The following is a 57,671-nucleotide window of genomic DNA, read 5'->3' as shown; positions in this document are numbered from 1 at the left end:
AATGTCAGCGCCAGCGGCAGCGTCATGGACGCTGGCGGCAATTCCAATCACCACTCGCACTAGTGTTTCCCTAAACCGCTTTACAATTTTTTCCTCTCACCGGGGGCGACAATAGCCCCCTATGAAAACTCAATCTGTTTTTTGGCAACCGGCGCTGCAACGTTCTGGCGAGATCGTCGAAGGAACGGCAGATATCATGCAGGCGATTCACATCATCCTGCGGACACCCTGCGGCAGCGACCCACATCGGCCTGACTTTGGTAGCAATCTACATCTGTATCTCGATTATCCGATCGATCGTGCGATTCCGCATGTCGTTAGGGAATCGGTAGAAGCGATCAAACGATGGGAACCTCGCTGCCAGCTACTGGCGGTTAAACCTTCTGTGAATGGGGCTCACCTGACGCTGCACGTTAGCTGGAAAACCGCTAACGGCGCGACACAGACCACGGAGTTGTTATGGCGCTGACAGAACCCAATTTTATTGAACGCGATGCGGCGAAGATTACCGCCGAAATGATCGCGAAATATGAAGCTGACTCAGGGAAAACACTCTATCCGGCACAGGCCGAACGCCTGCTGATCAACCTCTTTGCTTACCGGGAAACTTTATTGCGTAGTGCGGTCCAGGAAGCCGCCAAGCAGAACCTGGTCGCGTTTGCTCGTGCACCGATGCTGGATTATCTGGCAGAACTGGTCGGCGTCTACCGTTTGGCGGCGCAGCCGGCGCGTGCAGAGCTGCGTTTTACCCCCGAAACGCCGTTAGTCAGCGATCTGCTGATTCCGGCAGGCACGCGCGTTAGCGCATCTGACAGCGTGATTTTCACTACCGACAGCGACGCGCTACTGAGAGCGAACGGCAACGGGGTCACCGTGCTGGCGACCTGTACCGAAAGTGGCGATGTGGGCAATGACTGGCTGCCTGCACAAATCAGTACGTTACTGGATGATATTGGCGACAGTGATTTACGCGTCGTCAATATCAGCAAAAGCAGCGGCGGTTCCGCTGAAGAAGATGACGATCGCCTGCGGGAGCGTATTCAACTGGCACCGGAATCGTTTAGTACGGCGGGATCGAAACTGGCGTATCGCTTCCATGCGATGCGGGCGCACCAAAATATTGTTGATGTCGCGGTGATGTCGCCCGAACCGGGTGAAGTGGTGCTGTATCCGTTGCTCAGCACGGGGTTGCCGGACAACAGCCTGCTTTCGCTGGTGGAAAGCTTTTGCTCCGACGAACAGGTGCGTCCGTTGACGGATTTGGTCTCCGCCAAATCGCCTAAACAGGTGGATTACACCATTAACGCTAAATTGACGCTGTTTAATGGCGAACAGGCTGGCGTTGTTCAGGCTGCGGCGGAGAAAGCGGTACAGGCCTGGGTTGAAACCCGAACCGCTACGCTGGGGCGCGACATTGTTCCAAGCCAGATTATTGCCACGCTTTCTATTCCCGGCGTGTATCAGGTGGAACTGACTTCGCCGTCATTGATGGTGCTTGATGACAGTGAATGGGCGAACTGTACGGGCATCAATGTCAGCGTCGTCGGGGTGTCGAATGGCTGATTCACTACAACTGCTGCCACCGCCTCTGGCTGCCGACGCCCGCTTTCGCTCGCTGGCGGAGCTGGCCGACCGCTTCGATGACATCGATCTGAATACCTTACTGGTTTATCTGATCGATATTGCAGACAGCAGCGCCTTGCCCTGGCTGGCAGAACAGTTTTCGTTGTTTGGTGACGGTTGGGAGCTGGCGGAATCGGATGATTCCAAACGTGCGCTGATCAAAGCCGCTATCGATCTGCATCGCAGCAAAGGGACGCCCTGGAGCATTAAAGAGATCATCCGCCGCTTTGGCTTCGGTGACAGCACGCTGATCGAGAACATTGGCCGCCTGAGTTATGACGGTGAAACCACCTACAACAACCTGTATGTGCACGGCGACAAAGCGGCGTGGGCAGTTTATCGCGTGCTGCTAAAACAACCGATTACCAACGATCAGGCCAGAATGTTGCGCAATGCCATTGGGATGTTTGCCCCGGCACGGTGTCACCTGGCCAGTATCGAATATTGGGAAGTGCCTATCCGTTACAACCGGACGGCGACATACGACAGTAACTACAATCATGGGAGCGCTTGAACATGGCGAATTTGTCAGAGAACCCGCAATGGGTTGACGGCATTTACCAAATCGAAACGTCGGATCCGGTCGTAGGTGGACCGGATGGCGTATCAAACCGACAGGCTAAAGAATTGGCCAGTCGTACCCGCTATTTGAAAAAAGAGCAGGAAAAAACGGGCAGCGATCTGGCGACGCACGCTGCCGCCGCCGATCCGCATACGCAATACGCGCTAAAAGCAGATCCCACTTTCACAGGGACACCGAAAGCGCCAACGCCGGCAACTGACAGCAATAGCCAGCAGATTGCGACGACGGCGTTTGTGAAGTCTGTTGCGGCCATGAAGCTGGCGAAGGATCAGAACGGGGCGGATATTCTTGATAAAACCACGTTCTACAGCAATGTATTACAGCGAGGGGTTCTGGAAAACGGAATGACGTTCGCCAGTTGTGATAAAGCGGGCGATTATTTTGTTGTGATATCCGATCCTAATACTATTTCTGATATGCCTGAGTATAAAGGACAAAAATTGTATGGGTACGGTGTGCTTCATGTTTCTCAGCGAGATCACTTCGTCGGACAGGAATATACCAGCCACAATGGGGATTATGCCTGGAGACAGAAATGGAACGACGGTGTTTATGCACCTTGGACTGTTGCACTTAGTTCATCACGTGTGCCGACAGCGGCTGATGTTGGGGCATTACCTGAAAAGGCTGTCGCTCAGGCTGCCGCCAAACTGGCTACGCCTCGTACGATCAACGGTGTGCCGTTTGATGGTACGGCCAATATTGCACTGACTCCCGCAAACCTCGGTTTGGGCGAAGTCATGAACAAAGGGGAATTTGGATGGGGAGGAAAAGCAGTTCCGTTGCCATCTAATTCAAAGATTATTGATTATTTTAAGGCAGATAAGCCATCGGGACTCTATTGGTGTAATACGACGATCGCCGACCGCCCGTCTGGGTTTAGCGACTGTTTGTTACTCTGGTCGGTTATTCAGCATAGTGATTTTTATGGGACATTAGTCGCGATATCTTTTACCCCGTCAGGGGATGATAGCCGTGTGCGTACAGCAACAATTAATACGATTAATGGCCTATGGGGAGAGTGGCAATATAACTGGGCTGGTTCTAAAAAAGGTGGGGTGGCGAATGCGTTAGGCGTTACCCTTTCAAAACCATCAAATATGAATGAGTATCTACATCAATTATCTCAACAACAAGAAATGGGCAGTCGTACTCTTATTGATGGCAGTTGGAAAACCCATATATCAGTGCGACACTTAGGAGGGCTTCCTGAAAATGGTGATAAAAACAATAGCTTATATGGAATGGCTGTTGTTGAAGAAAATATGTTGTCGAATTCATATGATATATCGATATACAAACAAAATAATGGTACATGGCTGAAACCCGTAAAAGTTTATCACTCCGATAATAAACCTACAGCATCGGATGTTGGGGCTATAACAAAATCAGATGCTGATAGTAATTATGTTCGTCAGGGTTCATTGGGCGTTATTTATAAAAACGATGACCTTGCATGGAATAGTCCTACGGGCGCCTACTTAAAAGATAATGGAGGAGATACCTCTCTTATCTGGCATATGGGACTAAATACTGGTTCTGCATCAGCAGCCCAATTTCATTTTGGCTATTCAAATAGTGGTTTGATGTATCGAAGTTCCCGTGATAATAGCGGATTTGAAAAACCATGGGCACGTATTTATAGCGATCAGGATAAACCTACGGCGGCTGAGATTGGGGCATTATCTCTCAATGAATTTGTTGGTATCCCTATGCCCTGGCCACAGATAACAGCACCGTCTGGTTGGTTAAAGTGTAACGGGCAGACATTTGATAAAAATATCTATCCATTTTTAGCACAGGCTTATCCATCAGGAAGATTGCCCGATCTTCGTGGTGAGTTTATTCGTGGCTGGGATGATGGCCGCGGCGTGGATGCTGATCGCGCATTGATGAGTTCACAAGCCGCATTTATACCGCCTATCCCTGCGGTGGGATGGGGAAGAAATGGTGTCACCCCTGGAGCGATAGAGGCTGGACGTTTAATGGTTGGCTCAGGGAGTTGGGAGATAGAGGAAAGATTGGAGTCATTGAATGGTGCGGGAAATGATATGAATCTCACAGGAGATAACCACCCACGCAATATTGCCTTTAACTACATCGTGAGAGCAGCATAATGAAAAATTATTCTATTGAAGTTAACTCAGCCAAAATAAATGAATCAGGATTTAGCATTCAGGCGGGGTGGATTACTATTTATCAAGTTCACCCAGTAACCCGAGAATATATCGGTGCTAATTATGAGTATTTGCCTATCGGTGTAGGTGTTCCTGCGGGGAGTTACATTGACGTTCCAGAACTTCCTCTGGTAGGTTTGGCGCTAAGGCGTAGTGTGGATGGGAAACAGTGGGAGCATGTATCTGACTACCGAGATCAGACTGTTTATAATACAGAGACTCGTCAACCCCAGAAGATCACGGATATTGGAGCATTGCAAGACAATCAAACTTTATTGGTACCAACCTCTGAGTTTGATAAATGGGAAGATGGCAAATGGGTAACCGATCTGGAAGCACAGCGGCAGGCGTTAATTGAAAATAAAAAAGTGGAGCTTAATACCAAGCTATCCCAAGCAAGCGAACGTATTCAGGTACTCAGTGACGCCGTTGAGCTAAATCTGGCAACTGAAGAAGAAAAGAATGAGCTGAAAGTGTGGAAAACGTATCGCTTACAGCTCAGTCGAGTTGATGTTAATTCATTTGAGGAAGCTTTACCTATCCTTCCTTATTCCAGTTAATAAAATAGCACCCACTATGTAAAAATTATAGTGGGTGACAATATCCCCCATTTATATTTATTTTTCTCCCGTATAAAAGAGAACGTTAACTCACATTAACTAATTGCAAGCTGAATTATGCAAATTAAAATAGTAGAGCTGTTTTTGTGAGCGTTGATTTCGTCTCCTGTCACGGAACGCCCTCTATTTCATTACAGATATAAACTTAGCTATATTTATGTGTCCAAAATTGAATATCTATCTACGACACCTCTAGTAAAAAATTCGGAAAATACAGCGCCAGTTCGCCATATTTAGTTGCTGATTGCCTATTGTGCTGGTTTTGAATGATGCAGCGAGATAATGCATCATATTCAACTGAACAGTACTGGTGCTCAAGGCAGGTAATAACGAGTAAGGATGTGCGACACCATTTTGCATAAAAAGCGTCATAGGGTTAATCGCAAAATCTCCCACTCGGTATTCACCTTCAGCAGTGATGCATTTAATTAAAACATCGCAGCGACAATGTAAAGGATTGATATTAGCCAGCCCATGAGCCACCACGATAGGTGTGCTAGTTGCCGGGGTATATTCACCTGAAACCCATACCTTCATACCTGATGAATTTGCTGGCATAGCGCCTACATCATCAGCTGTTAATGTGATATCCATTGTCAATGCTTTACCATTTACCTTGCGTACAGATGGTACGCGTTCGTTGGCGTTAGCGTTGGCTCTCGCAGCTTCTGTTGCAGCATTATTCGCGGTTGTGATTACAGCCGCTACATGGGTATCCGTCTCTGCTTTGGTATATGCCCCCACATCAGCGGCTGTTGGTTCGCGTGATGAACTGAGTGCAATAACCCAGGGCGCGTAGACACGGTCATCCCACTTCTGCCGCCAGGCATAATCACCACTATGATTAATATATTCCTGTCCGACGAAATTACCGTGCTGAAAAACATGAAGCACACCATATCCGTATAATTTCTGCCCTTTATAAACAGGCATATCAGAAACGGTATTGGGATCGGTTATCGCCACAACATAATCACCTGCTTTATCGCAGTTGGCGAAGGTCATACCATCGCTTAACGTGCCACGTAATGTCACATTGCTATAAAACGCGGTTTTATCAGGAATATCTGCACCATTCCTGGCTTTTGCCAACGCCCCTGCGGCGAGGTCTACCGTTTCGCCCAAACCGAGGTTTACGAGAACCTCACAATAAAAATACAATCAACAATTTCATGGGGTTATGGAATGCTGATTGGCTATGCGCGCGTGTCTACCACCGATCAAAATACGGAATTACAAACAAAAGCGCTGATTCGCGCAGAATGTGAGCTGATTTTTGAGGATACCGCCAGTGGGAAGAATGCACAGCGGCCGGGGTTGAAAAGGGCGATCAGGCGCCTGCGGCGCGGTGATACGCTGATGGTGTGGAAGCTGGATCGGCTAGGTCGCAGCGTGCGGGATTTGATTGAACTGGTATCCGCATTGCAGGCGAAAGGTATTCACTTTCGTAGCCTGACGGACAGTATTGATACGTCAACGCCAGCAGGCCGTTTTTTCTTTCATGTGATGAGCGCACTGGCGGAGATGGAGCGTGAGCTGATCGTCGAGCGCACGCGGGCTGGCCTTGATGCTGCTCGGTTGCAGGGGCGCATTGGGGGTCGAAAGCGACTGATGACGCCAGATGTGCTTTGTCGTGCTAAAGCGATGTTGGCGACAGGGGCGACCCGCCTTCAGGTAGCGAATATCGTCGGTGTATCAGAGAAAACCATCTATAAATACTTTCCCGCCCGGAGTCAGGGCGACGTTCCTGCTGCTGGCTAAAACGCGGCGTGATAGTAATTTCCTTTGCGCCAGAATCACCAGAATCTCGCTAAACATGTTATTTTCATTGATAAGTTCTTTACTGTGTCGCCGCAAATGAGAGGCCAGCATGGATTACACCAAAATTATCAAAGAAGTGGGGCGCGGGAAAAATCATGCGCGTGATGTCGATCAGGCCACGGCTTATGAACTGTATAGCGCGATGCTGCGTGGCGACGTGCCAGAGCTGGAACTCGGTGGGCTGTTGATTGCGTTTCGCATCAAAGGCGAATCCGAAGCCGAAATGCTGGGTTTTTATCAGGCGATGGACGAGCATGTGTTGCGCCTGAACCCGCCAGCGGGCTTTCCTATGCCCATCGTGCTTCCTAGTTATAACGGCGCGCGGAAACAGGCGAATCTGACGCCGCTGTTGGCGCTGCTGCTGGCAAAGTTGGGTTTTCCGGTCGTGGTTCACGGCGTCAGCGACGACCCAACCCGTGTCACCAGCGCGGAGATTTTGCGTAATCTCGGCGTGACGATTGCAGAGAATGCTGAACAGGCTCAGCGCGAGCTTGATAACGGTAGCCCGGTATTTATCCCCGTCTCGACACTGTGTCCGGCCATCGATCGCCAGTTACAGGTGCGTTGGCGTATGGGCGTGCGTAACAGCAGCCACACGCTGGCCAAGGTCGCGACGCCGTTTGGTGAAAGCGACGCGCTGCGTGTCGCCAGCGTTTCCCACCCTGAATACGTTTCCCGCGTGGGGACGTTTTTTCACGATATCAATGGACGCGCGCTTCTGATGCACGGCACGGAAGGGGAGGTTTATGCTAACCCGCAGCGCTGCCCAGAGATTCATTTTATTCATCAGCAAAACACTAAAGTGCTGCAACTGCGGCAGGATATCAGCGTCGCACCCGATGCGTTGCCTATTGCGAAGGATGCCGCCACCACTGCGCGTTGGACGGTACAATGCCTGACAGGCGAAATTGCTATCCCGCAGGCGATTCGCCTGCAACTGGCGTGTTGTCTGGTTGCTGCCGGCGAAGCGGCGACAATGGAACAGGCTGTCGCTACGATTAAGAAACGCCTTGGCTGATCGACCTGCCGGAGCGGGTTCGGACGCGGTTTATCGCGCCACTTCATACAGCCAGGCGGCTGTCATTGGAAGAGAGAAGGAATACTATGCAACAGGTAGCGGACTATTTTAACGCCTTGAATCGCGACTATCTTGCGGTTCATCAGGCGAAAGAAGAACTATTTTGGCAACTGTATATGGGAACGGGCGACGATGAGGTGTCCGAGCGTTTCTCTGCCGCAGAAAGTGCGTATAAACGCTTTATTTCACAGCCGCGACGTTTGGCTGAGCTAAGAACCCAGCTTGCAACACTGGAAAGCAGCCCACGTGATGAACAACAGCAGGCGCTGTTACACGGCTTGCAAGGCTGGTATCGGTTTTTCGACTGCAATGTGATTGAAGATCCACAGGCTCAGGCGCTGATGGATGAGATTATTGCTGCTGAAAGTGCGCTATACGCCAAGCGTAAATCCTATGAAATGACGCATCTGGATGCTAAGGGGGAGCGTGTTTCTGCCTCGCTCGGAGAGCTGCTGACCAATCAGACGACCAATGATACTGAGGCCTATCGTCAGAGTTCTCAGCAGGCGCTGCGCGATCTGGAGCAGTGGCTGTTGCAGAACGGTTTCCCCGAACTGATTTCACTGCGTAACCGCTTTGCCCGTCAGATGGGTTACCGGAATTATTTTGACTATAAGGTCAATAAAACGGAGCGGATGACGCCGGAGCAGCTTTTTGCCATTCTCGATCCTTTTGAAGAGCAGACCCGTGAAGCGAATGCCCGCAGCCTGAAAAATCTGGCGAACGAAAAGGGCGAAGATGCGCTGCAGCCGTGGAATATTCGCTATGCCAGCGCGGGCGATGTGACGCGTCAGCTTGATCCTTATTTCCCTTTCTCGGCGTCGCTGGAGCGTTGGATCAACAGCTTTAAGCGTTTGCGCATTGGGTTTAACGGCGCAGAAATGCAGCTCGATTTGCTGGTACGCAAAGGTAAATACGAGAACGGCTTTATGCACGGCCCTGTGCCGCCGTTTGTGCAGGAAGGAAAATGGCTCCCTGCGCAGATTAATTTCACCAGCCTGGCAAAGCCGGATCAAATTGGTAGCGGTGCCAGCGGCATTAATACGTTGTTCCATGAAGGTGGACATGCTGCGCACTTTGCCAATATTAAGCAGAATGCACCCTGTTTCTCGCAGGAGTTTCCGCCAACGTCGATGGCCTATGCCGAAACGCAGTCCATGTTCTGTGACAGCCTGTTGGGGGATGCTGACTGGTTAAAACGTTATGCAAAGAATACGCAGGGAGAAACGATTCCTGACGAATTAATCCGTGCAGACATCGGCACGCAGCAGCCAATGCGCGCTTTCAATGAGCGACACATTCTGCTGGTGCCGTATTTTGAGTGGCAGCTTTATTCGTGGGACGATGAAGCACGTACGCCGGAAGCGATGACCAAACTGGCGCGCGACACCGAACAGCGAATTTTGGGCATTAGCGGTAGCCCGCGCCCGACACTGGCGATTCCCCATCTGCTGTCTATGGAATCAGCGTGCTCTTATCAGGGCTATCTGCTGGCGCTGATGGCGGTAGAGCAGACGCGGAGCTATTTCCTGCAACGCGATGGCTATCTGACGGATAACCCGGCTATCGGCCCCGATTTAGCGCAGCACTATTGGTTGCCGGGAAATAGCGTGAGTCATGACGATACGTTGCGTAGTCTGACCGGTGAGGGTTTTAATCCCGCTTATCTGGCGCAGGCCTGCAATCTGACGGTCGATGAAGCCTGGCAACAGGCGCAGGGCACGATGACACAGGCTGCTGCGCGTCCTCAGCCTGCTGCGGATTTCGATTTGTCAGCCCACATTCGCGTGGTCGATGGTAGCCGCGTGCTGGCGGATAATGCGCAGGGTGATGAGAAGATGTGTCAGGATTTTGCGGCGTTTATTGAACGGGAATATCCACGTTCGCAGGCATAACATTCGCTAATATCGAAGAAGAGAAAGGGGGGCGAAGCCCCCTTGTTGATCAGGATACGTGTTGCAGGAATTCACGCAGGCGGTCGCTGGGTGGATTCGTAATTAGCGTTTCCGGGTTGCCATCTTCAGCGATGCGGCCTTTATCAATAAAGATCAGACGAGAAGCCACTTTATGGGCAAAGCCAACCTCGTGGGTGACGATGACCATTGTCATACCTTCTTCGGCCAGATCTTTCATGACGGTCAGCACTTCGTGGCGCAGTTCCGGGTCGAGAGCAGACGTCGGCTCATCAAACAGCATCAGCTTCGGTTTAACCGCTAAAGCGCGGGCGATGGCCACACGCTGCTGTTGACCGCCGGAAAGCTCGGAAGGGTAGTGATGTGCGCGTTCTGACAGGCCCACTTTCGCTAGCAATTCCAGCGCCAGTTTCTCGGCATCGGCTTTGTTCGCGCCGCGTACCCGAATAGGGCCGAATGCGACGTTTTCCAACGCGGTAAGATGCGGGAACAGGTAGAATTGCTGGAATACCATCCCGGCTTCCTGACGGATTAAACGCTCGTCAACGCGCGGATCGTTCACTTTCAGGCCGTCAACAATCAATTCGCCGCTGGTAATTTCTTCCAGCTTATTGATGCAGCGCAGCAGCGTGGATTTACCCGAGCCTGACGGCCCGATGATGACCACAACTTCACCCTGGCCGATGGTGAGATCGATATTATGTAAGACCTGTGTCTTGCCAAAGTGTTTGGATACGTTTTTAAATTCAATCATATAATCTTAAGTCTTCTTTCCAGACGACGCAGAATAAAGCTGAGGATCAGCGTGATGCACAGGTAAATAATGGCAACCGCAGTCCAGATTTCCAGCGCACGGAAGTTGCCCGCGATGATTTCCTGTCCTGAACGAGTCAGTTCAGCGACGCCGATAACAATAAACAGTGACGTATCTTTGATGCTGATAATCCACTGGTTACCCAGCGGCGGTAACATGCGGCGCAGGGCAAGCGGGGCAATGACGTGGCGTAGCGTCGCGCGGCGAGACAGCCCAAGTGCCAGACCTGCTTCACGGAAGCCATTATGAATTGACAGTACTGAACCGCGAGTAATTTCTGCAATGTAAGCACCAGAGTTAATCATGATGGTCACTACAGCAGCGGCAAAAGGGTCAATTCGCACGGACGTGAAAATCATCGGCAAGGCGAAGTAAATAAACATCACCTGCACAACAATCGGGGTACCGCGGATAATTTCAATAAAAACGAGCGAGATGCGGCTGGAGAACCAGCCGCCGTAGGCACGGGCAAAACCCGCGACCACGCCAATCACCAGGCCGCCAAGCAGACCCAGTACAGAAATCAACAACGTCATTTTTGCCCCTTCCATCAGGAGGGGCAGAGAAGGCCAAATGGCACTCCAGTCAAACTGCATGGAATATCTCCAGATTAAATCGGCAATTACTTAGGTTCTACGCCAAACCACTTCTTGTAGATCTCAGCATAAGTGCCGTTTTCACGCAGTGTTTTCAGGGCGCCATTCACTTTTTCACGCAGTTCGTTGCTGCCTTTCGGGAACGCGATGCCGTATTGCTGGGCTTTAATGGAATCACCTACCGCTTTAAACTGGCCATTGCCTGCGGTTTTGATGAAGTAGAGAATATTTGGCGTGTCGTGCAGCACAGCGTCAGCACGGTTGGTGCCCAGTTCCATATAGGCATTGTCGATGTTCGGGAACTGGCGCAGATCTTTGGTTTTGATATTGGCTTTCGCGTAATCAACAGAACCTGTGCCGCTCTTCACCGCCAGTACTTTACCGGCTAAATCCTGCTCGCCTTTGATGTCGTTGTTGTCCGCTTTGACCATCACCAGCAGGCCGCTGTTGTAGTAGCCGTCAGAGAAATCGATTGCTTTTTTGCGCTCTTCAGTGATGGTAATACCTGCCAGCGCCAGATCGATGTTACGTGTTTGCAGTGCAGGAATAATGCCGCCGAAGTCCATTGGCTTCAGGGTGTACTTCAGGTTGAGCTGTTTAGCGATAGCATCCCAGAGATCGATGTCAAAACCGACGTACTTGTCGCCTTGTTTGAACTCAAAAGGGACGAACGCGGTGTCTGTGGCGACAATCAGTTCTTTTTCAGCAGCATAGCTAGATACGCTCATCATCAGCGTCAGTGCAGCCAAAGAGGCCTTAAGTAGTGATTTCATCAAATCCTTCCTATTAGCAGTTGTGGGAGCTTTTTGTTTTACAGGTGTTTAAGCGTGTTGTAAGCATAGTACATCGTGCGAAAGTGAAACCTGAGTCAGTTACCCTGCGTTGTGCTTAACCTGTTGCTTTTATTTATTGCCCTGCCAGCGGTGAAATTTTCACCTCCGATTCGCTCAGGCAAGGCGCTGCTATGATTAACTGATTTATACGAGGGAAACAACCGTTGATTAGCGTTATGGCCAATTAATGGAGGCAAAAGCTAATTTTTTGAGCGTATTAACGGATAAAATGCGTGGTTTGTGCGGGTTTTACCTGTAAAGAGGGGGCTAGCGGGGAAAGCGACAGTAAAAAGGCTGCCTAAGCAGCCTTGAAAGTGTTCTCGGAATGATAATGCCGATTATTCAATGTTTGATTCAATGAACCACAGGAACTGATCCAGATCGCGTGATGCGGCGGTCAGAATGTCTGCAGAGGCCTCATCTTCCGTTTTACCAATTGCCTTACGTACGTTGTTGGCGACAATCGCATAACGTTCCGCCAGCGCCTTCAGATGATCCTGAACGCTATGGATGTTGGTTGGATAGCTTTTCAGCGAGGTTTGTTTACCCACAATTTGCACAGTACCCAGTGCGACACCGCCTATCTGCACCACGCGCTCGGCGATGGTATCCTGATGGTCAATAATCGAGGTGCGGAAGCCATCCAGCATTTCGTGAACGGCGATGAAGTTTGCACCGCGCATATTCCAGTGCGCCTGTTTGGTAATCAATGACAGGTCGATGAAATCAACAACCAGTTGGTTTAACAGCGCGATCGTCGAGGTCTTAACGCTATCATCCAAATCATTGCGAGTGTAAAGCAGTGCGGACGGGGCTGATTTCACGAGTTTGGCGGTAGACATAATAGTTATCCTCTCTTTAATTATTCATAGTCTTACTGTTCAACGTGATTAATTATAGCAGTGATAAAAATTAATATTGAAAAGAATCACCTATCAAATGAATAGCTTTAGCATAACGATATTGTGGGTATTTGTAGTCAGGATTTATCTGATATCAATAATGTGGCAGGTAGCAATGTTATTGCAATATTTTAATTACTCCCTGAAACATAATCTCATATTTTGATAAATATCATCATCGCTTAGATGAAAATAGTTATTATTTGACAGCTATCTTTATGCAAATAAGATTGCAGCGTTGTTTTCCTTCTGAAGAATATTGCATGCCAGTAAAGGGAGTCGTGCAGGATGAGAGTGAACATTATTGGCACCAGTGGAAGTGGTAAATCGACACTTGCTCGCCGCTTGTCTGAAAAGTTGGCTATTCCGTACATTGAAATGGATGCGTTGTTCTGGCTGAAGGACTGGCAGGAGCGGACAGATATCGATTTTTTTCAACGGCTTGAAAGCGCACTGGAGCCTGAAAGTTGGGTGCTGGATGGTAACTATAATCGCACGCGTGATATCAAATGGCGCAATGTTGATGTTGTGGTTTGGGTTGACTACGGTTTTACCCGCACCCTTTTTCAGGCGATTCGGCGTGCCTGTGCTCGGGCATGGCACAAAGAGGAACTCTGGATTGGCACGGGAAACAAAGAATCTTTTCTCCGTAGTTTCTTTAGCCGAAAATCAATTATCCTTTGGACAATAAAAACCTATTCAAGAAACCGGAAGCGGTATTTAGCGGATTTAGCCGACCCGCGTTATCAGCATATTCACTTTATTACGCTGCGTTCTCCTCGAGAATGTGAAACTTTTCTGCAACATTTTCCCGAGGAAATACCCCTTCATTCTGTTTGAGTTGTCACATTGGCCGCACCTGCGGGTTTTATTGTCAACGTTGCGCCTATTGAGGCGATGATAATAAAGATAAGCGCCATCCACTGTATGAATGATAGGTGCTCACCGAGGAAGAGGATCCCTGATAGGGCGGCAATCGCGGGTTCCATACTCATGAGAGTGCTGAACGTTCTGGCGGGTAGACGAGTCAACGCCACCATTTCCAGAGAGTAGGGGAGCGCGGTGGACAGAACCGCGACGGCAATACCGAGCGGGAGTATTGATAGCGAAAACAGCGTGTTTTCCGCATAATATGCGCCAATAGGGCAGAAAATCAGTGCGGCAATGCAGGAGCCGATTGCGACCGTTCCCGGCCCATGATTTGTGCCTGCTTTTTGCCCAAACAGAATATAGAGCGCCCAACAGGCACCCGCACCCACGGCGCAAGCCGCGCCCACCAAATCAACATTGCCGATATTGTGACCCAGCGGTAATAAGAACCATAGCCCGGCAACGGCCAGAAAAACCCATAGAAAATCGATAGGCCTGCGTGAAGCTAACATAGCAACGGCAAGCGGGCCGGTGAACTCGAGTGCAACAGCAATGCCGAGCGGCACCGTCTGCAGTGAGAGATAGAACAGAAAGTTCATCCCGCCCAGCGTGATGCCATATACCAGCAGCGGCAGGCGGTTACTGCTAAAGCGCATTCGCCACGGTTTGAAGATGACGCACAGAATGATCGTACCAATTCCCAGGCGCAATGCCGTTACGCCGGTAGCGCCAATGAGTGGAAACAGACTCTTGGCTAAAGCCGCGCCGCTTTGGATAGAAAGCATTGAAATTATGATGAGCAAGACCGGTACAAACGATGAGGAGCGGTGGGAAAATAAGGTCATTCTTTTGGCCTTAAAGCAGGTATAACGTTCCGTTGCTATTATATCCAATTGTAAACAATTTGTCTGGTATGAATTGACTTTTATTGACCTTTATTTACGCATCATTTAACTGCTTTATTTTTGTTCAATTCAGTTAGCATACAAACTGAGTGGGAAATTAGGAATTATCTGTTTTACTGCCTTGTGGTGAATTTATTTTTAATCTAACTGTCACAATAAAAAAGCCAATGTAATTAGTGCGATAGGTTGTTTTTGACAATATTTGTTACATCTAAAGGCCAATTGATAAATATTTATAGGGCGGCAAGCTTCGAACTTCTTTGTTATATTTAAGGCGTTAGTTAGTCTTTCATAAAATGAATTTGAGGCTGTAAATATGAAAAAAATCGCGTGTCTTTCCGCTCTGGCTTGTGTATTAGCCGTTGGCGCAGGTTCTGCATTTGCTGGTCAAAGTACTGTAACTGCAGGTTATGCTCAAGGTGATGCTCAGGGCGTACAAAATAAAGTTAAAGGCTTTAACCTGAAATATCGTTATGAGCAAGATAATAACCCACTGGGCGTTATTAGCTCTTTCACCTACCTGGAAAAAAATGGTAGCGATGGCAGCGACTACAGCAAAGGCCAGTACATGGGCTTCACTGCTGGTCCAGCTTACCGTCTGAATGACTGGGCAAGCCTGTACGGTGTTGTTGGTTTCAGCCACGGTAAAGTAACTAACAACGCTACCAACGGCCAGAACAACAGCAGCAATGACGATTATGGCTTCACCTACGGTGCTGGTGTTCAGTTCAACCCAATTCAGGACGTTGCTCTGGATGTAGGTTACGAACAAAGCCGTATCCGCAGTGTTGACGTTGGTGCCTGGGCTGTTGGCGTAGGTTACCGTTTCTAATCTAACCCTGTAGGGGTTATCTACCCTCAGCGTTGGTTGTTAGATGTGTCGGAAGAATCCGCTCTTTTCAGAGCGGATTTTTTTATGGCGAATTTCCTGCCCGCCACTCTGTGGGACGTCGTAAGCGACGTTTTTCTATGACAGTTTGTCAAACCCGTGACGAGTTTCGCCAGTCTTTTAGCCAGTCACTTTCCCGCCAGTCGCTATTCAGGTGTTCTTGCCACGGTTAAGCAAAAGCATGTGTATCGGTCTGTCATCATATTTTATCTTGACGTTAAGATTCTTTGTGTGAAGATATTGATCATCAGGCAGCAATGATTTGCTCAAGCTATTGAGGTTATACATGGTAGTGACATCAACGGCCCGCACGCGGGCTTTTCTTTTCTTCACGATTATCCTATTGGGATTGAATTTACGACCTGTACTGGCAGGGATTGGTCCGTTGCTGAATCAGATTCAGGCCGCAACGGGTCTGGATGACAGTATGGCGGGTATGTTAACTACGCTCCCCGTGTTCGCTATGGGGTGGTGTGCGTTATATGGCGGCCAGTTGCAGGCTCGCCTTGGAGAATATCGGGGAATCACGCTGGGTATTGTGGTGATTGCCCTGGCGTGTAGCGCACGCTGGTGGCTGAATAGCGGCATTGCTCTGCTGGTTAGCGCCGCGCTTGCCGGGATCGGGATTGCCTTGATTCAGGCGCTGGTGCCGTCGTTTATCAAGCTCCATTTTGGCCGCCATAGTAGCCTCCTGATGGGTTTTTACACCACGGCGATTATGACCGGTGCAGCATTTGCGGCTTCATCCGTTTCTCCGCTGGCAAATGCGTGGGGCTGGCAAAGCGCGCTGGCCTGTTGGGGGATTGTAGCGCTGGTTGCCACGGTGGCCTGGCGGTGTGTCCCTAAAGCGTATACCGCGAAGCAGGACACGGCGGCTGTTGTAGCAACGCGTCGAAGCGGAATGGACTGGCTGCTGATGGTGTTCTTTGGTATTGGTACGGGCGCGTATACGCTGGTGCTGGCATGGTTGCCACCGTATTACATTCAACTGGGATTAGATGCGACGCAAAGTGGCCTGATGTTGGGGGGATTAACGCTGACGGAGGTGATTTCCGGTTTGCTGGTGTCCACATTCATCAACCACTTCCCCGATCGGCGCAAACTGCTACTTCCTATTCTGATCGTGATGCTGGTGGGGATGATTGGACTGATCGTGGTGCCGCTGACGTTCACGTATCCGATTATTATTATGCTGGGGATTGGTATTGGCGCACTATTCCCGCTGTCGTTGATTGTGGCGTTGGATCAGGTGACGGAATCGCATAAGACTGGTTCACTGATGGGCTTTGTGCAAGGCGGCGGCTACATCCTCGCCAGCCTGATGCCTTTGCTGGCGGGTTTTATACGCCAGCATACCGCAGGGCTGGAACAGGCTTGGATGATTATGACCGTTGGTGTGGTCGTGTTGATCCTCATGGCGACGCGTTTTGCTCCAGTGAAAAGCGCGAGTCGCTAAGCCGTTTGTTGTGTTGTCAGCGAGCGGAAACCCGCTCGCTATGCTTTGTCCGTGGGGGAGCGATAACGCCATAGCCAGCGTCCGCTCATCAGGCGGCGGTAATAGAAGAAGCCGCGGACAATCCAGTCAAAGAACATCCCCATCCACACGCCAATCACGCCAAAACCAAGCATCACACCGAGGATATAGCCTGCGATGACCCGACATCCCCACATGCCTGCCATTGCCACCCACATGGTGTAGCTGGCGTCTTTCGCCCCTTTCAGGCCGGCAGGGAGCACCCAGGCCGCTCCCCAGATTGGCATAAATAGCGCGTTGAGCCACAAGAGATGTTTTGCCACTTCGATAACTTCCGGCTCATTGGTGTAAAACGATGCCAAAAAGCTGGCGCTGGGTACCGATAATACGGCGAGTGCGCATAGCCCAATATTGGACAGCCAGAAGATATACTTCAATTGGCGGGTCGATTGCATGATTTGGCCTTTCCCCAGCCGTGTGCCCACAATAATGGTGGCGGCTGCGCCGAGTGAATTGCCGGGAAGGTTGATCAGCGTTGAGATAGAGAAAGCAATAAAGTTTCCGGCGATGACTTCGGTTCCCATACCCGCCACAAAGCGCTGTGTGATCAGCTTGCCGATGTTAAACATCACGGATTCTATGCTGGCGGGAATACCAATACTGAGCACTTCATAGAGGATCGACAGGGTAAAAGGTGCAAAGTAAGACTTGAAGGGAATACGCAGCGCGCCGTTAAAACCGTGCATCAGCGTCAGAATCACGAATACCGCACCGATATAGCGTGAAATGGTAATCCCGATACCAGCACCAATAAAACCGAGGCCATTCCAGGAAAAGGCACCGTAAATCAGCAGGCTGCTGATGGCAATATTGAGGATGTTCATCCCAATGTTGATGACCATGGGTAACTTGGTATTGCCGGCACCCCGCAATGCGCCACAGCCGACCAGCGCGATGGCGACAGCAGGGTATCCCCATACTGTCCAGCGAAGGAACGTGAGGGCGAGTGCTTTAACCTGTGCGTCGGCCTGTCCGGCGATCAAATCGATAATCGCTGAACCGGCGAATTCAACTAACGCGACTAACAGAAACGATGACAGAACCAGTAATGACATCGACTGGCGAGCAGCAGAACGCGCCTGCTTTCTATTGCGTTGTCCTATGCTGAAAGCCACAACAACGGCGGTCCCCAACGCGACGGCGGTAAAGAAGGCGATGATGACCATATTGAAGCTATCAGCCAAACCGACGGCCGCCATCGCTTCTTTCCCCAGCCAACTGACCAGGAAGGTGCTGAAAACCCCCATCAACACGACGCAAAGGCCTTCAATAAAGATAGGGAAGGCGAGCGGTGAGATTTCTCTCCAGAAGAGAACACGGTTGGAGTAACGCTTTTTATACCAGTCTGTATCTTTTAATTTTTTCATGAAACGGTCTTGGATCGATCTCAGGTTTCCCAGTCGGTGCGGTAAACAGAGCCATTAAGGTGGCTCGCAAATAGCATTACTTTTGCATGATACGTAATTGATACAGTGACTTATCCATACCGTGTCTGAACCATTTTGTACGCTCGCGGCAGTATGGCTGTTTTTTAAAATAGCGTTCCTGTTTACAGAGTATCAGTCGCCAAATCGATGTCCAGCCTGGATTGCTTTCCTCGCATGGAAAGTTGTTGCACGCGCCTATTATTTAATTTAGATTTTACTTAATTAGATTTATCTAAATTAACGGTGGCACGCTTACCATCAGCGATATCACCTTCCTTACCGACTTAGCGCTACGCTGAGCAGTTGCATTATGACGGGTTTCCGCGGCTCAAAAGAGGATCACGATCATGCCAACACCACTTGCTATCTCACCTGCTCAGGCCCGCAAATTGTTAGATGAAGGGGCGATACTGATTGATATTCGCCAGCCGGAAGAGTACGCCCGCGAGCACATCGCACAAGCGAGGTTGCAGCCGCTGAATTCCTCTGCCGGATATGTTCTCCCCGATGATGGCAGGGAAGGCCAAACGGTGATTTTCCACTGCTTATCCGGCATGCGTTCGGAACAGAATGCTGGCTTGCTGGCACAGGCGGCGTCACCCGCAACGGTTTTTCTTCTGGAAGGGGGAATGGCCGCATGGAAAAAGGCGGGGTTTCCGACAGAGGTGAATCTTAAGCAGCCGATTGAACTCATGCGGCAGGTTCAAATCGCCGCTGGTGCACTTATTCTGAGTGGTGTATTACTGGGTTACAGCGTAAGCAGCGCTTTCTTCCTGCTCTCTGGTTTTGTAGGGGTTGGGTTGCTGTTTGCTGGGGTAACCGGTTTTTGCGGTATGGCAAGGCTGTTAATGAAAATGCCGTGGAACCGTGACGCCAAACGCTGATTGGCCGGGATGACCTGCCGGGATAGTAAGCGGAGTGTTAACCATCAAAAAATAGGGGCAGCAATATGGACATGAAGAACATTCCGTTTGGTACGACCGACTGGTCGCAAATAGAACCCACCGAGCATCACGGGGAGACAGGAATCGCCTACTGGCGAACACAGCGTTTTGATAATATTCGGGTGCGTATTGTTGAGTACACGCCTGGTTACCTGGCCGATCACTGGTGCTCAAAGGGACATATTCTGCTGTGTCTTGAGGGCGAACTTCATACGGAACTGGATGATGGGCGTGTTTTTGTTCTTAAACCCGGAATGAGTTATCAGGTTGCGGATAACGCAGAAGCTCATCGCTCCTACACCGAGACGGGCGCTAAGCTGTTTGTTGTGGATTGATGGTGAGGGGCTAATCCGGAGTAGGGAGATTAGCCCTCGACCATAATTAACTCATCCTATCTGGATTCGCGTTCGTCGAAGCCAAAACCGTTTGTACAGAAACGCTCAAGTCGTTGCTTGATACGGAAGTGACTCGCTTCTAAACCTGTTGTCGTTGTTGATATATAGCACTACACTCAATGTGGTTAATGGGGTGTGTTGGGTTATTGTCTATACGAATCAGGAGTGTACGAACGTGTCTATCAGAATTGAACTTGCAGAATCGATGGAAGTGCTGAGTCTTCGGGTCGTGGGTCCCTATTACGAAAAAATACCGCAGGGGTTTGATGAAATATTATCGTGGGCAAGGGAGCACCATCTCCCCATCGATAAATCTTTGGCGTTCTACTGGGATGATCCCAGCAAAGTAGAACCGGATGAATTACGGGCCGATGTAGCTATTACGTGCAAAGAGATGCCGTCAACGTTGCCAGAAGATGTGGGAATACGTAGGGAAGTCATTCCCGGTGGACTTTATGCTGTGACGCACACTATTGTGGAGAATGGTGATTTTGCGAAAGCCTGGGATGACTTTTATAAGGCCATTAATGCGCAGGGATACCGCCCGGCAGGTGATATCTGTTATGAAAGCTATTTGTGCGACGGAAGCAATGGCAACTGGGAAATTGAAATATGGCAGTCTGTTGAAGCAGCGAATTAAGTCTGTTTATCAGGGTTAGCTTAAAAATAAAAAAATATCGGAGCAGCCTGCATCGTTACTGTGAATACGCTGTGAGAATATTACACTATGGTATATCGCTGGTATGGTTGAAGTTATTTAGCATTATCACAGGCACTCGATGAATGCCTGTTGTAATGCATCATTTAATCACTGAGTTATCGATAGTCTTAATGGCTGTACCATTCTGCTGCTTGATGATGTTTAACTGGATTCCGTCAGATTTACGTGTTGCTAAAACATTAATATCCTTTTCATCATCGCAATTGAAATCACCTTGCAACGATAGCGCGATGGCTTTTAGCGAATCATCGGTAGAGAAAGGAATAGACAAGACGGTATTGTCTTTGCTGATGATTTTTACACCGACAGCGCCAGTGATGTCGTTCTGATACAGGTTATAGACTTTTCCGTTACGAGAGTCGGTATCAATAAATACTTCTGTTCCCAACGCTTTTGCACTTGTCAAAACAATCGCGTCGATGTCGGCACCCGGTGAATCGGCATATTTTGACAGGCTGGTGTCGACGATTTTTAGATAGGTAAATGAATCAGACTCGGAATCAATCACGTCAACGTCATACCCGATGACAGAACCACGATTGGTTGTCGTCTGGGCGGATGCCGGGTTAATTGCCTGAAACACCGGTGTAGCTTTAATCCATTCACTGCCGTCATTGGATACGTAGGCATCCCATGACTCATAGGTTCCTGCTTCATAGATATAGACATCCGCCTCCGCAGTACCGCTCTTTTTAATCGCGTACGGGGTAAAACGAACTACAACACTACCTGCTGCACCGAGGGAAAGTATATTTTCATTCGCGCTATAGCGGTTAGGCTCCCCCAGTATTCTTTCAGGCACTTTATAACTTGAAGATACATTAGGGCCAGGCGTATAGCTCACGATCTCTGTGGCAAACCCCACCGCGGTACCCGGAATATCGGGATAGCCTTTATAGGTTTCAGCAAAGGCTGAAGCTGAGAATAGGCACATTAATGCAATTGCATATCTTTTCATTTCACTTCCTCTTAATATAAAAACTACGATTATGGGGAATGAGTCCATTCCATTTTACGTATGCCAGCACGTTGATAATTAGCCCGTCGCAGCATCGACAGATATTATGCTAGCATGTAAACGGCACGTGTAATTGAACTGCCAATTAGCAGAACTTAATAACACTGACGGCCGATTCACGTTGGATAATGATCTCGCAAATTCTCGGAGCTTCATTTAAATTCGTTTTAGTATTTAGGCGAGGTGGATTTTCCTGATAGGTGAATCTGTTACAGCGATGAAGGGCCAGCACAAACCTTGCAATTGCACTGATATTTTCAATTTGTTTTGGGGGACAGTGTTATTGAGTTGTCTGGCTGGGATGTTTATTGTGGGAAGGAAATATATATTCTTGATGACTTCGTGTAGGTTTTATCATTCACTATCTGGCGGTAAAACGCCTGTTTATGAGGAGGTGTGGAATCTGGAGTGTTATTTTAATGCAATAGAAGATGATGCAGGAAGAGTGGTTTAACACAAGCTTATGTGAGTGGTAGCTGATAAATCTTTAATCTTTACACATGGTTTATTTTAAATGCTTCATTTGTAATTATGTAAAAAATTTCTTCCACATCATTACAAAATCTCATCATCATTCACGTCATCGACAACCTGAGCGGCAATATCCAAGTGCGTGGGTAGGGCAGTCAGTCAGCATATCGTCGAGTACGCAGATCGTCGTTCCGTGATATGTGATCGTTTCCATTTCTCATCCTTGATTTTATGACAGGTTATTCCCCCGTAATTCCACCATAATTCCCCCTGTAAAATCCAGACGAAAAAAAACCAACCGTAAGAGGTTGGTTTTTCTGGGATTATCACGAGAGCATTAAAGTAATGAATTTAACTTTATGAAATATATAATTTATTTTTCATGTTGATATTTAGCGTATGCCTATAGCTATGCCTAAAAGTCAAAGTCATCCCATCAACAGAAAATATTGCCTCAAACTTCGAACCTTCAGACGATAAAGTATTACATCGGATCTACGCTGTTCAAGTGACAGAAAAACTGAAAAGAGTGGTGAATAGTTAGTCATTCGGCCTGGTTCAACTATCCTTTTTTAAGGAAAGGACAATTGATAGCGGATGATCATATGAAAAACTTGTCGGACAAAGACATTAAAGAAATCAAAAAATGGCTAAATATTGATACCTATCGGCAGTTTGAAAACATATCTCTTGAGCGGCTTTATCTTGAGCTGGTGATGAGGTCGCTGTTTTTTAGTTCTGACCATAGTGATTATGATCGCTGGGTGGTTAAAACTTATGCCAACAGTCTCTTCAGTGGGGATCCCTTCCTCATTACAGATAGTCATATGAATCAGCTTAAAACAAAAGCCAGACTTTTGGTATCCCCATACTTTTCTGTAACAACGACCGGAAGGGTGGCACATCTTTGTTTTGAAGGGATGAAGAAGTCGTTATTTGGCTGGAACAATGTTGATGATTATTGGATAGATGAAAAAGTCGACGAGCTCCCTGTTGCAGAGGCTATGCCGATATTATGTGAACACCGGGTTATGATAGAGATAAATCTCACCAGTGGCTCTGACGAAGAAATCGCTGAATCACTGAAAGCCATGCTTCCTAAGTGGCGTAAAATCCGGAAGATTGAGCCGGAGTCATTAGACACCATTCGCTTTGGTCACAGCACAATCAAGAAAATTATCGATTACAGACTGATCCCATTACTCGACATACTGACATGGGCAAAGCACCATGATATTCGGGTGTCAGATAATCACCTTTCCTCTCTGCTTCACTGCGATTCTGATGAGGAAAATAAAACAAGAATGGGGAGTCATATAAAAAATACTGACAAACCCCTTGCGCTTAAAACCGCCAGCAAGTCATTCATCCTTCAGTTTCATCATTTTCTTAACAAGAACAACCATTTGAAAGAAATGCGGGTTTCTGATGTTATAACGCTCGCAGACAAGGACTAAAAACACGCTAATTCTGGATGTGCTGAAATTCGCTTGTTTCCCTGAATTTTTCATATAGTCTCTTCTAAAAAGCGAGGAGAGACTATGAATACCCAGAATCGCCTTATTCGTTTCCCCGAAGTAATGAGAAAAACCGGATTTGGAAAAGCCTGGATCTATCGCCTTATTAGTGAAGAACGTTTCCCCCGACCTGTGAAAATTGGTATCCGTGCTGTCGCATTTGTTGAAAATGAAATTGATGAATGGATATTGACCGCGATTGAAAAAAGAAATGTATTTTAAAAGTGTAAAGAATTTCAATCAATAAAGGCTATATATTTTACAGAATATTTGACAGTTTTTAATGAGGGCTTTTGTTTAAAGGTTTCGCGGGGCGTTATTAAGTCTCAGGTGTACTTAAGGTTAATTAAGTACACCATAGATATTAAATGTAAAAAATATCGTTATTATCTGATTGATTAAAAATAAATTTAATTATTATTTTCTTGTCATTTTCTTAAGATTTTTTTGTAAATTTATTATTTGTAATTTAATAATATATTGCACCTAGAGTGCTTTTGTAAAATATTTTAAGGAGAGAATATGGATCATATTAGAACGAATGCATTTATGTTTGATAATGGTGAGCGATATTGCCATGTTATTAACAGTCTGACAGGAGAGCCGCTTTTTGATCCTAATCTTTATATAACGACAAACGTCAGGAGCAAATCGGTGTCGATTAATACAATGGAGGTGGTTGCCGGAAGTCTGGTATTACTTTATCGATTTTTTCATATGAGAAAAATAGACATCGTGGATCGGATCACCCGCATGGAATTTTTAAGTTCTTATGAAATTGATGCGCTGGCTGATTTCGCTTCGGAAAACTTCAAAAATAGGAAAAAAACGTCCGGTAGCAGAAGTGTGAAAGCGCCGACAAAGTATTTCAGACTGACGTTTATTTGCCATTACCTTGACTGGCTATACCATCATCACTTACCGCATTCGGTAGACGTAAATCTTGACGCCAGGATCACAAGGATGGTGGCTGAACTGAAAAATAAAAGACCTGATTCTGACGGATACCGTGACTATATCCCTGAAAAGTCCTTAACGAAGGCGCAGCAAGATATTCTGTTTAGCGTAGTCAGCGTCGGGTCTGCATTAAATCCGTTTTCTCCTGAGGTTCAGACACGGAACAGGCTCATCATTTTATTACTGTTCAGTTACGGGGTCAGAGCCGGTGAGCTTTTAAATCTCCGGATCAGTGATATTGATTTTGCCTGTTCCTCTATTACTATCCAGCGCCGCGCCAATGACAAATCAGATCCAAGGGTTAAGCAGCCGCTTGTCAAAACGCGGGGAAGGGTGCTCCTCTCTGAGGAAGCGGTCATGTCTGAATTATATAATTACATCCAGCAAGACAGGCTAAAAATAAGAAATGCAAAGAAAAATGATTTTCTTTTTATTACCTATAAGAAAGGGGATACAGAGGGAAATCCCCTGTCGATGTCGGCTTACCGGAAAATTATCCATACGATTAGCCAGTGCTCACCGGAGTTGTGTGGGGTAACCGGGCATCAACTGAGACACACATGGAATGATCACTTTTCTTCCATGTCAGACGCCCATGGTCTTTCTGAGGTGAGAGAAGGGCAATGCAGAGTGTATTGTATGGGCTGGGTGCCGGGCTCTGAGATGGCGATGATCTACAACAAAAGACATCTTACTAAAAAGGCAAATGAAACCTCACTGGCTGTTCAGCAAGAAATCATCAGGGAGATGTTATGAATAAAGTGAAAGAAAACAAACCCTGTTTAATGGCAACACGTTCAGGTTATTCATTTTCTCTCTCCGATACACGGTGGCATCTGGATAAGGATAATACGGTCAATATTTATTCTGTATTGCAAACATTAACCCCGTCATTGCATGAGGGGTATCTCAATACACTGGCTTTTTTTGCCTGTAAACGGAGTGCGGGTTATGTGGTGATGATCAATAACAGCATGAGGCGGTTTATCCGTGAGATGTCCCCTGATTATATTGATGAGTCAGCGATCCTGAATTACAGAGCTTCACCTGCAACACCGCTGGCAAGTCTGATGGTGCTGAGATGTTTTCTGATTAAGTGGCATTCCCTGGGTTATGCGGGTATCGATGACAATGCCATTACGCTGTTGAAAGCCATGAGAATAAAGGTTAAAGCGCCCGGAGACGTTGTAAAACAGGAAAGCCCTGAAAAGGGCCCCTTAACGGATACGGAGCATAAGGGATTAAATAGGGCGATCCACCATGCCGGGAAAAACGGCAGGATCACGCTGTCTGAGTCTGCAATGGCATTGCTGGTCAGCCTGACCGGAAGACGACCCTTGCAAATCACCTCATTAAAATATCAGGACATAAAAGAAGAGAATAATAGTGATTCTGGCTATTTCATCAACTTCCCCAGGATCAAACAGGGGGGCGGATTCAGGAGGACCTTCAGGCTCCTGAACGTTGATAAATATCTGTTTGATATTGTCAGGCAACAGGCAGAGGCGTCGGTAAGCCGGATTGAGAAGGCTATCGGCAGGGCGCTTCAACCGGCAGAAAAAGAGGATGTGCCTGTTTTTCTGTGTGAGTCGCAATGTCGTCTGAGCGAAGGTCAGAATATGACGGCGTTACTGGCGTCGGACAGACTTCATGCTTCCCGAAACGGGGTTAATGATGCACTGATCAACGTGGTTAATACCGAGCAGGTCATCTCTGAAAGAACCGGTGAAATCATGAAAATAAGTCCCCGACGACTCCGTTATACCCTTGGCACCAGGATGGCGCGTGACGGGTATGATGTGCAATACATTGCAGAGTTGTTAGATCACTCTTCCACGGCCTGTGCCGGGATTTATGTTGAAAATTTACCGGATAGTGTCGTCAGGATTAACCAGGCTGTTTCTGACAAATTATCCTTTATTGCCGATGTTTTTCTTGGGAAAGAAAAGCCGAAAGTAAAAAGCTGTTCATCCTGTGCGACAGCCATTCCGTGCTATCAGTGCCTTTATTTCAGACCTTTCACTCACCAGAATAATGACGAGGTGGCGCATGGGTAACGTGACCGTATTCAAATCTCAGGCCGGGTTGAGTGTGGAAAAGAATACCGGTGATTTTATTGTTTTTTGCCGGGATAAGCTGACCGTATTTGGTGCGGATTTAAACTGGCATTCACCTGTCTGGAAAGGCATTGCAACGTTTTGCAAGCTGGGGACGGGGAGAGGCGCAGTCAGCAATGAATGTGCCATGGACAGCGATTTCATTTCTTTTGCCAAAAGCTATATCCGTTACCAGCAGGCGTTACGCCCGGTCAAACGTCACGGTGCGGCACTCATGGCACTGAGGTGTCTGGAAAAAGCGCTGTTGCAGGTTTGCCGGAATGCCCATATCTATAACACGTCGGTTCTGGTGCTGGATGAAGCGATGCAGACCGCCAGACAGTATTATAAAGATAATGTGTTATACCAGTGTGGCACACAGCTTGAAAAACTGGCGCAGTTTCTTACGACCCACCGCTTCGTTAGCTGTGGTTTTTTTCGCTGGTGCAATCCGGCTAAACCCGATTTCAAAAATCATTACCTGCCTGAGAAAGAAGATCCGGACAGAAAGCATAAATTACCGGACGAACGGGCTTTACTCGCTATCGCTGAAATTTTTTCACGACCGGATGATGAACTCAGTGAGCGGGATTTGTTTACCACCTCGGTCTTTGCCCTGCTGATGTGCTCACCAAACCGTATTTCAGAAATTCTGGCATTACCGGCAGACTGTGAGATCACCCGGAAAGATAAAAATGGCGTGGAGCGTTACGGGCTTCGCTTTCATGCCGTCAAGGGCTATGGGGCCACTATCAAGTGGGTGCCTGATGTTATGGTGCCGGTTGCCAGAAAAGCGGTCAGCCGGTTACGCCTTCTGTCGGAAAACGCCCGTTCAATAGCGAAACGGGCAGAAAATCAAACATGTTCAGAAAAACGTAAGACTGCTGCACACTCTGTAAACGAGAAGGTGATGCCGTGTCTGCCTGCGGATTTTCCCTGGTTTGATAAAGAAAAGTCTGTGCGATATAGCAATGCGCTGTGTCTGCTGAACAAATATCAGGGCTGTGGGAAAAGGAAGACGCAGGACGTTCAGATTTGCAGGCCAGCGTATCATTTCTTTGCCTCTGATATCGCAAAGATGAGACCTTCCGGCACGGTGAAGAATATCTTTGCACGTCATGGTTATACCGATGATGAGGGGAACCCCTTATTTCTGCGCTCCCATCAGCCGAGGCACCTTCTCAACACGCTGGCGCATCAGGGGGAACTTTCAGAAATGGAGATCGCCAAATGGTCAGGCAGAGTCAGTGTCATGCAGAACCGTGCCTATAATCATGTCTCTCAGGAAGAGATGCACGAGAAAATCAAAGAGCTGAAGCTGGGTGCTCATGGCTACGCTCTGCCTGTCAGTATTCCGGTTATCACAGAAGAGCCGGATCACGGTGCGGTTCACGTCACGCCCTACGGTTATTGTGTTCATGACTACCTGATGCTCCCCTGCAAGAAATTAGCCAGCACGTTGTATTACGGCTGGGCAGGGGGAATGAACGGGCATGAGCCTGTCAAAAAAATCCGTCAGCACCTTCGGATGGCGAAAAAGGCAGTGAAAGACGCGTATTTTGGTGCGGATAAATGGGTGGCGCACCACGAAGCCGTATTATCTGTTTTAGAGAAAATGCAGAGCAAAAAAATGAAAATATCTTATAAAAATTAATCATCAGGAGGCCGTATGGCAAAACATTTAACATCATCAGATATCACAGTCATTAAAAAAACGCTTCAGGGCTGGCAAGGAAAATTAACATGGGAAGCGCTTTGTATCGAAGTTGAAAAATTTATCGGAAAGAAACCCAGTCGTCAGTCATTGAATATGCATAAAGATATCGTGACTGCCTATTTAATGAAAAAGAAAATGATACAGACAAGCCGCGTTGAACCAAAGAAACCCGCCAGCCTGAAAATTGCGGCACAGAGAATACGACATATTGAAAACGAGATGGCAATGCTTGAGCAGCAAAACAACCGTTATAAAGAGCAGTTTTCCCTGTGGCAGTATAACGCCAATAAATATGGGTTGAAATCGCACCAACTTAATGAACCGTTACCTGAAAAAAAGTGACTATAAACGAAAGCAGGTAGCGTAAATATATTTTTACGAATTGCTTGATTTTTAATTTAATGGTGATATTGATACGTTGTCAGGATGACAATTAATAATAATTTAAATGCAAGGATGCATAGTTATGAAAAAAGTAAATATGAGTTTGATGGAAAGGTATCTGCTGTTGCTGGACAGGTTCGTTGATAAGCTCGATGAATCGGGCTTTTCAGAAGCAGAAATCACCGAGCAGTCTTATCTTTTTTGTGCCGGATTTTATATTAAATATCAGCAGGACATAGAAAATCTGACGTTTTCAAACCGAGAAGTGGTGCTAAGTTTTCTGCTTCTCTCTTACTATTGCCATATCGAGAAAATCAGTGATGACTTGATCGACAAAGCCCGTCTGAATAAAGTCTTTCTTTCCATCATCAGCTTCATCATCAACAACGGTGGAAGAACAGAAAGAATCTACGTGCATGAGAAAAAGAAGTATGACGCCAACAAGCTGATAAGAGCCTCAACGAGCGTCAGGAAGAGTGGTTGCCGATTGTGATGAAATGTATTAGCTAAGACCCGACTGGCACAGTTGCTGCGCAGAGCTAAGCGTAATCTTACAAGCGGCTCTGTGCCATGTGCAGACATTCTGCTGTTTATTTTCACATTAAACCCCGTGCCATTTGGACAGACAAGTGATTCCGTCCAGTTCTACTGGCGCGTGTGATCTGGCCTGTTATTCTCAGACTTATTCTTCTTTTTCAGTGAAGGTGTTCATATGACTGATTATCCCTTTTATATGCCTGTTACGTTCACTACCAATCCTGTTGAGGCTGCTCTTGCACTGTATAAAATTGCGTTATTAAAAGCTTCCTACCGGAATTTCTGCCATCGGTTGTCCTGCAAAATGGGCAATAGCGTGGCGCTGGAACATGAGCAACGCTTAGTTGCCCAAGATCTACAGTGCCGAAAAGTGGTTAATCAGTCTGGGAAACATCAGGAAATGCTTGAAAATTTGATTAGTCGGCAGTCAGAAGATAGCCGATAACGTGATCAATTCATTCGTTTACTGAATCCTTCATAATCCATAATCAGGCCGCGTCAACGGCCTTTATACTGCCTCTCATTTAATTCCCCGTGCCGTTGGACATAACAGTTATTCTGTCCGGTTCTGCTGGCTGAGCGAAATATAGCCTATGAAAGCATCGGCAACTATCGGCTCCCGAGCTTGATGTCATTATCAATGATGATGACCCTTTCTGCGCTTGATGTAAGGCATCTCCGCATGTGGTAGATAGTTCTTACAACATAACGTTAACTTCAATATTGTTGTTGGATAGGATATTCATAGCGGGTATTTCTACGTTGCTCATGTGAGTAAACGCAATCAAAACGATCATAAACAGTGATTTTTTAACCATTTTTCATACTCCTTTTCAAGGTGGTATGTAGCATTGACCAGTTTGGCGTTAAATTCACGCTCAAAAATTCCTGAAAAAAATGACCTAGACGTAGGCACTAAAGTCAATCACAATCATCATCGTTAAACATAGAAACATATCACTGAGAAATAAATAAAAATGGAAACCGTAATGAAAACTTCTGATTATGACGATAATGAGTTATCTGAAATAATTAACTTAATAGCTCAAGAAATATATGTTTTAGCCGTTAAGCATTCACATTCATCAGAATACGAACTAATTAATCAATTGGCAGTTGATATAAGAAAAATCTTGCACGCAATTAAAGATGAGTTACAAGCTGAATCAGCACATGAAGAAATCACTGAAATAATGGTAAAAAATATAGCCACAGGTGAGGTAGATGAAAATCTACATGAGGAAATAAATAACTATATAGACGACTTGTATCCTCTCGATGAGTATAATCATCATGATAATGATTACATTAAATTCAGAGAGGGCTTGAGGAGGAAAGTTATTTCATGCGCAGTTGAGATGCGCAATAAATACAGTGGCGTAAGGTTTAATCTAAAATATCATTACTCTCCCTATGTGTTTTGCCTAGATAATAACTATCTGCATGCGCTCATATACTTTTACAATAAAGAATACCTTCCAAAGAAGAAAGAATCTAAATATGGGGCGGAAACAACAATCACGAATTCCCCATATGAAATAAGAAGGCCATACGGTTATTCTAAATATAGAATCAGATATATAAAGAATGATGTTGAAGTACCCCAAGAGACATTAAAAAAAGCAATAAAAAACAGAGACTTTAAACTCGAATTGACTGACGAAAAAGATCCTCTAATGCAGGAATTTTATTCATTATATGCACTTAGAGACGTTAAAAAGGTTAGCTATACAAATGAACTACGGATAAGCATTGACACATCATCCCCGCTAGATGATTTTGAAGTTGATAAAATCCTAGCGATGCTCAGGTGCGAGATTTCCAATCTGCAACGTGATAATAAATATTCCGAATATCACATGGCTAAAGACATAAATGAATTTAAACGAGCATTTGAAATACCTAACATTAAGACTGAAAACTATCTTCAGATAAAAAAATTGCACACTCCACAGATAAAAAACCTAAAGACAGATTTTAATGCGAAGAACTATCTCTGTGGAATGATTATTCTTAGTCGTTATTTATTTGATAATGAAAATCCTAAAAAATCATTAGATAAATTATGTGCAGACCTTTCAAGTGAATTGATTGATGTATTAAAGATAGATGAATCAAAATTTTCACCAGACACTATTCTGAGGGGGTATAAGCAAGTAAATAAAGCGGTTCAGAACCAAATTGAAAATATTAATCGGTTCGACAGTCAATGATATGAAAAACCATAATATATAGATAATGGATTGATACATAATAGTTTTTACCCTATTCCGGTTAAGGACCTTATTATATAGCCACGGACACAGGTCTGTTCCGAACTGGCCCAGCAAGAGCGGCGGCACGTCCGTTGGTAACCGAACCCACGCCCTGGAGCGTAAGTAGCCCTCAGAAAAAGGCCGCTCAATGCAGATGAGAAAAGCCCGTAGCGGTGAAACTACGGGCTGATGTTTTCCCTGATGCTGTTTATGTCATATCAATTATTTTGAGGGTGAAACCTTCCATTTTCCTTCAAATTTAAAGAACTTAAGCTCCATGGTTGATGTTCTTTCACCCAGAAACGGGATTTTGGCATTGTATTCGAGTGTGCATTTGTAACCGCCGTCACTGTCTTTGTCTTTACAGGCGATTTTCTTGGCTGAATTGAAAACGACTCTTGCTGATTCGGACGGTGCGCCTTTGTTCATCTCTTCAGTAAAAGACTGCATTGCCTTAGATACGTCAGCATCTGATGGTTCGCTGTCACAGCCGGTGAGGAAAAAGGACAGCACCAGTAATAAACCTAAGGATAATTTTTTATTCATTATGGCTCTCGTTTTGAGGATTGCTGAATTTAAAAGGATTTAAAAGGCACCGCGTTTCATTTCACTGGCACCGGCAGTGAATTCATAAGAACTTACTTTTTCACCTTTAAACGTGATGAGAATTGATTTTTCTTCAATATCCGTTCCGCCAGTCAGTATTCCGACAATCGGAATATATGATGTTGGTTTACTGCGGTAGTTATGCATTGAATAAGACCATTTCTCCTCATCATCTGTGGTGATACGTTTATCCGGCTCACCAAAGGCGGTTAATACTTCTGCCTTGGTGGTTTTTCCTTTTACAATTTTAGCTTTTACGTCTTCCTGCGTTACATTTTTCAGTGTCTGATTACCGAAGGAATAACATCCAGAGAGAGTGAGTGATACCAATGTTACGATGATAAATTTTTTCATTAATTTAAACCTTTAAGGATTTACTATTATTAGGTCTTAACGTGTAAATGAACTAACCAGATTTCTGAATTCGACATTAAACTTGCTAGCCCTGATGTTTAACCATCTGATGAGGACATGACAGACCAGTGTTGATAACAAATAGATATCCCATAGATCATCATTTTTAAAATCAAAAAGGAAAATAATAAATGAAACGGCAGAGATAATATTAGTTACGATAAAGGTAACAGGGAAAAAGCTTGGGACGGGCATAGCAGAACTATAGACACTAGCAGTAAATTTTACTATAGGTCGAATAAACAAAAGCAGAGTCAATGTTGTTAATCCGAAGACAATAAAACATTTTTCCGGCATGTTTACATGTCGTTCTTTGGTGGTTTCATTAACGATCAGTGCATCATGAAATGATGCATAGGAATGATGGTCATGATAGCCATTGAATTCGTATTTTTTAATACGATGCGATTCACGGAACGGTATGCCATGCGCGGAAATTTGTGTCTCATCCCCAGCATCTGTTTTTACCCAGATAGTGTCATTGTTCGGGTTGTAGCTGATGACAGTGCCTGAGAGCGTTTCCTGAAACGTATATGCGCGACCGCAAAATTCAAATTTTTCAGTAGTGATTTGCTCTTCCCACTGTTGGCGGATCCAGATTCTGGAATCTGCGTCTTCTTTCCTATTTTTGTTGTAGGCAAAAAAAGCCCAGATGAGCAGGGGAGCACTGATAGGTAACCAGAGCCACCAAAGCTGAATTGCACCTGCCATAAAAAGCCAGTCGATAAACACAGGAAGCAATACGCCGATCCAGAAACGTCTCATGAATAAAAGGCTCATACAAATTCCTTAATAGCTGAGTGAAAGTCATATTCGATGTATGAAGAGGTCAGGAACTATGTATGAGACGAAATTTGTCATTGCTGAACCTATATCGTTAGTTGAATAAGTAAATAGACCAGTTAAATCAGTCTATTATGGGAAAAGGAACAGCTACATTTTGAACAGTTGTGATCAAACAAAGCAAATCGCTTATAACGATCGATGGTTTACTTGTGATAGATTAAAGCTATCATAAATTAAATATAGATCGGTATTAACGATCGTTAATCTTGTGTTTTTTGTATGAAGAAAGGCTTGCTGGACGGCTTCTCAGCCCTACATTTGGAATGATGATGGGTGTGATTTTTGCGGAGTTTTGATGGTGGTTTTTGGTGTTGCCGTAATTTCTATCATCTTCATGCCCGTAATGCTGTTGTGTTTGTCTGGGCGTTTGAGTGTCGGGATTTTGAGTTTTTTCAACATGCCAATGATGATGTTGAGGTAGGGAATGGTTTCTAACCATCTGAAGCCGGTCTGAATCATAGAGAAGGGTTTTCTGTGATGAGCTTCTTTTACCGCTTCGATTACATGTGCTTCTTTACCATCTGCACCAGCTTCTTTTACTGCTTCGGTTGCATACGCTTCTTTGTTACTTGCAACAGCTTCATTGTGTAGCGTTGTAGGATAATTGATAGCGTGTTCGTCCTGACCGCCGTCTTTATTGAGGGTAAGCGTTTCGATGGGGCTGGTAACGTCTTCTGTTGTGATTTCAGGGGTATCTTTAGCTATGGTCATATCAAGAGCTTCGCTAACCGATGCCTTACTGACTGATGGCATTTTCAATGCAAACAGGAAAGCATTGTCGCGTTCCGGCTGGTAATCGAGTTTGTCTTGTAGGGTAGACCAGGAATAACACTTACCTAACTGCGAAGCTTTGAAGGCAATCCCCTGATATTCGAATGAAAATCCATTCATCTTTCCGGTAGAAGCGATATTCGGGACTACCGTTATGTTTTGTGCCACAAGCTGTGTCACAAATTCAGTGGTGGATGGTTTACCGACAAGTAATGCTTCCAGTGCTTTCTGAATGACCGATTTGGGCGATGGCTCTCCTTTATACTTCTCCATCATCGCTTCGTTACGCGACAGCTTTTTAGGCTTTGGTGTTGCGCCCCTCGGTTTCTGTGTCGGGGGTTTTCTGGATAGCGAAGGAGGGAAGGGCGAAGCTGGGGATGGTGATGCTACCAATTCTGGCCCTTTGGTTCTGGTCAGTGAATAGTCGCGTTCAAGCTGCTGTATGATACGGGTGCTGATCAGGTTTTCATTTTTGCCCAAGTAAAGGCTTCCATTAGTGAGATCGATACGACTGGCAATAATGTGGATGTGCTGGCCTGCTGTGTCGTCATGCAACACATAGCATCTCAGATGCGTTTCAGAGAAGCCCATTCGGGACATGTAATCATCAGCTATCTCTGACCACTGAGCATCTTTCAGCGCTTCGCTTTTCGGTAATCGAAGTGAATTGTGCCAGACGGGTTTAGCAATATCTGGGCGAAGGGTTTTGGTGGTATTGAATTCAGCGATCAGATCTCCGGCTTTATTCCCCAGCATGTTCCCACCAATGATGTAAGGTGTGCATTGATGATGAGAGCCTGGCTTTAATGCGTAGAGAACAACACCGGCGAAACCCTTACCCCTGCGGATTTTTTGCATTCCCTTCATGGGAAGCACTCCACATGTTATCGGTGATCAGATTTGTGCGAAGCTCGGAGATCTGCCGTTTCACGGCAAAGAGTTCAGTTTGTGAAAGAGAACTATCATTGCTCTTGCTATCCAGATGAGCGACCAGTCTGTTCAGCTTCTGCGAAATCTCACCAAGGGTTTTCCATGCTTCGAGATTAATAGAAGGAATAATGGAGGGAAGGTTATGCAGAAATGCCATACGCAGCCATTCACCTTTGCGATGACTACCACGCCTTTCATTCAGAAGCGACAACTCTTCATTATTTAACCTGACACTGACGCAATGGCTGCGAAGGATATTATTAAAAGTATCATTTTCGATCATATGAACTCCTTTTCATATAATTAAATCAAAGCATATTCCTTATGCTTAATACTTATTTATATGGCAGAAGCTAACAATGTCAATGCATGGTGTTGATTTTGCTTTTAATTTTTTTCAACCAGAGGGCGAAAAAAACAAGGGAGAACTCGGAGAAGCCAGCGTAGCGCTTCGGAGAGTTAGCCCTTGCTTAAATAATATTAGATAGTTGATGTAATGTATAAATTTGTGCAGGGGAGTCATCTGAGGGATTGTAAATAAATCTTGTTTTATTTAATTCACTCTCTTCTATTTTGTTTTTTAGGTAAGATAGCAGGTTAATAATTATTGTTCTTTCTTCTTTGGGATTGTAGTGTAAAGTGATTTTTTTCGATAAATTAAATTTTATTGAATTCCTTTCTAATAATCTTAACGCTTCTTCACTTTTTTCATAAAGTTGAAATATATTAGCGCTCACAGAAAAATCAGATAACTTGTCAGTAAAAATTTCTGGATGTTGATGGAATGGGGGGTATGAGGTAAAATTATTACCTAAGAAATCTACAGTGTTAAGGTTAATTCCACTTTTAAGAATTAATCCAATATTGTATTTTTCATTTTCAAAAAATAATAAACTTCTATTGTCATTGTCTAATTGTTTTAAATCAGCTTTATAGAACAAGAGAAGTGTGAATTCATATATCGTTTTACTATAAAATATAGGGGTTTTGCCATAGTTATCTTTTTGATTAATATTAAATCCTCTTTCTATTAACATTTGAAGATCTTCTTCATTCCATGTAAAATCTTTAAAAATCAAATTCTGTCCCAATTCATCCACCCTGGATGGATCGCTATAACTTCTTATCATTTCCGAAAAAACATCTTTTATTGATTTAATTTCTCTATTCATTTCGTAGTCCAGACCATTTTATTTTTCTATAATATATAGTTTTTTTAAAGTCAATGTCTGTGTTGGTTTTTTTTAAAATTAGAAAGAGATTTATCTTCTCTTATTGAATTGTTTTTTTCTTTTATCTTATTGAAGTCTATTTTTTCTTTTTCAATAAAAAGGAAATCACTTTCTTTTTTATTAATTATTTTATTATTGCTATTTTCTTTAATTAAATTAGTGTAGTGTTTTTCTATACACTCCGGGTTAAAGTTATAGTTGTGAATTTCTATATTTTCAATTTTCTTTTCAAAAAAAACCTCTTCGGTTTCTGTATGTTGAACTTCTCTCGTAAATAACGAAATTGTTTTTTTTATGACATTCGAATCCTTAATTTCATTAAGTAATTTTTCGCAATTAATTTTATTTTCTTTCATAAATGGCTTTATACTTTTAATTATTTCCTCTGCTTTATTATGTAAGTTGTTAACAGAAAGAAGATATTCTATATAAATTATCATTAAGCTAAGTGCTAATTCTAAATTTGGGGCGTGCCCTATACAAGTTCCATTAGAATCAAAAACATAATAGATTACTTCACCTTTTGAATCATAAGTTTTTGAAATGTTTAAAACGTAACCATGCATATATATTTCCTGCTTATAAATTTAAAGTGGAGTTGGGATGTTTTTTTAAATATAGCAGAGGCCTATGAAAAAAGATGAATATATTTTCAGACAATGTGGAGGTTGTTATTACATTAATTAATGTATTTTATATAATAATCATGATAACTATCATGTTTTTTTATTATTAATTAGATCATTTTCTCGCTAATGGTAAGAGAATATCGATAATGGAAGGTATTAACTATGGAAATTATAACCATTAACCATTGTCAGTGGAGTATCAAAAATTAGTTGCTTCTCTCTTCAACATTGCGCTCATTTCGTCGGAAAGACGCTGATGTTTCAAATTAGATATTTAATAAAGATGGTGTCTACTGCTTACTTGTTCACCCTATGGTATAAAATAATTTTAACTAATTGATAAAAAAGATTTATTTTAAATTTTTGGTCTAATGTCATTTTTTCTGTGCTGGTGTGCTGGTGTGCTGGTGTGCTGGTGTGCTGGTGTGCTGGTGTGCTGGTAATCCCCACTCTGTTCCAAAAGCACCACTCATCTAATGCACTGTATTTATCCACACTGTATGAGGATACAGTCCGATTTTAGGCAGTAAAATGCGTTTTGGGCATGACTACGATAACCCTTAGATTAACCATGCAAGGAAGAGAAAATCGAACGTGAGTGGTTCTGAGAGGCTTAGGATGGATTGAACAAAAAAAAATCTGGCAATGTTGACTGCGATGCATGATATAATCACAGTTCTGAGATCATAGAGATCTCAGAAAAACAAAGGCAGCTATCAGAATACTTAGTTCCTAGGCCAAGGTCTGATAGCTGCCCCTCATTCCAGTTCGCAAACTGAAAACGACCTGGTTGAATGCGTATAACTTACGATTTACCAAGCCGCGTATGCATTATGTAGGATATTCGGGGCTTTTTTCTAGGTTTTTTTACGCATATCACATCAGTTCTTCTTTTTGTAGTCTGGGTTTATATCTCTTATTTATGAGTAACAGACTGATGTTTCTAAGAAATGTAGAAATTTTAGCTCTCTTTCCCTGCATAAAATGTGAGGTGCCGTATGCGTAAGGTTACTGATGACTATTCCCCGGAAATAGCCCGACATAAGCTTGATCTGCGTTTTCAAGATAATGAGCCTATGTCAGAACTGATTCGCGGTATGAAAAGGACTGATTTATGTGCTCTGGCTGCGTTATGCGATGGTAAGACGCTAACAACGTCAGGATATAACATTGATGCAGACTATTCGGTTAATCGGGCATCTGCTGTAGCACATTCTCTGAAGCAATACCTGCTACCAATATCAGCTAAGTCCCTCCCTGCAAAAGCTGATGTAGGTGGGATTTCTCATCAATCTGCATTCTTTATAACGAAGGAAGATTTGAGTCGCTTAGAGAAGGACACTGAATCTGTCTTTGAAGTATGCCGTAAGTCTCTGCTTGTGCAAAAGGAAAGCAGCGCACAAAAAGAGATGAAGCGTCTTTATAAGGAATTTGGTGAGGAGGGGGTATTAAATTTCCTTCGTTCTGTAGCTAATGACTCCTCGCCTGACAATCAAGCTGGATAATCCATAATATGTGGGGCTGCGGCCCCATTTTCGTTAGGCTACATATATGTTGTGGCAAGTAAATTGATTACTACATTTAATCAAAATAGATTGCAATAGTTTCACGTTATTGTGTTGATAAGCATTCATTCCAAATCATAGCCTCGATACAGCTAGTCCCATCTTTCCCAAAGTAGGTCAACATCTTTTTTACAGTGACTATCTAGCCTCGATGACGGTGTAGAACAACACCTTGCCCTGATCAATGACCTATCCACTGATATGTAACATGTCCTCAACTGGATACGAGTTAAATTTATATTATTACCTTGCTATCATTATTTTTGCTAAAACTATTGGGTTAGTTATTTTTTAGCTCTCAGGTGGCTCTTTTCCAATGGTAGAGCTATATCTTATAAGCAGTATTTTAAAAAATAATTAGCATAGAAATATTTTACGCATGTAATTTATTTATTCGTTATTAATTAGTCGGGACAGTAATGATTTACAAAAACCATAGGGGAAACAAACCATTCTGAATGGGGGATGAAAATAGTTTGTATTGTAGTTCTACTTATATAAGATGGTAAATGAGGCAGATGACAATGACTGGATCGGCTCTTTTGAGTCCTTTGACGACACTATCAAGTTTGAATTTGAACAACTCTTGAGTGATTAAAAGCTCAGTAAAGCCATACCGAAAATATCAGATTTTATAAGTAAAATAGTAACCATTCAAAGCTGTATTTAATGTGCCTAAACGAAATGACTTGAATGTAATAAAACATAAAATATTTTATATGGAGTGAAAAATGTTTGAATTATGTATTTTTGATTTAGATGAAACGTTGATACATACAAATGATTTAGAGGAAATAAGGCTGAGCCTTGCCAATAATGATGATGAGGGAATTTTAGAAACGCTGTTAGAAACTCTTGAGGAAGATGATGAAAGATTAATATACTCTCAAGATATTATTCAGGAAATTATTGCAAGTCATCCTGATATTTTACTGGCTATTTTTACTCGATCTCCACGTAGCTATGCTGAAACGGTTTTAGAGTGGGCATATCCTGAGATTGAATGGGACATGTTAATTTGTTATGAGGATGTAAGGCCAACAAAACCAAATGGTCAGGGAATTAAGAATATAATGGAATATTTTGAAATTGAAGATCTTACAAAGGTTGTTATGATTGGTGATGCAGATATTGATATCAAGGCTGCTTACAATGCTGGTTGTGTTGCATTGCTTGACCAAAGTGGTTGGCCACGTAGTTACAGCTCGGAACATTGGAACGCTATTAATTTGATCCCTGATGCTATCATTAATGAACCCAGCAATTTACTCGATTTTTTAGCTGAACCGCATAAATATTTACCAATATTGGAATGTCTACTCGATTCAGGCAATGTCGATTCTAAAAGATTCGATAGAATTGGACATTTCATCCCAAGATCTATCGGGGGGGATACGACCAATTTTCCTATATATGTTGCTGGTAGGAATTTTTCAAATTATGAATCCCTCTATTACAAAAGAGCTGAACATTCTTTAACAGAATCAATTTCATCTAACAAAAATTCTACAGAGTTTCCTTGTGAATGGGTTAATACTCTAAGAGAGTTTATCAGTGAAAAATGTGCAGGGTTTTTTTGGACTAAAACAATAATAATAACCTCTATTCCTCATCGGCCAGGTAGGATTCCTCGCTTAGAAAATCTACTTAGCCAATTAATTACTTCACTAACTGATGAGCCAATTCAGCATTGTAATGTTATACTGGCTACAGATCTATTGGCTTACCGTGATGGGGTTCGTTCACAACATGGTGAGCATTTGAATCAAGGGGAAAGATTTATGAACGTCAGAGATCACTTGATTACTAGTAATGTATCTCGACTGTCTTCAGTTGATGAAGTCGTTGTAATCGATGAAGTAGTTGTAATCGATGATGTAGTCACAACAGGAGCATCGTTAATATATGCATATAAATCTCTAAGAGATGCTGGTGCTCGAAGTGTTACTCTATTTTCTTTAGCTAAAAATATAAGTGATGTCTTACGATGAAAGATAATTTAAGAGAAACCATTACTCCTTCAACAAGGCTATTACTTACTCTCTCTATGCTCAAGGGAGTTGGGCCTGTATTGCTAAAAAGAACGGCATCTTACATTTTATCTTCAAACATTTTTTCTATTAATGAGTTATCGAAATTTGACGTAAAAATTGCTTCATTAGTTAATGATGATGCAAATTTTTTGTTTGCACAGGAAAAGGCTGAAAAGCAAATAGAGTATGCAGATGAATATTCTTTTCGTATAATTTCCATATTAGATAATGATTATCCAAAATTATTGTCTGAAACAAAAGATGATCCTTGTTTGTTATATGTGAAAGGCAATTTATCTGGGGCTCCTGATAAATCTGTCGCTATAATAGGGACTAGAGCGCCTACTTCACATGGGAAAGTGATTACAGAAAGGATTACAAAATTTTTTGTAGAAAAAAACTGGAGCATTGTGAGCGGATTAGCAATAGGTTGTGATGGTATTGCTCACGAAACTGCATTAAATTGTCATGGTCATACTGTTGCCGTCTTGGCTCATGGTCTTCAAACTATCGCACCTAGCCGTCATAAAAATTTGGCACACCGGATAATTGAAGAAGGTGGAGCACTGATAACGGAATATCCTTTTGGGCAAGAAATACAAAAACAACAATATGTAAAGAGGGATCGTATTCAAGCCGGATTGGCTCGTGGAGTAGTTATGATTCAGTCTGATGTTAAAGGCGGGAGCTTACATGCATCGAGAGCCTCTTTGGATTATAATCGATGGCTTGCAGTTCCATATCCAACAAAAGATGATATCGCAAGAAACGAGCCTAAAGCTCAGGCTAATTTATTAATAGCCAATGGTTCAGATTCTGATAAAGCAGGAACTCTTCGTTTTGATAAAATGAAGCTAAGAAATATTATTATTTTGAATGGAAAAGAAGATTATAATAAGTTAATAGAAGATGTTTGCTTCGAACAAGTATCGACTGATATTCCTTTTGTTGCTGATATGTTCGGTTCTCATAGTAACTCAGGCTCAGATGAGTCTTACATGGGAGCATATGAAGATCATGGACTACAAGAATTTAACCCTATTAGTAATGGCGCGGCAGTCCTTGGTAATCTATCAGAAACTGTTATCAAAACAGAAGAATCATTTCTAGATGATGTTGTAGACACTAATGAAGTGAAGGAAATTTCTGTAGAAAAGCTTATTGTGTCTAGTGATTTTATTTCTGACTTTGATTTGGTTATGAAAAATATAACCAATAAAAACAAAAAACTAACTAGTAAATTGGGTAATCAGGATGAAAAACTACAGCTTGTTAAATTACGATTTAAAATTATCAGTAAAAATTTAAAACTGATGCATAAAGATAAGTTCTTCGAAGAAAAAAATCCCATTACTGTTTTGAAAAATAAAATTATAGTTGAAGATGTTCTTTTTCATATGCTAAAGGTAATTTCCTTATGTGGTTTTGAACATAGCGATATGGATACAGTGATTGTATTAAAAGATAAGATTGACAATGTTCTATTAAATTTCCCTGATTCAGTCATTTTATGTGATGTCCATTCTGTAGCAGAAACTAATTGTAATTCTTGTAATTATGAGCGATTTGGTAACATGCTCGAAGAGTTCAATCATATAGTATTATCATGAATAGAAATTTCGGAGGGGGTTCCCCTCCCCAAAATTATAAATTATTATATTAATTTTTTCTCTCTGAAATGGTGAGTTTTTTAATTTAATGTATAACTTGTTTTTATCATCATGTTACTTAAATTCTTTTCGAACGTCATATATATCTAACTATTTTTATGAATATTTAGATAAGTGCGATGTTAAAATATAATATTAAACTATGTGTTATGAATTATGAAAAGCTTTGATGTGATATGAATAGAAAGATGAAGACATGGGAAGCTTTCTGAATGCACCTTTCTGTGAAGGGGAATTTTTGCGGTAAAATCATACACCAGAGTGTCCCAAAAATAGTTACGGGACACACTCTAATTATTAATGGGGGAATTTGAAAAAAATCTTGAGGAAATCCAAAATAGACAAACACTTAGCCCCCTATGTGAGGGCACTAAGTGTCATAAGTTTTTCAGTATTTGGTGTTATCGTCGATATCACTCATTCTCGGTGTAATTACATTTAGGTTCCTGATTCCATCCCGTGCAGGACAGAAAACAAATGCCTTTTTGTTTGTTATATTTTTTTAACATATCTCTACCACACTGCGGGCATTGTTTCTCAACAATTCCTTCACTATAATCGCATTGCTCTCTATTATCATTATAACCTGAGCACCCCCAAAATCGTATGCCACTTTGATGATTTCGTCTAATTCTTAGGACATGAGACTGGCATTTAGGACATAACCTGTCTTCTTCAGAAATAGAAACTGTTTTTGCTAAACATATACCGAGGCTATGTTTGACAACTTGGTTGCGTAACAAAGCGTAAGCTCTTTTCAAAGTTGAACCAGTAGTTATGACATCATCAAATATTAAAATAGATTTTCCGATCAACTTGCCATCATATTTGGGGTTAATGTGTAAAGTGGTTTCAATTTCGATACCTCTTTGATCTCTTGGCAAGGTTTTGAGTGATCTTGCCCCTTCATCAAAAACAAAGAGGTCATCTAAAAATTGAGAATTAGACTGGCTTTTACTGCGAGCATTAGCCAGAACATGCTCAAGCCTCTGTGCTTTTTCCTTCTTCGAAGGAATAATCGTAATTATGTCAAAGTACTTCTTTGCCTTGAAAAATTCGGGAATTTTATCTGCTGCATGTGCCAAAATATCACCCCAATAATCAGGGGGAGTATAATTTTCTTTGTGTTCTTTTTTTGCTATTTCTTTTGATAGTGGATGTGAGTCATGTAGCTTTGTAGTCAAAATGCTTTTTTGTGAAAAATAACGACCAAGACAAATCGTTGAAAGTGTATCACTTGCAGGTATGACATTGGCTGATTCATCTAAAGGAACGAAATAAAATCTTTTACGTTGAAAAGAAAAACTCTCATGTAATGCGCATTTCTCCGCCATTAGAATGATATTTTCGTAAGTGTCACATTCATCTATAAGAAACTCGCTACTTAATACAGCTGCCGGAACTTGAGATACTGGAATTCTTGAAGCCCATGAAGGAACAATTGGGATTACACCTGCGTAATAACTCGCTATTATGTCAGTGTAATCATCACCAATGTAAATTACTCGCTCAGGATGAGAAATACCTAATCTGGATAATGCAAGATTTATCCCAGTAGGGTTCGGCTTCATACCTGCTCTGCCTACATCTGTGTAAGTAACTATTACATCAAAATCTGGTAAATGGAGTTGAGGGATTATTTTATCAGCATAAGTTTTGCTTGAGTTAGTAACCACTCCAATTTTAATTCCTTTTGAAATTAATAAACTAAGTAAGTTTTTAATGTTTTTGTATGGTTTTACAGTGGCAAGTAGTTCTGGGGTGATTTCATCATAAGCTCCGCGATCTCTAATATCTTTTAAATTATTTGTTGACACTAAAGTATTATCAAGATCAAATAAAATCGCTTCGATTTTCATTATTAACCTCCTGTCTCTAAGAAGGTTATAATGTACTTCCTAAAATCCATTTTGTTAACTTTTTTATAAATTTTCCGCAAGATGTTATCTTGCTAATTATAAGTGTTGTAATCTTAAATGCAACAGTGTCACTCTGCCTTAGTTTTACTTAATGGTTCATCAATACAAATCTACAAGCATATCAACGGATATTATACCTGAAAATTATTAATTACTAGTGGCAGGACTATAACTAAACAGCTTTGCATAATAGCGCCACACCTACTGGATGTGGCAACCAGTAAACACAGAATTCACACGATGAGAAGTTAAGCTCCAATGTGTGAAATTATTTGGGCTATATATTGTCAATATAGAAGAATGGAAAAATTCTTCTGGTTATTCTGAATGAAAATCTTGATACAGCCAGTCGAGCCTCTCCCATAGGATGAACGTCAAAATTTCTTTGGCTTGCGGGTTCTTGGTTTCGATCACGGCGTAGATCAACGCCCTGCACTGATCTATGATTTCTTCTTGCTCTAGAGGTGTGTTATCAAACATAACGCACCTCCGTAGCTTGCCAGAACAGATTAAAGTAACGCTTACTCGATTGCTTAAAGTGCTGATCTTCCAGAAGAGAATTGCTAGACTTGCTGATAGCCATATCGTTACTTCCTTAACGGTGTGGTTAGCCCCTGTCTGGTAGGCCAATACCTTTCAGGGGCGAAACTGGTGATGAGTGTAGGGCTTGTGATAGGGTACGTACCTATTAAATCAAGCATAGTTAAAAAGGTACGTACATGTCAACGATAAAACGCGATACGAAAAAATCTTCATCGTTGGGGAAATCACCAACCTTCCAGATACGCATATCGCCTGAGCTACGTGAACAACTAGATGAAGTCGTAGCAAAAGAAGGTGTCAGCCTCGGCAACTGGTTCAAAGAGCTTGCCCGTAATGAATTGAGAAATCAGGGGATTGAGCCGAAGGGATGAATGGGCCTTCTCTCCCTTTCCTGGTCTTGCCCAAAAATTAGCAAAACCTACCTCACAGGAAATGTAAGTGAACGATGAAGTCGAAGAGCTACTGGTTGCAGCAATAGACTTGGCAGCGAAATACAAAAAACTTACAGGTAAGCCACTCGGAATAACCGGTGAAGTAGCTGAGTTCTATGCCTCTAAGCTATTAGGTTTGAAACTAATGGAAGCACGTAGTGCTGGCTATGACGCTATTGGCTCTGATGGTCGTAAAATCCAAATCAAAGGCCGTTCTCTTGCTGATAGTTCAAAACCGGGGCAAAGGGTAGGGGCTATCAGGTTAGAGCATGATTGGGATTCTGTGATTTTGGTATTGATGGATGATGTGTTCACCGTCAAAGAAATGTGGGAAGCCTACCGCCCTGAAGTCACATACGCATTACTCGCACCTGGTTCTAAATCTCGTAATGAACGAGGTTCGTTATCTATCAGCAAATTCAAGCAGATTGGTCGGAAGGTTTGGCCTGTTGGTCTTTAAGTTAGACGTATCCAGATAGATACATTTGAAAACATTATCTTTAGTTGAATAAATTATCCGAAAAGGTTTTTTAACTCACTATGATCGAACAAAAATCAAAAAGAAGCTTTCTTGAACATGTTTTTATTAAAACTTTCTCAAAATACCTTAAATTAATTAGCAAGGGCTCTTTTAAACGAGGGTATTTTAGTGGGCGAAAAGCTGGATACTTAAAAGGCCATGATGCCGGGATATTGAAATATCTTATCAAGGATGAAAGAAGCAATGCGGTGATGCAACCCGTTGATAAATCAATATATGGACCGGAAAAAATACCAGTAAACGATACAGTTAAGTCTCTTATGGTAGAGATGACAAAGAAAGCGTATGAACAAGGGCTTATCGGCTATCCAACAGAATCTCAATGGGACATGATTTTCTCAGAGCATCCGGCTACCTGTGTTGTCGCTGGTGCTGGCTCTGGCAAATCAACAACACTTGTCCTTCGTGTCGTTTTCATGCATTTTTATCTGAAAATACCATTGAGTCAATTGACCGTAATTTCGTTTACCACAAAGTCTTGTGAAGAGCTTAGAGAAAAAATTTATTCAGTATTTCAGTTCTGGGGCCATAAAGGAAATAAAGAAACCATTGGATCTGTAGTAAGCACATTTCACTCTCTGATCTATCGATTATCTATAAGTGCTATGCCCGGTCTAACGGCATTTGATTTCTTTGGTGATGAGATAAAAGACGATGATATTCTTGACGTTGCGACAAGTAAAAAAACAAATGAACAATTAGATTATCTTAAAAAAGTCTATACTAATTTATATTTGAAAAACAATGATTTTAAAACCTGTATTGATAAGTTGATAGTATTATCATTGACTACTCCTGCAACGGTTGACGATAAGGAAGTAGAGAATTGGAAAATTAATCTCAGCCATGAGAGAGATTTGAAACTAGTTAACCTTCTGAATGAACGTTGGAGGAATAAAGGGATATGGCCTATTGAGGGGGTTGTCCCTGAACCCCAGGAATGTTTTCATGTGAATGGTAGAGCTTTTTATTCAAATGGGTATGTCGAACATAACAAAATGCCTGTTTTTTTGTCAGGAAGTATTGGTTATGAGTTACTTTATGACAATAAGGAAATATTTATTGTTGATCCGAGTGAACCTAAGAAAAATATTAAACTCGGCATGGCTATTTCTGTAAAGAACAGGATCATTGCTGGTTATAATAATAAACTTAGCATCATGATTAATAGTAATAAAAAACTAGACACTGTGGTTAATTTTTTATCCTTGCATGTCGATGGTGAAGCACCCAGCAATTTTAGTGTTAAGTTAAGTGGAGAGTTGAACGCTTCAAATATACTTGATTTACTTTATGATCAAGGCTCATTTATAGAAAGCTTAGGGAAAGATGTAGTTTCATCAATATCAAAGATATCCCTTTTCAGGGAGGAGAGTGTAGACTTTTTCTTCGCAAAAGCATTATCTATTTTTTGGAAAGAGTTCGAAAAAAACTTACACAATGACAACATGATGACATTCAACCGAATGTTTATGATGTTTTCTGATGAAAGCGTTTTAAAGCAACGACGAGTAAATTTATTAGGTAAATATCGCCGCTTTGAAAATTTGTTGATTGATGAATTTCAGGACATTTCTCCACAAATAGCTAACTGGATAAAAGCGATGCAAAGAGAGAATGCCATTCTATGCAAAAAACCAACGATCATGGCTATTGGTGATGACTGGCAATCCATCTATTCCTGGCGCGGAAGTTCACCGGACATCTTTATGAATTTTTCAACATTTTTCCCTGTTCATAGAGATTTGGGGAAACACCACACTGTTAAAATGATGGAGAACTTTCGTTCTGATGAGAAGATCATCCATGATGCAGAAAGTTTAATGAAATTAGTCGTTCGCAAGATTGATAAAAAATCTCTGCCATGCAGATCCCCCGATGGTGATGAAGATGGTGTTAAGTGTGATGAATATGATAGCCGCGACGAAAATGATAAATGGCAAGAAAGAGCAGTTGATCGCATAAAAGATCAATTCTCTTTAGTTTCTCAGCAACAAAAGCATGATAAAACAAAAGTGATTGTTTTGAGTAGAACAAATAATACTCTGAAAAACATAGAGAAAGCTTACGCTAAAAAATATGGCTCCACTCGTGGGATTAAATTCCTCACGATTCATTCAGCAAAAGGACTTCAGGGCGAAGTTTGTTTCATTTTTGATGATAGCAAAGCTCTTACCGGCCATGTGCTTAGAAATGAGATCTACAAGCAGGTAGAATGCTTTCATCAATCATATGATCAAGCTATGGTCGATGAGTCTTATCGTCTTGCATATGTTGCCATCACCCGTGGTGTCAAAAGAGCTTTTTGGATCGCACCAAAAGGAAGTGATGGGGCATTTGCCCGCTTTAGAAAGTGATTATGCTATCTGATAATAGCCAGAGATAGCTCTGGCTATATATTTTATCCCCATTGTATAATGGGGATAGGTGACAGAAACACCTGATTTAGAATAGCAGTTCCTCGGTCTAAGAATCCGCTAAGAGCGAGGAGCAGATGCTCTTCCATGTAAAAAATTACAACTTGCCATAAATCTATGGCTGTGAGTTATTTACCGTTTGAACGACAGGAATTACTTCTTTAACTGCTTTATTTACGCGGAGTCCGGAAAGTAACGGTATAGCAGAAAGCTTCGTGAAAACGTTCAAGCGAGATTACACCAGTATTTTGCCGAAAACGGACAGTCAGTCGGCGCTGGTGAATCTTGCAGTGGCGTTCAGTCATTACAACAAGCATCACCCACAGTGAAGCTAACCATTCCAGCCCATCCCAAATATCCTTATCATATTCGATTCCACCGATCATTCTATCTCACAAATAGCATCTTAAGTCACATCAAATGAGTATTCAGTAATCGATTAGTAGTTACTGCTGCGTTTATGGTTTCCGTTGCTTGTACAAAGCTGCAAGCTGGAGAGATAACTGATCTACTATGAAAGGACAGTTTCGATGATTAGGTGGTTACAATTAATATACGACGAATAACATTTGTGTGATTTCCAGTTTTTTGCTACGCAAGAGCACAAAATATCCACTTAAGTTATTGTTAATCAGCTATAAATATTGTATAACTGGCGTCATGAATTTATGAACGGGCTTAATGGAAAGTCTTGGAAGTAATTCCTAGAGTGTGGGTTCGATTCCCATCCTGTTCACCCATTTTTCTGGAATAGTGATGAAATATTGCGTCAGACTTGAATGGCTAGTAATTACAAAAGTGCCATATTCAAATATCTACAAATCTGGCGATAATAAGATTTTATTCAACCCTAAAGGTGGTAGGAGTTTCCTCCGGGGGATAGGTGGAAATATTTTATCGCAATATTCCCCTATAGTATTGGAACCAACAGCACTTTTTCATTCAACGCTATCAACCTTCCGTGATAAGTATGGTTTTACAGGTAAAAGATTTCCATATGTATCCAATTTTTTACTTCCCGGAGTTTTAGCGCGAGTAAATATCAATCTTCATCTATTTGATAGCGTTTTGTGTGTTAAGGTTTCTATTAGTGACATAGAGATAAAATTAGAAAATAATATCTCATTTAAGGATATTCAAAATCTCAACCAAAATAAAAATATAGCACTATTAGTTAAAAAAACCATTGCAATGATTTTTGAAGGCAATCGCGACGCGTTACCTATTGGCACAATGCCTAAAACATACCCAGCAATTAGAATTGTTCCTCTGGGAAAAGATCACCATAATTGGAAATTAGAAATGGTGGAATTGGTAACACGTCATGAAAAGTTACTTGATTCCGTTGCACATTCAGTTTTAGAAAAAAATGCAGCTCATCAAATTGATCAATCTCTTATATTGTTTGACAAGCAAGGGATTGTTTCATATGTACCTTATGCCGCACCTGAAACGACCTCAGGAAATCTTAAAAGATATAAAAATGCGGTATCTATGTTAGAGCTTGCAGCTATACTAAAAATACAGATTGAGTCATATCAAGTATTGAGTGAAAAAGAAGAGCAGCTAATTAACAATCCGGACGAAGCTATCCCAGACAGTATTTCCTCACAAAATATTTGGGTTCTAGCTAATAAAGAATTGAAACTTCCATCCATTTTAAAAAGAAATAATAAAAAAATGAATGATTTATCTGTAAAACGAAAGATACTTTTAGTTACTGTAACTGATGTAGAGAGCAAAGCTATTATAAATAATGTACTCCAAATCACCCAGAAAAAATTCGAGTCTTTTACTATTAAGGATACATCCTATCAGGCTCTAGGGATTATTGGTCAGTCTGAATGCTTTTTATGCATATCAGAAATGGGGACCGGTGGTGTTGGAGGCTCACATACTTCTGTTGATAAAGCAATTCAGAATCTTAATCCTGATGCCGTGATCATGGTAGGTATTGCTTTTGGAATTGATGAGAATTCACAGTCTGTCGGAGACATACTGGTTTCGAAACAGCTTCAATTGTATGATTTACAAAGAGTTAGTGCAGACAACTCAATAACGCTTAGGGGAGATAAACCGCACGCATCGTCTAAAATCTTAGGTTGGGTTCATAATGCAATACTTAGCTGGCCGGATAGTAATGCAAAAGTTGATGTTGGTTTAATTTTGTGTGGGGAGAAGTTGATAGATAATCTCAACTATCGTGATGAGTTGAAGAGATTAGTACCTACTGCCTTAGGTGGTGAAATGGAGGGGGCTGGAGTATATTCAGCATGTTTAAATGAAAAGAAAGACTGGATTTTGATCAAAGCGATCTGCGATTGGGCTGACGGAAATAAAAACAATAACAAAAAGTCACAACAAAACTTAGCTGCAAATAATGCAGCCGAATTTGTTGTTCATTTACTAAATTCCTTGGAAAGCTAGTCTTAGCGAAAGGAAAGAGTTTGCATCGTCCGCTTCTGGCACGGAGTGGACAAGGTAACAGAGATTAAGGTCCACTGTGAGCGAGAAACGGACACTGACTAACTGTAAATGGAAAATACCATGAACGATGAGCACTACATTTTCATATCATGTTCGTCAGTATCAGATACTCAATTGGAGAGAGATTGTATTTCTTTTAGATAATTATCTATTTTTTCTAATTCTACATTTATTTTTCTAGCTATTGATAGCCTGTACTCTTTTTGTTCGTCGTCACTGAAATAGCGTTTACCTTCCATTGAGGTATAAGATCTGCCATTTCCTCGGGCATTCATGGCATTGGTCACGCCCTCCATTTCACCTCTATACAACGCGATAATTTCATAAGATGCTGAAATTTTTGTGCTTAATAACTGAATGTAGATGGTTTTTTGTGAAATTTGACGCTGCTCATCAGCAGCAATTTCACTTTGATAAAGTTCTTCTTTCTGAGATAAGTAGGTTTTTATCAAGAAAAACAGCGTAATCAAAGATATTAATGGGTTGAGAATACCTCCAAAATAATCCCCTAAAACTCCCCAGTCAGATGGGTTACTGGATATTGAACTATTCCTGAAGTTAAGGATGTAAATTCCAGTTATAATAGCCAAACAAAATGCGAAAACTAACATTAGGAACGTTATAACTTTTTTTTCTCTTTTCATTATATTGCCATGCGATAAAAAATCAAAGAATCAGAATACAATACTATTAAAACAACAATCAACATTAGTATGCTTTCTTGCAAATAATGAGCTATCCGACTGGTTAGTTAGAACTCAAGAAATGATGACGTCTGTTTTTGGCACTTAGCTGCCTGACCGAGTTAACTAGCTTCCAAAGTCTAATGTATATAGTGCTTTAAATACATTTCAACAAACACATCACGAGGCTCAACTTCACTACCAAGAAGCTGCTTCTTAAACTCGTATATTAGGGTTATTTCGTTCTCAGTCAACGGTGAACGTCCATCATAATTTACGAATGAGCAAATCGATTCGCTAAGCTCTTTGATATCCATATCATCCTAATTATTATGATTGCATCAATAGTCTTAAGTGTTCATTAACGATAATATGCAAAGCGCAAAACCATTGAAAAGGAAATTTATATGGCTAATTATGCATACATGACTATCGAAGGTAAATCACAGGGATTAATTTCTGAGGGTTGCTCCACATTAGAATCTATCGGTAACCGCTATCAGGCAGGGCATACCGATGAAATCATGATTCTGGCTTTTAACCACATGATGAGTAATGATGGTCACGCAGTCCATAACCCGATCACCCTGGTAAAACCTATCGATAAGTCAACGCCGTTACTGGCAATGGCATTGAACGAGCAAGAGAAGGTCAAAGTGCTGCTCGACTTTTACCGCACGACGCAACATGCCAAACAAGAGAAGTTTTTCTCCATTCAGATCAATGATGGGCTCATATCAGATATCAACCTCGTCATGCCTAACATTATTGATGATGGGGCTGGCCTGATATTGGAGCATATCTCTATCAGATATAAAGATGTGACATGGACGCATCACAAGGCAGGAACGTCTGGTTATGCATTGTGGGAAATGACGAAGTTCATGAACTAAACAAGTGCAGGGGTGACCCTGCATTCATTTTTTATCAAACCAGTCAGATAATTTCCCTAACCCAATGAAAACAGAAACGGCAATGATTAAATGGACTGTTTTTTCACTCCAAGGGGCATATCCAACAAATAGAATATAACAAATCCAAAAGAAGCATATGCTGAAAAGAAACATGGTTATGTTGTTTAATATGAAAATAAATGCCTTTTTTAGAAAGGTAGTCATATCACTTAATCCTGTATTCTATTTTATCAATTAATTGATTAAACATGCCATTACCATAAACTCTCCTCATCTTTATTGCTTCGGTTAGTGGTTCAACATTTTCTTCAAACAGGAAGAAAAGAAAATCCAAATCATCTCTTCTCAACTCTGAATATACTTCAGGATTGTGGCTCCTCAAATACATTGATCGATATATTGACCGTTTCGCCATACCACCAAGCAACAAAATATAATATACCGTGCCAGTAGATACTTTGGGGGCATTGCCGATTCTTTTTGCTATTTGAAAGACTGCTTGTGAAACAAGCATACTACCGACTACGGAGCCTACTGCCTTATTATAAATCGACTCTTTTTTAGACTCCGAGGCATCTCGGTTAAAGACCTTAAATATTCTTTTTATTGCCTCAATGATTTTTTCTCTTGATACAATTCCTCGATGAATCGCTTTTATCAATCTTTCCATTTCTCGTGATTTGGCATACCGTGTATCCGTATCAATAAAATCATAGGCCAGATAGCCAAAATTCTTACCTATCTCTGATATGCCAGAGCCTATCCCTTCATAAAAATCCGTAGTGGTTAGCATCTTCACTATACGGTCAGCCAGTTCATCTAAGTCTGCTTCGGTCATTGTTATTCCATCCATGAATTACATGATTTGTCACAGTTGATTGTAGTGTAATCAACTAATGAGCGGAATACATTCTTATTACATTAATAGCCTGCTATTTATTTGGTGAGGATAACCGCTATTTGGTTCATTATGGTTGAAGGTATGCTCTTGTCTCAAAAAACAATGTAAAGAGCGGTTATCAGAGAGGATGTGTTGATTTTCAGATATAGATAACCTTTAGGTCGTGAATAACTCAATGAATTTTTAACGAAAGACGGTATCATCTATGTCACTGACTCAAAGAATTCACTGGTCAGTAACTGAGCGTAGAAAATGACTGAGTTACAGAAACTATTTTTATGATTGAATTATTATATGAGGGATTATGAGCGGAAATATTTTTCCAGATGATTTCCTGGAACAACTTAGCAAGGTAACGATTAAAGAAATTCCTGAGCCTAACTTTTTTGATGTAGGTGGATGTGGTTATTTTGAAAACCCTACATCAGATTTAATGGCATTGTTTATGGGAGGTCATGAAAAAGTAACGCCGTGGCTGTTGAAGGCATTATTAAAACTATTAAAAGTAGATGCTGAGAATATGGATTTTTCGTCACTCACTGCCGAGAGAGAAGTGGGCTGTGAGGATGGAGAAAGAATCGATATCGTAATATGCCATGACGATTTTATAATCGGCATAGAGAATAAAGTCATCTCCGGTATTAACAATCCGTTTGATAAATATGAGGAGCAACTTAAAAAATACATTGATAATAATCAAGACGTATATAAGTGCATACTTAAACCCTCATGGAATAAAAGCTCAGTAAATAATGACTGGAAAGTTATTACCTATGCTGAGTTGGCTGATATGGCAATTTCCCTTCTGGGTCATGATATGATTAATGAACCATTAAGTAAATGGACGATTTTCTACAACGAATTTTTATCCCATCTATCTGCATTGAGTGAGGAAGAAATGAGTGATTTATTGAGTAATGAACAGTCTGATTTTATCACGGAAAATTTTGGAAAGCTTATAAAAGCTAAACAGCTTTTGGAGGCGTTTGAAAATACTATCTCTCAGGAAGGGAAAAGTGTCATTTCCAAAATCCTTCCTGACAGCAATATCACCAATCGTATGAATAATTGGGATGAGGATTATAAAGCATTGCACTTTTATCCAAGTGAGTGGGGATACGATAAGACGTATATGAGTTTAGTGTATAGACCAGAGAGCAATGGGGATGGAATTGAATTTTATGTCAATGCTGAAATTAATAAAAATCAATATCCCGATATAGCCTATCTCAAGGATGAAGTAGAAAAGAGCATAGCCAGGAATGATTTCATACCGAGTGCAAGTAATGAAGATTACTCTGTCTCTTCCTCAAAAAATGGAGCCAATCTTTCTCTCAGTTTCTGGGGGCTATCGAAAGATAAACAGGGAGCAATGACGCTGCTGCATGATATGACTGTGTGGGTGAATGAAAAAATAAAATCTGTTCTGTAAATGCGGCTTTTTTTGCACGAGATGGGCTACTTTCCTACAAAATGTAGCCCATCTGTGTTGAAGCCGTTGCCAGAAAAGCCCAGCGACCATGGAGGGGCTAAAAGGGCTGTGGTTATTGCTTCCTGTTGGCAAATTTAGCCAGCGACAGAAACGATGCTCGTTTTACCATATGAAGCTGACTCAACATGCTCTCCCCACCAAGCCATCATTTCTCTGCGCTGTTCAAGATACTGCGCCCTGTTATAGGCTCTCCTGACTTCATTAGTATCGATATGCGCTAACGCTGCTTCGATCACATCAGGGGGAAATCCTTTTTCATTGAGGATGGTCGAAGCAATGGCTCTCATACCATGGGCTACAAGCATATCTTTGAAGCCCATACGTTTGAGTGCCATGTTCGCGGTCTGGCTGTTCATTGGCTCAAGCGGGTTACGATATCCGGGGAAAACATAATCCCTGTGCTTACTGATGGGCTTCATGACTTCCAGAATCCCCAGTGCTTGCTCTGAGAGTGGGATAATGTGCTCACGTTTCATCTTCATGCGACCGGCAGGAATACGCCATTCTTTTGCGCCAAAATCGATTTCATCCCAGCGCGATTCGGCGGCTTCGGCTGGTCGAGTCATAGTGAGTAATTGCCATTCGATAAGACAACGGGTTTGTCTCCCAATGCTGGCAAATGACAGTGTTTTCATCAGAAGTGGTAATTGCTCTGGCAAGAGGGCAGGGCGATGCTTCACCTTCGGTTTATGAAAAGTGCGTCCGATTCGTGCGGCTGGATTTACTGAGACCAGACCAGAGTTGAGTGCATAATCCATGACTTCATTGATACGCTGACTCAGACGTTTAACAGTTTCAAGTCTGCCTGCGGCATGAGTGGGTTCTAACGCTCCAATAAATCGTTGAGCCGTGATGTTGGCAATAGGCATAGAGCCAATGTGTGGGAACACATACTTGCTCATGGAGCGCCAGATATCGTTCAACGTATGTGTTGCCAAACCTGCTGATTCTTTAGTTTTAAACCATTCGGCAGCAACTTTTTCAAATGTGTTCTCTGTGGCATTTTTTTGCCGTGATTGCTCTGCTTGCTTGTGCTCCTGCGGATCAACGTCTTTGCCAAGAAGAAGGCGTGCATCTTCACGAAGCTTACGCGCTTCGGCAAGAGATACCGAAGGGTAAGCGCCAAGGCTAATCATTGCACGTTTGCGAGTGAAGGGTTTGTAGTAGCGAAAACGCCAGAGTTTTGAACCGCTCGGAGTGACCTGTAATTCTAAACCGTCTCCATCGTAGAGGATGATAGCACGGTCAGTTGCCTTGGCGCTTTTGACCTCAGTATTGTTCAGGGGCTTTGTCTGACGTGCCATATCGCTCTCCAATCAAATCCGCAAAGCTGTTTAGGCATAGGATTGAGGCTACATGTTGCGTCGTATGCCTATATCTATGCCTAAAAAGTGTGGATTTCAATGTATCAATATGGAATTCAGTAGACAACATAAAAACAGCAGGTTTATTCAACCCACTGTTTGATCTGTTATTTATAGTCTTGTCTGGACTTCTGTAGACAAAACGTTGGGGGAAATTTGGTCGGCACGAGAGGATTTGAACCTCCGACCCCCGACACCCCATGACGGTGCGCTACCAGGCTGCGCTACGTGCCGATGCTATGGGCATTCATACTACCTTTTCTTGACCTTATTGCAATAGCTTGATGGAACGACTGCTTTAGATTTAGGCAGTTAGTTGGCAATAAAGCGCCTTTCGTTCGTTAATACCTGTAAGAGCAGAGCAAGCTGTGGTTTTTCATCATTCAGCCGATTTCCCTGCGTGTCGTAAGCGCGGTAGTTGCCGTTACTTTCCAGGACGATGAGCTGATCCTGCGTTGTGATTAGCAGTGTGCCGCCGTTACCGTTAATCAACCACGGGTAGCGCCGTTGGGCAGAGAATAAGTCTTCACCCTGTGAATAATCATCCGTGCTGTTTTTAACATGGAGCAGGCGTTGCATCAGCGTGGTCATGACGTCTTTGTTGTCCGTCATTTTCGTAATAGTCTGCGCAGGGGTATTCGGCCAGTGAACAATGAGCGGCGTTTGCCACTGGGTACGGGCAAAACGTGCCGCGTTACTGGTATTGGCATTCTGGTTTTGGGCGGTTGTCACGATGATGACCGTGTTTTCCAGAATGTTTTTTTCCTGCAAGGTACGAATGATTTGGCCAATTTGGCGGTCAACGTCCTGAATGTTCATTCGGCTGTTTGGCTCTGCATCTTTACCAGACGCATTTTTCGGTGCGCTGTTGAGTTCAATGTAAGAGAACCAAGGGGCAGGGTTACTATCGCGGTTGAGCCACTCCTGCCATTGCGTGATGATGACATCGCCGCTTTGCTGCTGCGGCGCAGGCAAGGAGAAATCAGAAAGCAGCGCCTGACGATAAAGCGGGCTGTTGAAGCCGTTCGCTGAAAAGAGTCCGAACTGATAGCCCTGCTGGCTCAATGCGGTGATTAACGCTGAAGGTTTACGCGCGCTAAGGACGCCATCCATATAGGTCGTCGAGAGGCCGTAGAACAGGTTAAACAAGGCCGCGTCTGGCTGCGAACCAGAATCGTAATGATCGCTGAAGCGCACGTTTTCTGCGGCGAAGCGCGACAGGTTCGGCATGCGATTTTGTATGGCATCAGGTTGCGTATCGTCGATCATCACCATCAGCAGGTTGTAGCCGCTACCGTTATCGCGGAAGGTGATGTTATTGAGCGGATACTCCACTGTTATGGCTTCAGGGTTACCCTGCTGCGTTAGCCGGCGCTGATATTCCTGTGCATCCAGCAGGCCATGTTTTTCCAGAAAACGGCGAGCCGTCATCGGATAAGACAGCGGCAGGTTGGCGCGTTGCATCGTAATCGGGCGATAGAAATTTGCATCGGCCCAGATGTACATCAGGTGCGATGCAAAGAACGCCGAGATGAAAACGCCCGCCAGCGGTTTGCCAAAGTGGCGGCGGTTTAGACTGCGTAATTTTTGCCAGCACCACGTGCCGAACAGCATTTCCACCATGAAAATCAATGGAATGCCGATAAACATCCACTGCCAGTCGCGGGCAATCTCCCCCTGTCCCGG

General features: G+C 43.0%; 54 protein-coding genes, 1 tRNA gene and 1 pseudogene (2 of these 56 only partly in view). 34 read left to right on the top strand and 22 right to left on the bottom strand.

What is annotated here, in order from left to right:
- The 6 genes in view from AB8809_RS14730 to AB8809_RS14705 are tightly spaced (at most 58 nt apart) and all read left to right on the top strand, a layout consistent with a single transcriptional unit that may run on beyond the window.
- On the top strand, positions 1–63 hold the final stretch of the coding sequence (locus AB8809_RS14730) for a phage baseplate assembly protein V (RefSeq protein WP_015839838.1). 519 nt of this gene lie to the left of the window's left edge; only the last 63 of its 582 coding nucleotides appear in the window; its start codon lies beyond the left edge, outside the window; it ends in the stop codon at positions 61–63.
- A 58-nt stretch (positions 64–121) separates the two neighbouring features.
- Positions 122–469, top strand: coding sequence for a GPW/gp25 family protein (locus AB8809_RS14725; protein ID WP_181847671.1), 348 nt, complete (start codon positions 122–124; stop codon positions 467–469).
- Positions 460–1,563 (top strand): baseplate J/gp47 family protein, encoded by a 1,104-nt coding sequence (locus AB8809_RS14720; protein ID WP_349856539.1) that lies wholly within the window; start codon positions 460–462, stop codon positions 1,561–1,563. The genes AB8809_RS14725 and AB8809_RS14720 overlap by 10 nt, the downstream gene beginning before the upstream one ends.
- The gene (locus AB8809_RS14715; protein WP_180777042.1) at positions 1,556–2,137 is read left to right on the top strand and encodes a phage tail protein I; all 582 of its coding nucleotides are present in this window, start codon (positions 1,556–1,558) and stop codon (positions 2,135–2,137) included. The genes AB8809_RS14720 and AB8809_RS14715 overlap by 8 nt, the downstream gene beginning before the upstream one ends.
- A 2-nt stretch (positions 2,138–2,139) precedes the next feature.
- Positions 2,140–4,323: a tail fiber protein gene (locus tag AB8809_RS14710; RefSeq protein WP_369986527.1), complete on the top strand. Its 2,184-nt coding sequence runs from the start codon at positions 2,140–2,142 to the stop codon at positions 4,321–4,323.
- Positions 4,323–4,943: a tail fiber assembly protein gene (locus tag AB8809_RS14705; RefSeq protein WP_349855957.1), complete on the top strand. Its 621-nt coding sequence runs from the start codon at positions 4,323–4,325 to the stop codon at positions 4,941–4,943. The genes AB8809_RS14710 and AB8809_RS14705 overlap by 1 nt, the downstream gene beginning before the upstream one ends.
- A gap of 252 nt (positions 4,944–5,195) precedes the next feature.
- Here AB8809_RS14705 and AB8809_RS14700 read toward each other — a convergent pair whose 3' ends face one another.
- A complete protein-coding gene (locus AB8809_RS14700) occupies positions 5,196–6,128 on the bottom strand; it encodes a hypothetical protein (RefSeq protein ID WP_369986526.1) in 933 nt (310 codons plus the stop codon).
- Between the two features lie 60 nt (positions 6,129–6,188).
- Here AB8809_RS14700 and AB8809_RS14695 point away from each other — a divergent pair, with 60 nt between their 5' ends.
- The 3 genes from AB8809_RS14695 to AB8809_RS14685 all read left to right on the top strand — a co-directional run bounded on the left by AB8809_RS14695 (position 6,189) and on the right by AB8809_RS14685 (position 9,797).
- Positions 6,189–6,764: a recombinase family protein gene (locus tag AB8809_RS14695; RefSeq protein ID WP_181828274.1), complete on the top strand. Its 576-nt coding sequence runs from the start codon at positions 6,189–6,191 to the stop codon at positions 6,762–6,764.
- 109 nt (positions 6,765–6,873) lie between these two features.
- Positions 6,874–7,842, top strand: a complete 969-nt coding sequence (ybiB, locus tag AB8809_RS14690) for a DNA-binding protein YbiB (RefSeq protein WP_349856423.1) — start codon at positions 6,874–6,876, stop codon at positions 7,840–7,842.
- 86 nt (positions 7,843–7,928) lie between these two features.
- Positions 7,929–9,797 (top strand): M3 family metallopeptidase, encoded by a 1,869-nt coding sequence (locus AB8809_RS14685; RefSeq protein WP_349856422.1) that lies wholly within the window; start codon positions 7,929–7,931, stop codon positions 9,795–9,797.
- A 49-nt stretch (positions 9,798–9,846) separates the two neighbouring features.
- Here the strand turns inward: AB8809_RS14685 and glnQ are convergent, their stop codons facing one another.
- The 4 genes from glnQ to dps all read right to left on the bottom strand — a co-directional run bounded on the left by glnQ (position 9,847) and on the right by dps (position 12,900).
- Positions 9,847–10,569 (bottom strand): glutamine ABC transporter ATP-binding protein GlnQ, encoded by a 723-nt coding sequence (glnQ, locus tag AB8809_RS14680; protein WP_015839846.1) that lies wholly within the window; start codon positions 10,567–10,569, stop codon positions 9,847–9,849.
- Entirely contained in the window at positions 10,566–11,225 is a 660-nt protein-coding gene (gene glnP, locus AB8809_RS14675; RefSeq protein ID WP_015839847.1) for a glutamine ABC transporter permease GlnP, read from the bottom strand. The genes glnQ and glnP overlap by 4 nt, the downstream gene beginning before the upstream one ends.
- A 26-nt stretch (positions 11,226–11,251) precedes the next feature.
- On the bottom strand, positions 11,252–11,998 hold the full coding sequence (gene glnH / locus AB8809_RS14670) for a glutamine ABC transporter substrate-binding protein GlnH (protein ID WP_010294862.1): 747 nt from the start codon (positions 11,996–11,998) through the stop codon (positions 11,252–11,254).
- 398 nt (positions 11,999–12,396) lie between these two features.
- Positions 12,397–12,900 (bottom strand): DNA starvation/stationary phase protection protein Dps, encoded by a 504-nt coding sequence (dps, locus tag AB8809_RS14665; protein WP_015839848.1) that lies wholly within the window; start codon positions 12,898–12,900, stop codon positions 12,397–12,399.
- 348 nt (positions 12,901–13,248) lie between these two features.
- Between dps and AB8809_RS14660 the strand changes: the two genes are divergently transcribed.
- Entirely contained in the window at positions 13,249–13,800 is a 552-nt protein-coding gene (locus tag AB8809_RS14660) for an adenylate kinase (RefSeq protein ID WP_349856421.1), read from the top strand.
- Here AB8809_RS14660 and rhtA read toward each other — a convergent pair.
- Positions 13,788–14,675, bottom strand: a complete 888-nt coding sequence (gene rhtA / locus AB8809_RS14655) for a threonine/homoserine exporter RhtA (protein WP_349856420.1) — start codon at positions 14,673–14,675, stop codon at positions 13,788–13,790. The two genes, AB8809_RS14660 and rhtA, sit on opposite strands and share 13 nt — an antisense overlap.
- A 376-nt stretch (positions 14,676–15,051) precedes the next feature.
- Between rhtA and ompX the strand changes: the two genes are divergently transcribed.
- Together ompX and AB8809_RS14645 are read left to right on the top strand one after the other, a co-directional pair.
- Positions 15,052–15,567 (top strand): outer membrane protein OmpX, encoded by a 516-nt coding sequence (gene ompX / locus AB8809_RS14650; RefSeq protein ID WP_015839851.1) that lies wholly within the window; start codon positions 15,052–15,054, stop codon positions 15,565–15,567.
- A 343-nt stretch (positions 15,568–15,910) separates the two neighbouring features.
- Positions 15,911–17,080: an MFS transporter gene (locus AB8809_RS14645; RefSeq protein WP_349856419.1), complete on the top strand. Its 1,170-nt coding sequence runs from the start codon at positions 15,911–15,913 to the stop codon at positions 17,078–17,080.
- A 38-nt stretch (positions 17,081–17,118) separates the two neighbouring features.
- Here the strand turns inward: AB8809_RS14645 and AB8809_RS14640 are convergent, their stop codons facing one another.
- On the bottom strand, positions 17,119–18,525 hold the full coding sequence (locus tag AB8809_RS14640) for an EmmdR/YeeO family multidrug/toxin efflux MATE transporter (RefSeq protein ID WP_043881744.1): 1,407 nt from the start codon (positions 18,523–18,525) through the stop codon (positions 17,119–17,121).
- A gap of 407 nt (positions 18,526–18,932) precedes the next feature.
- Here AB8809_RS14640 and AB8809_RS14635 point away from each other — a divergent pair, with 407 nt between their 5' ends.
- The 3 genes from AB8809_RS14635 (at position 18,933) to AB8809_RS14625 (ending at position 20,564) form a co-directional block, all read left to right on the top strand.
- Complete coding sequence (locus AB8809_RS14635) at positions 18,933–19,469, top strand: rhodanese family protein (RefSeq protein ID WP_349856418.1); 537 nt, start codon at positions 18,933–18,935, stop codon at positions 19,467–19,469.
- A 65-nt stretch (positions 19,470–19,534) separates the two neighbouring features.
- Complete coding sequence (locus tag AB8809_RS14630; RefSeq protein WP_181847683.1) at positions 19,535–19,864, top strand: DHCW motif cupin fold protein; 330 nt, start codon at positions 19,535–19,537, stop codon at positions 19,862–19,864.
- A 235-nt stretch (positions 19,865–20,099) separates the two neighbouring features.
- Positions 20,100–20,564, top strand: coding sequence for a GyrI-like domain-containing protein (locus tag AB8809_RS14625; protein ID WP_349856417.1), 465 nt, complete (start codon positions 20,100–20,102; stop codon positions 20,562–20,564).
- Between the two features lie 160 nt (positions 20,565–20,724).
- On the opposite strand, the gene AB8809_RS14620 is transcribed toward AB8809_RS14625, so the two are convergent.
- Positions 20,725–21,603 (bottom strand): cell envelope biogenesis protein OmpA, encoded by an 879-nt coding sequence (locus AB8809_RS14620; protein WP_349856416.1) that lies wholly within the window; start codon positions 21,601–21,603, stop codon positions 20,725–20,727.
- Between the two features lie 1,136 nt (positions 21,604–22,739).
- On the opposite strand from AB8809_RS14620, the gene AB8809_RS14615 reads away from it, so the two are divergent.
- The 9 genes from AB8809_RS14615 to AB8809_RS14575 all read left to right on the top strand — a co-directional run bounded on the left by AB8809_RS14615 (position 22,740) and on the right by AB8809_RS14575 (position 31,555).
- Positions 22,740–23,591, top strand: coding sequence for a DUF6387 family protein (locus AB8809_RS14615; RefSeq protein WP_039493522.1), 852 nt, complete (start codon positions 22,740–22,742; stop codon positions 23,589–23,591).
- An 84-nt stretch (positions 23,592–23,675) separates the two neighbouring features.
- Positions 23,676–23,873, top strand: a complete 198-nt coding sequence (locus AB8809_RS14610) for an AlpA family transcriptional regulator (protein ID WP_038911511.1) — start codon at positions 23,676–23,678, stop codon at positions 23,871–23,873.
- 300 nt (positions 23,874–24,173) lie between these two features.
- A complete protein-coding gene (locus AB8809_RS14605; protein ID WP_044203637.1) occupies positions 24,174–25,364 on the top strand; it encodes a site-specific integrase in 1,191 nt (396 codons plus the stop codon).
- Positions 25,361–26,665, top strand: a complete 1,305-nt coding sequence (locus AB8809_RS14600; protein ID WP_129704269.1) for a site-specific integrase — start codon at positions 25,361–25,363, stop codon at positions 26,663–26,665. The genes AB8809_RS14605 and AB8809_RS14600 overlap by 4 nt, the downstream gene beginning before the upstream one ends.
- Complete coding sequence (locus AB8809_RS14595) at positions 26,658–28,358, top strand: DNA-binding protein (protein ID WP_129704271.1); 1,701 nt, start codon at positions 26,658–26,660, stop codon at positions 28,356–28,358. The genes AB8809_RS14600 and AB8809_RS14595 overlap by 8 nt, the downstream gene beginning before the upstream one ends.
- A 15-nt stretch (positions 28,359–28,373) precedes the next feature.
- Entirely contained in the window at positions 28,374–28,763 is a 390-nt protein-coding gene (locus AB8809_RS14590; protein ID WP_129704273.1) for a hypothetical protein, read from the top strand.
- Between the two features lie 124 nt (positions 28,764–28,887).
- Positions 28,888–29,298, top strand: a complete 411-nt coding sequence (locus AB8809_RS14585) for a hypothetical protein (protein WP_103163061.1) — start codon at positions 28,888–28,890, stop codon at positions 29,296–29,298.
- Positions 29,299–29,517: 219 nt separating this feature from the next.
- The gene (locus AB8809_RS14580; protein ID WP_129704275.1) at positions 29,518–29,787 is read left to right on the top strand and encodes a hypothetical protein; all 270 of its coding nucleotides are present in this window, start codon (positions 29,518–29,520) and stop codon (positions 29,785–29,787) included.
- 544 nt (positions 29,788–30,331) lie between these two features.
- Complete coding sequence (locus AB8809_RS14575; protein ID WP_129704277.1) at positions 30,332–31,555, top strand: hypothetical protein; 1,224 nt, start codon at positions 30,332–30,334, stop codon at positions 31,553–31,555.
- A gap of 264 nt (positions 31,556–31,819) precedes the next feature.
- On the opposite strand, the gene AB8809_RS14570 is transcribed toward AB8809_RS14575, so the two are convergent.
- The 7 genes from AB8809_RS14570 to AB8809_RS14540 all read right to left on the bottom strand — a co-directional run bounded on the left by AB8809_RS14570 (position 31,820) and on the right by AB8809_RS14540 (position 36,962).
- Positions 31,820–32,143, bottom strand: coding sequence for a hypothetical protein (locus AB8809_RS14570; RefSeq protein WP_129704279.1), 324 nt, complete (start codon positions 32,141–32,143; stop codon positions 31,820–31,822).
- Between the two features lie 39 nt (positions 32,144–32,182).
- Entirely contained in the window at positions 32,183–32,557 is a 375-nt protein-coding gene (locus AB8809_RS14565; RefSeq protein ID WP_129704281.1) for a hypothetical protein, read from the bottom strand.
- 36 nt (positions 32,558–32,593) lie between these two features.
- Positions 32,594–33,397: a hypothetical protein gene (locus AB8809_RS14560; RefSeq protein ID WP_129704283.1), complete on the bottom strand. Its 804-nt coding sequence runs from the start codon at positions 33,395–33,397 to the stop codon at positions 32,594–32,596.
- 318 nt (positions 33,398–33,715) lie between these two features.
- Positions 33,716–35,101 (bottom strand): relaxase/mobilization nuclease domain-containing protein, encoded by a 1,386-nt coding sequence (locus AB8809_RS14555; RefSeq protein WP_129704285.1) that lies wholly within the window; start codon positions 35,099–35,101, stop codon positions 33,716–33,718.
- Positions 35,070–35,447, bottom strand: coding sequence for a hypothetical protein (locus AB8809_RS14550; RefSeq protein ID WP_129704287.1), 378 nt, complete (start codon positions 35,445–35,447; stop codon positions 35,070–35,072). The genes AB8809_RS14555 and AB8809_RS14550 overlap by 32 nt, the downstream gene beginning before the upstream one ends.
- 187 nt (positions 35,448–35,634) lie before the next feature.
- Positions 35,635–36,336, bottom strand: coding sequence for an ankyrin repeat domain-containing protein (locus AB8809_RS14545; protein ID WP_129704289.1), 702 nt, complete (start codon positions 36,334–36,336; stop codon positions 35,635–35,637).
- 50 nt (positions 36,337–36,386) lie between these two features.
- A complete protein-coding gene (locus AB8809_RS14540) occupies positions 36,387–36,962 on the bottom strand; it encodes a hypothetical protein (RefSeq protein WP_129704291.1) in 576 nt (191 codons plus the stop codon).
- A gap of 1,061 nt (positions 36,963–38,023) precedes the next feature.
- Here AB8809_RS14540 and AB8809_RS14535 point away from each other — a divergent pair.
- The 3 genes from AB8809_RS14535 (at position 38,024) to AB8809_RS14525 (ending at position 42,233) form a co-directional block, all read left to right on the top strand.
- Positions 38,024–38,530: a hypothetical protein gene (locus AB8809_RS14535; protein WP_165324950.1), complete on the top strand. Its 507-nt coding sequence runs from the start codon at positions 38,024–38,026 to the stop codon at positions 38,528–38,530.
- A gap of 791 nt (positions 38,531–39,321) precedes the next feature.
- Positions 39,322–40,581: an HAD family hydrolase gene (locus tag AB8809_RS14530; protein ID WP_129704295.1), complete on the top strand. Its 1,260-nt coding sequence runs from the start codon at positions 39,322–39,324 to the stop codon at positions 40,579–40,581.
- Positions 40,578–42,233 carry a DNA-processing protein DprA gene (locus AB8809_RS14525; protein ID WP_207209685.1) on the top strand — a complete coding sequence of 552 codons (1,656 nt, stop codon included), beginning with the start codon at positions 40,578–40,580 and terminating at the stop codon, positions 42,231–42,233. The genes AB8809_RS14530 and AB8809_RS14525 overlap by 4 nt, the downstream gene beginning before the upstream one ends.
- A 473-nt stretch (positions 42,234–42,706) precedes the next feature.
- On the opposite strand, the gene AB8809_RS14520 is transcribed toward AB8809_RS14525, so the two are convergent.
- Together AB8809_RS14520 and AB8809_RS14515 are read right to left on the bottom strand one after the other, a co-directional pair.
- Positions 42,707–44,152 (bottom strand): HAD-IA family hydrolase, encoded by a 1,446-nt coding sequence (locus tag AB8809_RS14520; protein WP_129704297.1) that lies wholly within the window; start codon positions 44,150–44,152, stop codon positions 42,707–42,709.
- A 378-nt stretch (positions 44,153–44,530) separates the two neighbouring features.
- The gene (locus AB8809_RS14515) at positions 44,531–44,692 is read right to left on the bottom strand and encodes a hypothetical protein (protein WP_165324952.1); all 162 of its coding nucleotides are present in this window, start codon (positions 44,690–44,692) and stop codon (positions 44,531–44,533) included.
- Positions 44,693–44,931: 239 nt separating this feature from the next.
- On the opposite strand from AB8809_RS14515, the gene AB8809_RS14510 reads away from it, so the two are divergent.
- The 5 genes and pseudogenes from AB8809_RS14510 to AB8809_RS14490 all read left to right on the top strand — a co-directional run bounded on the left by AB8809_RS14510 (position 44,932) and on the right by AB8809_RS14490 (position 50,571).
- Entirely contained in the window at positions 44,932–45,126 is a 195-nt protein-coding gene (locus AB8809_RS14510; RefSeq protein WP_048257502.1) for a hypothetical protein, read from the top strand.
- A 67-nt stretch (positions 45,127–45,193) separates the two neighbouring features.
- Positions 45,194–45,646 (top strand): hypothetical protein, encoded by a 453-nt coding sequence (locus AB8809_RS14505; RefSeq protein WP_048257503.1) that lies wholly within the window; start codon positions 45,194–45,196, stop codon positions 45,644–45,646.
- 80 nt (positions 45,647–45,726) lie between these two features.
- A complete protein-coding gene (locus AB8809_RS14500; RefSeq protein WP_129704299.1) occupies positions 45,727–48,084 on the top strand; it encodes a UvrD-helicase domain-containing protein in 2,358 nt (785 codons plus the stop codon).
- 239 nt (positions 48,085–48,323) lie between these two features.
- Positions 48,324–48,473, top strand: a pseudogene (locus AB8809_RS14495) (integrase core domain-containing protein); the annotation flags it as partial.
- Positions 48,474–48,900: 427 nt separating this feature from the next.
- Positions 48,901–50,571: a hypothetical protein gene (locus tag AB8809_RS14490; protein ID WP_349856415.1), complete on the top strand. Its 1,671-nt coding sequence runs from the start codon at positions 48,901–48,903 to the stop codon at positions 50,569–50,571.
- 170 nt (positions 50,572–50,741) lie between these two features.
- Here AB8809_RS14490 and AB8809_RS14485 read toward each other — a convergent pair whose 3' ends face one another.
- Positions 50,742–51,275: a hypothetical protein gene (locus tag AB8809_RS14485; RefSeq protein WP_129704303.1), complete on the bottom strand. Its 534-nt coding sequence runs from the start codon at positions 51,273–51,275 to the stop codon at positions 50,742–50,744.
- A gap of 446 nt (positions 51,276–51,721) precedes the next feature.
- Here AB8809_RS14485 and AB8809_RS14480 point away from each other — a divergent pair, with 446 nt between their 5' ends.
- On the top strand, positions 51,722–52,207 hold the full coding sequence (locus tag AB8809_RS14480; RefSeq protein ID WP_014699424.1) for an Hcp family type VI secretion system effector: 486 nt from the start codon (positions 51,722–51,724) through the stop codon (positions 52,205–52,207).
- A 226-nt stretch (positions 52,208–52,433) separates the two neighbouring features.
- On the opposite strand, the gene AB8809_RS14475 is transcribed toward AB8809_RS14480, so the two are convergent.
- Positions 52,434–53,066 (bottom strand): hypothetical protein, encoded by a 633-nt coding sequence (locus tag AB8809_RS14475; RefSeq protein ID WP_039490017.1) that lies wholly within the window; start codon positions 53,064–53,066, stop codon positions 52,434–52,436.
- Positions 53,067–53,433: 367 nt separating this feature from the next.
- On the opposite strand from AB8809_RS14475, the gene AB8809_RS14470 reads away from it, so the two are divergent.
- On the top strand, positions 53,434–54,561 hold the full coding sequence (locus AB8809_RS14470; RefSeq protein WP_129704305.1) for a PD-(D/E)XK nuclease family protein: 1,128 nt from the start codon (positions 53,434–53,436) through the stop codon (positions 54,559–54,561).
- A 134-nt stretch (positions 54,562–54,695) separates the two neighbouring features.
- Here AB8809_RS14470 and AB8809_RS14465 read toward each other — a convergent pair whose 3' ends face one another.
- The 3 genes from AB8809_RS14465 to yejM form a co-directional block, all read right to left on the bottom strand.
- Complete coding sequence (locus AB8809_RS14465) at positions 54,696–55,925, bottom strand: integrase domain-containing protein (RefSeq protein WP_044204684.1); 1,230 nt, start codon at positions 55,923–55,925, stop codon at positions 54,696–54,698.
- 217 nt (positions 55,926–56,142) lie between these two features.
- Positions 56,143–56,219: transfer RNA gene (locus tag AB8809_RS14460), tRNA-Pro, on the bottom strand.
- A 78-nt stretch (positions 56,220–56,297) separates the two neighbouring features.
- Positions 56,298–57,671, bottom strand: partial view of an LPS biosynthesis-modulating metalloenzyme YejM gene (gene yejM, locus AB8809_RS14455; RefSeq protein ID WP_349856414.1) — the 3' portion only. Its footprint extends 375 nt past the window's final position; only the last 1,374 of its 1,749 coding nucleotides appear in the window; its start codon lies beyond the right edge, outside the window — the gene reads right to left on this strand; its stop codon occupies positions 56,298–56,300.

This window comes from Pectobacterium aroidearum, assembly GCF_041228105.1.
Lineage (GTDB): Bacteria > Pseudomonadota > Gammaproteobacteria > Enterobacterales > Enterobacteriaceae > Pectobacterium > Pectobacterium aroidearum.
This window is presented reverse-complemented; position numbering and strand designations above follow the sequence as displayed.

Excerpts from the sequence above, each read along its gene's own strand:
- AB8809_RS14600 (WP_129704269.1), top strand. The coding sequence starts at position 25,361 with ATGAATAAAGTGAAAGAAAACAAACCCTGTTTAATGGCAACACGTTCA.
- AB8809_RS14705 (WP_349855957.1), top strand. The coding sequence starts at position 4,323 with ATGAAAAATTATTCTATTGAAGTTAACTCAGCCAAAATAAATGAATCA.
- rhtA (WP_349856420.1), bottom strand. The coding sequence starts at position 14,675 with ATGACCTTATTTTCCCACCGCTCCTCATCGTTTGTACCGGTCTTGCTC.
- AB8809_RS14575 (WP_129704277.1), top strand. The coding sequence starts at position 30,332 with ATGAAAACTTCTGATTATGACGATAATGAGTTATCTGAAATAATTAAC.
- AB8809_RS14485 (WP_129704303.1), bottom strand. The coding sequence starts at position 51,275 with ATGAAAAGAGAAAAAAAAGTTATAACGTTCCTAATGTTAGTTTTCGCA.
- AB8809_RS14715 (WP_180777042.1), top strand. The coding sequence starts at position 1,556 with ATGGCTGATTCACTACAACTGCTGCCACCGCCTCTGGCTGCCGACGCC.
- AB8809_RS14500 (WP_129704299.1), top strand. The coding sequence starts at position 45,727 with ATGATCGAACAAAAATCAAAAAGAAGCTTTCTTGAACATGTTTTTATT.
- AB8809_RS14470 (WP_129704305.1), top strand. The coding sequence starts at position 53,434 with ATGAGCGGAAATATTTTTCCAGATGATTTCCTGGAACAACTTAGCAAG.
- AB8809_RS14530 (WP_129704295.1), top strand. The coding sequence starts at position 39,322 with ATGTTTGAATTATGTATTTTTGATTTAGATGAAACGTTGATACATACA.
- AB8809_RS14475 (WP_039490017.1), bottom strand. The coding sequence starts at position 53,066 with ATGACCGAAGCAGACTTAGATGAACTGGCTGACCGTATAGTGAAGATG.
- AB8809_RS14610 (WP_038911511.1), top strand. The coding sequence starts at position 23,676 with ATGAATACCCAGAATCGCCTTATTCGTTTCCCCGAAGTAATGAGAAAA.
- ompX (WP_015839851.1), top strand. The coding sequence starts at position 15,052 with ATGAAAAAAATCGCGTGTCTTTCCGCTCTGGCTTGTGTATTAGCCGTT.
- AB8809_RS14710 (WP_369986527.1), top strand. The coding sequence starts at position 2,140 with ATGGCGAATTTGTCAGAGAACCCGCAATGGGTTGACGGCATTTACCAA.
- AB8809_RS14565 (WP_129704281.1), bottom strand. The coding sequence starts at position 32,557 with ATGAAAAAATTTATCATCGTAACATTGGTATCACTCACTCTCTCTGGA.
- AB8809_RS14720 (WP_349856539.1), top strand. The coding sequence starts at position 460 with ATGGCGCTGACAGAACCCAATTTTATTGAACGCGATGCGGCGAAGATT.
- AB8809_RS14695 (WP_181828274.1), top strand. The coding sequence starts at position 6,189 with ATGCTGATTGGCTATGCGCGCGTGTCTACCACCGATCAAAATACGGAA.
- AB8809_RS14685 (WP_349856422.1), top strand. The coding sequence starts at position 7,929 with ATGCAACAGGTAGCGGACTATTTTAACGCCTTGAATCGCGACTATCTT.
- AB8809_RS14605 (WP_044203637.1), top strand. The coding sequence starts at position 24,174 with ATGGATCATATTAGAACGAATGCATTTATGTTTGATAATGGTGAGCGA.
- AB8809_RS14640 (WP_043881744.1), bottom strand. The coding sequence starts at position 18,525 with ATGAAAAAATTAAAAGATACAGACTGGTATAAAAAGCGTTACTCCAAC.
- AB8809_RS14570 (WP_129704279.1), bottom strand. The coding sequence starts at position 32,143 with ATGAATAAAAAATTATCCTTAGGTTTATTACTGGTGCTGTCCTTTTTC.
- AB8809_RS14660 (WP_349856421.1), top strand. The coding sequence starts at position 13,249 with ATGAGAGTGAACATTATTGGCACCAGTGGAAGTGGTAAATCGACACTT.
- AB8809_RS14620 (WP_349856416.1), bottom strand. The coding sequence starts at position 21,603 with ATGAAAAGATATGCAATTGCATTAATGTGCCTATTCTCAGCTTCAGCC.
- AB8809_RS14630 (WP_181847683.1), top strand. The coding sequence starts at position 19,535 with ATGGACATGAAGAACATTCCGTTTGGTACGACCGACTGGTCGCAAATA.
- AB8809_RS14550 (WP_129704287.1), bottom strand. The coding sequence starts at position 35,447 with ATGATCGAAAATGATACTTTTAATAATATCCTTCGCAGCCATTGCGTC.
- AB8809_RS14580 (WP_129704275.1), top strand. The coding sequence starts at position 29,518 with ATGACTGATTATCCCTTTTATATGCCTGTTACGTTCACTACCAATCCT.
- AB8809_RS14635 (WP_349856418.1), top strand. The coding sequence starts at position 18,933 with ATGCCAACACCACTTGCTATCTCACCTGCTCAGGCCCGCAAATTGTTA.
- AB8809_RS14490 (WP_349856415.1), top strand. The coding sequence starts at position 48,901 with ATGAAATATTGCGTCAGACTTGAATGGCTAGTAATTACAAAAGTGCCA.
- AB8809_RS14515 (WP_165324952.1), bottom strand. The coding sequence starts at position 44,692 with ATGTTTGATAACACACCTCTAGAGCAAGAAGAAATCATAGATCAGTGC.
- AB8809_RS14645 (WP_349856419.1), top strand. The coding sequence starts at position 15,911 with ATGGTAGTGACATCAACGGCCCGCACGCGGGCTTTTCTTTTCTTCACG.
- AB8809_RS14520 (WP_129704297.1), bottom strand. The coding sequence starts at position 44,152 with ATGAAAATCGAAGCGATTTTATTTGATCTTGATAATACTTTAGTGTCA.
- ybiB (WP_349856423.1), top strand. The coding sequence starts at position 6,874 with ATGGATTACACCAAAATTATCAAAGAAGTGGGGCGCGGGAAAAATCAT.
- AB8809_RS14560 (WP_129704283.1), bottom strand. The coding sequence starts at position 33,397 with ATGAGCCTTTTATTCATGAGACGTTTCTGGATCGGCGTATTGCTTCCT.
- AB8809_RS14525 (WP_207209685.1), top strand. The coding sequence starts at position 40,578 with ATGAAAGATAATTTAAGAGAAACCATTACTCCTTCAACAAGGCTATTA.
- glnH (WP_010294862.1), bottom strand. The coding sequence starts at position 11,998 with ATGAAATCACTACTTAAGGCCTCTTTGGCTGCACTGACGCTGATGATG.
- AB8809_RS14545 (WP_129704289.1), bottom strand. The coding sequence starts at position 36,336 with ATGAATAGAGAAATTAAATCAATAAAAGATGTTTTTTCGGAAATGATA.
- AB8809_RS14590 (WP_129704273.1), top strand. The coding sequence starts at position 28,374 with ATGGCAAAACATTTAACATCATCAGATATCACAGTCATTAAAAAAACG.
- AB8809_RS14725 (WP_181847671.1), top strand. The coding sequence starts at position 122 with ATGAAAACTCAATCTGTTTTTTGGCAACCGGCGCTGCAACGTTCTGGC.
- AB8809_RS14585 (WP_103163061.1), top strand. The coding sequence starts at position 28,888 with ATGAAAAAAGTAAATATGAGTTTGATGGAAAGGTATCTGCTGTTGCTG.
- AB8809_RS14540 (WP_129704291.1), bottom strand. The coding sequence starts at position 36,962 with ATGCATGGTTACGTTTTAAACATTTCAAAAACTTATGATTCAAAAGGT.
- dps (WP_015839848.1), bottom strand. The coding sequence starts at position 12,900 with ATGTCTACCGCCAAACTCGTGAAATCAGCCCCGTCCGCACTGCTTTAC.
- glnP (WP_015839847.1), bottom strand. The coding sequence starts at position 11,225 with ATGCAGTTTGACTGGAGTGCCATTTGGCCTTCTCTGCCCCTCCTGATG.
- AB8809_RS14480 (WP_014699424.1), top strand. The coding sequence starts at position 51,722 with ATGGCTAATTATGCATACATGACTATCGAAGGTAAATCACAGGGATTA.
- AB8809_RS14615 (WP_039493522.1), top strand. The coding sequence starts at position 22,740 with ATGAAAAACTTGTCGGACAAAGACATTAAAGAAATCAAAAAATGGCTA.
- glnQ (WP_015839846.1), bottom strand. The coding sequence starts at position 10,569 with ATGATTGAATTTAAAAACGTATCCAAACACTTTGGCAAGACACAGGTC.
- AB8809_RS14535 (WP_165324950.1), top strand. The coding sequence starts at position 38,024 with ATGCGTAAGGTTACTGATGACTATTCCCCGGAAATAGCCCGACATAAG.
- AB8809_RS14555 (WP_129704285.1), bottom strand. The coding sequence starts at position 35,101 with ATGAAGGGAATGCAAAAAATCCGCAGGGGTAAGGGTTTCGCCGGTGTT.
- AB8809_RS14465 (WP_044204684.1), bottom strand. The coding sequence starts at position 55,925 with ATGGCACGTCAGACAAAGCCCCTGAACAATACTGAGGTCAAAAGCGCC.
- AB8809_RS14510 (WP_048257502.1), top strand. The coding sequence starts at position 44,932 with ATGTCAACGATAAAACGCGATACGAAAAAATCTTCATCGTTGGGGAAA.
- AB8809_RS14595 (WP_129704271.1), top strand. The coding sequence starts at position 26,658 with ATGGGTAACGTGACCGTATTCAAATCTCAGGCCGGGTTGAGTGTGGAA.